Consider the following 56,624-nt stretch of genomic DNA (forward strand, 5'->3'; position numbering starts at 1 on the left):
CACCTGACCCCATGCCGAACTCAGAAGTGAAACGCCGTAGCGCCGATGGTAGTGTGGGGTCTCCCCATGTGAGAGTAGGGAACTGCCAGGCATCAAATAAGTGAAAAGGCCATCCGTAAGGATGGCCTTTTTGCGTTTTAGCATCACAGAGATTTGTAGGCCGGGTAGGGCGAAACCGCCACCCGGTAAGTCAGATCGCACTCCACTCCACTATAAACTCCGCAATCCCTTCCACATCATTTAAATCCAGCGTCGGAACTTCAAGCGGCAATACAACATCACTGGCCACCGCAATCACATGCTCATCCAGCGTTAATTCGCTGAAATCATGCCCGGCATCGCTTCTGAACAGTAGGATCTTAGGCACTGCCTCATGCTTAAATCCCTCAACCAGCACCAGATCCAGCGTGGTATGATCCATCCGGCTGACCAGATAAGCGAGATCCAGCGGCGCCTCATCCGGCGTTTCTGTCATCAGCGCCCAGCGTTGAGTACTTGCCACCATCGTTTGCGCTGCACCCGCTTTACGCAATGCATAGCTATCTTTGCCCGGTCTATCGACATCCATATTATGATGGGTGTGCTTAATCAATCCTGGACGGATACCTCTGGCACAAAGCGCAGGAATGAGCTTTTTCAGCAGCGTGGTTTTCCCGGTCCCACTCCAGGCAGAAATGGCTACGACAGGTATCATCTTTTCTCCTGCATCATCTGCAAATCGTCAGGCGTATTCACATTCACAAAAGCTGATTTTAAATCGCTAAAATCAACGGGATGACCGCCAGACTCGCGCATAAAAGCCATCACCCTGCGCTCTCCCGCAGCCAGATAGGACTGCAGGGCTGGCGCCAGGGATCGGTGCATCAATGCGATAGCAGGATGATCACGCTCGCCGTCATGTACCCAAACCACAGGAGCCGTACCCCGAAGCAGCAACAAACGTTCGACAAGACAGGACGGAATAAACGGGGTATCGCAGGGACAGAAGATGAACCACTCTCCGTGAGACTGTTGCATGACCGAAAGCATACCAGCCAGCGGTCCCGGGTAATCCTCAAGGATATCCTGGTAAACGGCGTACCCGCTGAGCTGGTAAGTGTCGATATGCCGGTTAGCACTGATGACCATTGTCGACACCTGGCCTGCGAGCGTATCAGCGACACATTGCCATAAGGGTTTGCCGTTCAGGCGTTGAAGCCCCTTATCTTTTCCCCCCATTCGCGTCGCTCTGCCACCTGCCAGAACGACCCCAATGATTTCCTGGCTAAGATTCACGAATATCGCCTCTTTTATTGTGGGATTGACCCTGCTAACGTGTCACTCTAAATGAAAGGAGCACCACCATGAAATGTAAACGTCTGAATGAAGTTATTGAACTCCTCCAGCCCGCCTGGCAAAAAGAGCCAGAGCTAAATCTGATGCAATTTTTACAGAAACTGGCGAAAGAGTCAGGTTTTGACGGCGAACTGGCAGACCTTTCTGACGACATCCTGATCTACCACCTTAAAATGCGTGACTCTGCCAAAGATGCTGTTATTCCTGGTATTCAGAAGGATTATGAGGAAGATTTTAAGACCGCATTACTGCGCGCCCGAGGCGTAATTAAAGAGTAAAAGCTTGTAAGCGGCGGCACCGAAATCGCCACAAGATGATATCCTGAATCATTCGTATAATTTCCGGATGATCGGATGAACGACCAGGCTTTTACTTTCCAGACATTACACCCGGACACCATTATGAATGCCCTGTTTGAACAGGGTATTCGGGTGGACTCCGGGCTAACCCCGTTAAACAGCTACGAAAACCGCGTCTATCAATTCCAGGACGAGGATCGTCAGCGCTTCGTCGTAAAGTTCTATCGTCCAGAACGCTGGTCCGCAGAACAAATTCAGGAAGAGCATCAGTTTGCTCACGATCTGCTGGATGACGATGTTCCCGTTGCCGCGCCGCTAAAATTCAATAATCAAACGCTCCTCACGCACGAAGGGTTTTACTACGCTGTATTCCCGAGCCTGGGTGGCCGCCAGTTTGAAGCGGATAATATCGATCAGATGGAGTGGGTTGCCCGCTATCTTGGGCGCATACACCAGACGGGACGCAAAAAAGTCTTTATTGCCCGCCCGACTATCGGAATTCAGGAATACCTTCTTGAGCCACGCGAAATATTCGAAACGTCTGCCATGATCCCCACTGCGTTAAAGGATGATTTCCTCAACGCCACCGATAAGCTCATTGCAGCTGTTAAAACCTGCTGGCGTGACGATATTTCCGTCCTGCGCCTGCATGGCGATTGTCATGCCGGAAATATCCTCTGGCGTGATGGCCCGCTGTTTGTCGATCTCGATGATGCGCGTATGGGGCCCGCGGTTCAGGACCTGTGGATGCTGCTCAATGGCGACAAAGCCGAGCAACGCATGCAGCTTGAAACCATTATTGAAGCTTATGAAGAATTTAACCCGTTTAATTCAGACGAAATTGCCCTGATTGAGCCTTTACGTGCGATGCGTTTTGTTTATTATCTCGCATGGTTAATCAGGCGTTGGGACGATCCCGCATTTCCCCGGAATTTCCCGTGGCTTACCGGAGAGGATTACTGGCGTAGCCAGATATCTACATTTACTGAGCAGGTCAAGGTTCTTCAGGAACCCCCTCTGCAATTAACGCCGATGTATTAATTGGACACACCCAGGAGAGAGTTAATCATGAAAAAAATTTGGCTGGCGCTGGCAGGTATGATTCTGGCATTTAGCGCTTCTGCTGCGCAGTTTACCGACGGCAAACAGTACACCACGCTGGACAAACCGGTCGCTGGCGAGCCACAGGTTCTGGAGTTTTTCTCGTTCTACTGCCCACACTGCTATCAGTTCGAGCAGGTGCTGCATGTTTCGGATAGCGTGAAGAAAAAGCTGCCAGAAGGCACCAAAATGACCAAGTACCACGTCGAGTTCCTGGGCCCATTGGGTAAAGACCTGACCCAGGCGTGGGCGGTTGCGATGGCACTGGGCGTGGAAGATAAGATCACTGCGCCAATGTTTGAAGCCGTACAGAAAACCCAGACCGTTCAGACCACTGCGGATATCCGTAAAGTGTTCGTTGATGCCGGCGTGAAAGGTGAAGAGTATGACGCTGCATGGAACAGCTTTGTGGTGAAATCTCTGGTTGCTCAGCAGGAAAAAGCGGCTGCTGACCTCCAGCTTCAGGGCGTTCCGGCGATGTTTGTTAACGGCAAATACCAGCTGAACATGCAGGGCATGGACACCAGCAGCATGGATATCTTCGTACAGCAGTATGCTGATACCGTGAAATACCTGGTTGAGAAGAAGTAATTTCGCTGATGTAAAAACGCCGGTCACTGACCGGCGTTTTTGTATAAAGATTTAATATTGTCTATCTGTTCGTCTTTCTCTTTCCAGAGCGTATTAAGCCACTGCTGGAAACGACGCTTGAAACTCTTATCGTTAACGTAATCACCGTGCAGCCCGGCATCTATCGGGACCAGATCGACACGCACAACAATGCGCGTCAGTTTGCCGCTGAGCATATCGTAGAACGGCGTCTTATCGTTTTCCGGATAGCAGAGCGTGACGTTCAGGAGTTTATCGAACTGCGATCCCAGCACGTTAAGCGCCATCGCAATACCCGCAGCCTTTGGCGGCAGCAAGTGCTGGTAAGGAGAGCGGGTTTGTTGGTGCTTCTCCTCCGTAAATCGGGAGCCTTCAACAAAGTTTACGATGGTCGTAGGATGCGCGCGAAACTTTTCGCAGGAACGGCGTGTGGTCTCCACATCTTTGCCGCGACGCTCGGGATGACGAATCAAATAGCTGCGCGAATAGCGTTTCATAAACGGCATATCAAGCGCCCAGCAGGCCAGCCCGATAAAAGGCACCCAGGCGAGCTGCTGTTTCAGAAAGTATTTGTTCATCGGGATCTGTTTGCGAAAAAGTACGCATAACACCACGATGTCCGCCCAGCTGTGGTGATTGCAAATCAGCAGATACCAGTTCTTCTTGCTAAGACTCTCCAGCCCTTTGATATCCCACTTCAGATGCGGGTTCAGGCACAGCAGGATCGCCAGTCCTTCGCACCAGCAGTACATCATGAAATTACAAAATGCGGACACGGCTCGCCACACCACAGGGACAGGCAACAGCAGTTTAACGATCCCGGCGATAATGATCGGCACAGAGCAGGCGACAGTCACCAGGATAGTTAAAATGATGCTTAACAGTAATGTTATTGCAGCGAGCAATCTCGACATGATGAGCTTTTTCAAATGGTTAGCTGTAAGTGAGCGGCCGGCTATTCGACGCTGGGCGCTGATTTTACCAGAAAACGGACAAATTAATGGCGCTTTCATGTGATGATTTGGCCGCTTTTACCCTGCCGTAGACGATTTCACTGTGATTCCGCGCTTATCAAGGCTTATATCCACATAGACTAAATTGCCATCGGTTGGCCATATAGATAAGATCTAAGGTGATAACAGCATGATAATTAAGATCTAAAAATTAACTCATATGTATTTTTTACGTCTGTTATTCATATGAAGTGAAAATATGCACAAACTTATCCACAGTTTGATTTTTGCGAGCGATCCTCACGATCGCAAAATCTTTTCCTGTATCTGGTGCTAATACCTGATGTTTTCATCCTTCTGTGGCATCCTTTACCCATAAATTGATTAAAGGCACGGACATTATGGTTCAGATCCCAGAAAACCCTCTTATTCTCGTCGATGGCTCTTCTTACCTGTATCGGGCATACCATGCGTTTCCTCCTCTGACCAATAGCGCAGGGGAACCTACCGGCGCAATGTACGGCGTGCTGAACATGCTGCGCAGCCTGATCCTTCAGTATCAGCCAACCCATGCGGCTGTAGTCTTTGATGCGAAAGGTAAAACTTTCCGCGATGAGCTGTTTGAGCATTACAAATCTCACCGTCCGCCAATGCCTGACGATCTGCGTGCGCAGATTGAGCCGCTGCATACCATGGTAAAAGCGATGGGGCTGCCGCTGCTGGCCGTCTCTGGCGTTGAGGCTGATGACGTTATCGGCACGCTGGCGCGTGAAGCAGAAAAGATGGGGCGTCCTGTGCTGATCAGCACCGGTGATAAAGATATGGCGCAACTGGTGACGCCAGGCATCACCCTGATTAACACCATGACCAACACCATTCTGGGGCCAGAAGAAGTGGTCACAAAGTATGGCGTGCCGCCTGAGCTGATTATCGACTTCCTCGCGTTGATGGGCGATTCCTCGGATAACATCCCGGGTGTCCCTGGCGTCGGTGAAAAAACCGCGCAGGCGCTGCTCCAGGGGCTAGGTGGTCTGGATACGCTCTACGCGGAGCCAGACAAAATCGCAGGGCTCTCCTTCCGTGGCGCAAAAACCATGGCCGGAAAACTGGAAGAGAACAAAGAGGTGGCTTATCTCTCCTATAAGCTGGCCACAATCAAAACCGATGTCGAACTGGAGCTGGGCTGTGAGCAGCTTGAAGTGCAACAGCCTTCCGCTGACGATCTGCTGAGCCTGTTTAAGAAATACGAATTCAAGCGCTGGACCGCTGACGTGGAAGCCGGTAAATGGCTGCAGGCGAAAGGGGCTAAACCTGCTGCAAAGCCGAAGGAGACAATCGTCGTTGACGCAGAAGAGCAGGCGGAAGAAGAAGCCGTGGCGCTTTCCTTCGACAACTACGAAACCATTCTTGAAGAGTCACGGCTGATCGCCTGGATCGATAAACTGAAAAAGGCGCCGGTCTTCGCCTTTGATACCGAAACCGACAGCCTCGATAACATCTCTGCCAATATGGTTGGCCTGTCATTTGCGACAGAGCCGGGTATTGCCGCCTACGTCCCTGTGGCGCACGATTACCTGGATGCGCCGGAGCAGATCTCCCGTGAACGCGTGCTCGAACTGCTGAAGCCGATCCTGGAAGACGAAAAGGCGCTCAAGGTCGGGCAAAACCTCAAGTACGACCGCGGCATTCTGCAAAATTACGGCATTGAACTGCGCGGGATTGCCTTCGATACCATGCTTGAATCCTACATTCTGGACAGCGTCGCGGGCCGCCATGATATGGATTCCTTATCTGACCGCTGGCTCAAGCACAAAACGATCACCTTTGAAGAGATTGCCGGTAAAGGGAAAAATCAGCTCACCTTTAACCAGATTGCTCTGGAAGAAGCGGGGCGCTACGCGGCGGAAGACGCTGATGTCACGCTGCAGCTGCACCTGAAGATGTGGCCAAAACTGCAGAAGCATGAAGGTCCGCTGAACGTGTTCCAGCATATCGAGATGCCGCTGGTGCCCGTGCTATCCCGCATTGAACGCAACGGCGTGAAGATTGACCCAACGGTGCTGCATAACCACTCCGGGGAGCTGGCGCAGCGTTTGACCGAGCTCGAGCAAAAAGCGCATGAGCTTGCAGGCGAGCCGTTTAACCTCTCTTCACCGAAGCAGCTGCAAACCATTCTGTTTGAAAAGCAGGGCATCAAGCCGCTGAAGAAAACCCCTGGCGGCGCACCGTCAACCTCTGAAGAGGTGCTGGAAGAGCTGGCGCTGGATTACCCGCTGCCAAAAGTGATTCTGCAGTACCGAGGCCTCGCGAAGCTGAAGTCTACCTACACCGACAAGCTCCCGCTGATGATCAACCCGAAAACGGGTCGTGTGCACACGTCGTACCATCAGGCTGTTGCGGCGACCGGTCGTCTCTCATCAACCGACCCCAACCTGCAGAACATCCCGGTACGTAACGAAGAAGGCCGCCGTATTCGCCAGGCTTTCATCGCACCAGAGGATTATCTGATTGTCTCTGCTGACTACTCGCAAATCGAACTGCGCATTATGGCGCATCTGTCCCGCGACAAAGGCCTCCTGACCGCGTTTGCCGAAGGAAAGGATATCCACCGGGCAACCGCGGCGGAAGTCTTCGGCTTGCCGCTGGACAGCGTGACCAACGAGCAGCGCCGCAGTGCTAAGGCGATCAACTTCGGTCTGATTTACGGCATGAGCGCATTTGGTCTTTCGCGCCAGCTCAACATTCCACGCAAAGAGTCGCAGAAGTATATGGATCTCTATTTCGAGCGTTATCCGGGGGTGTTGGAATATATGGAACGCACCCGCGCGCAGGCGAAGGAAAAAGGTTACGTCGAAACCCTGGATGGCCGCCGTCTCTACCTACCGGACATCAAATCCAGCAACGCGGCGCGTCGCGCTGGCGCAGAGCGTGCGGCGATCAACGCCCCGATGCAGGGTACCGCGGCGGACATTATTAAGCGTGCAATGATCGCCGTTGATGCCTGGCTGGAAAAAGAGAAGCCTCGCGTGAAAATGATCATGCAGGTACACGATGAACTGGTATTTGAAGTGCACAAAGACGACCTCGACGCCGTGTCGAAGAAGATCCACGAACTGATGGAAAGCAGCATGACGCTCGACGTGCCGTTGCTGGTGGAAGTGGGAAGTGGAGAAAACTGGGATCAGGCTCACTAACGGTTCTTCGCATAACGCGCTTTTTATGTAAGTTTGCAACATAACAACGCGCGTTTTGTGACAATCATTAGAATTCCCTATGTAAAGAATGAAAAAAAACTACAAAAAGTGCTTTTTCTGCAGCACAAAAAGGGGTAGAGTTGTCGGCGTAGGGTACAGAGGTAAGATGTTCTATCTTTCAGACCTTTTACTTCACGTAATCGGATTTGGCTGAATATTTTAGCCGCCCCAGTCAGTAATGACTGGGGCGTTTTTTATTGCGGCAAAGAAAAATTCAGGCAAAAAAAACGCGGCTATCGCCGCGCTCCGTATTACTCTTCTTCCGCTTCCGTCGCGGGTTCCAGCTCGCTAAACCAGGTATCGAGCTTCTGACGCAGCTTGTCCACGCCCTGCTTTTTCAGCGAGGAGAACGGCTCAACCTGCACATCACCGTTGAACGCCAGCACCGCTTCGCGAACCATATTCACCTGCGCTTTGCGCGCGCCGCTCGCCAGCTTATCGGCTTTCGTCAGCAGCACCAGCACGGCGATATCGCTTGCTACAGCCCAGTCGATCATCTGCTGATCCAGATCTTTCAGGGGATGGCGAATATCCATCAGCACCACCAGACCTTTCAGACACAGGCGTTTTTCCAGGTATTCACCCAGCGCACGCTGCCACTTGATTTTCATCTCTTCCGGTACCTGCGCGTAACCGTAGCCCGGTAAGTCGACCAGGCGTTTGCCCTCTGCGACTTCAAACAGGTTGATCAGCTGGGTACGGCCAGGTGTTTTTGAGGTGCGCGCCAGGCTCTTCTGATTGGTCAGCGTATTCAGGGCGCTGGATTTCCCCGCATTGGAGCGGCCAGCAAATGCCACTTCAATACCGGTATCAGAAGGAAGGTGGCGAATATCGGGCGCACTGGTGACAAAATGCGTCTGTTGGTAGTTCCAGGTAGTCACGTGGTCGTCTCCAAAATCGTAATCTGAAGGGGATTATACCCGAATGCAGGCAAAAGGCTTTTCTGATTGCTATGAGCAGTAGACGAATGCCACAACCGGTGTGAGAGATCGGCCAGTAATGCTATGCGAGATTTCAGAGAATTCGCAGGCGTAAAAAAATTCAAACTGTTTTAAATCATAAGCTTATTTCCAGGTAATTATCTGAAAATCCCTCTTTGTACCGTTTCGTTGCTTGTTAGTTTAACTGAACAAGGTAAAGTGTGCGTCAGGGCGAGGAAGCCAACAGGAAATCGACTTAAGGATGAGGGTCAGGAGCGCCAGGAGGCGAAGACGCAGGATTGTCAGGATGACCAGCGCCTGGAGGCGTTTTAAAAGGAAATGGAACCGTATCACGGACGGTATTAGCCAAGGGATAAACAGGGTTTGTTGTTGGCAAACACGGAATGTCTGACCCGCTAAGGGTTGTGAGTCAGGAAAAAAGGCGACAGATTGCTCTGTCGCCTTTTTTCTTTGCTTGCTTTCTGCTAGATTTCGCCGCAATTCTATACTGAAGAAAACGACTTAAAGATAAAACATCATGAAAAAACCAACCTCCGCTGCAGGCGCGAAACGCCCTGTAAAAGCACGCCGCAAAACGCGCGAAGAACTGAACCAGGAAGCGCGCGATCGCAAACGCGATAAAAAACATCGCGGTCATGCTGCGGGTAGCCGTGCCAACGGTGGTGGTGCAGCGGGTGCTTCTGCGAAAGGCAAACAGCAGAAAGACCCTCGTATCGGCAGTAAAACTCCCATTCCACTGGGCGTGACAGACACCCCGGTCACTAAGCAGCACAAACCAAAGAGCGAGAAACCTATGCTTTCACCGCAGGCTGAGCTGGATTTGCTGGAGAACGATGAGCGCCTGGACGCGCTGCTGGAACGTCTTGAAGAGGGTGAAACCCTGACCGCTGAAGAGCAGTCATGGGTGGATGCCAAACTGGATCGTATCGATGAACTGATGCAGAAGCTGGGCCTGTCATACGACGATGACGAAGATGAAGAAGAAGACGAGAAGCAGGAAGATATGATGCGTCTTCTGAAGGGTGGAAACTAACATTTGCACCCGGCAGGCACGATAGTCCTGCTTATAACCCTTCCGGTTATATGTTATCTGGTGTGGTTATTCGTTAAACTACGGCGGTTGTCGCGGCGACAGAAGTGGCTGCGCACCCGAATGATGGCCCGCGATGGGGCCAGAACGGGCCGCCGTATACGAACGCGACACCAACGGAAGGAGTGAGCATGTCAGCACCAACTATCGACTGGGATTTGGCCCTAATCCAGAAATATAACTATTCCGGGCCGCGTTATACGTCATACCCCACCGCGCTGGAGTTCTCCGATGCCTTCGGCGAGGCTGATTTCCAGCAGGCTGTCGCGCGCTATCCTGAGCGTCCGCTTTCGCTCTACGTCCATATTCCGTTCTGCCACAAGCTCTGCTACTTCTGCGGGTGCAATAAAATCGTTACCCGTCAGCAGCACAAAGCCGACCAGTATCTTGATGCGCTCGAACAAGAAATTGTGCATCGCTCGCCGCTGTTTGCTGGCCGTCACGTCAGCCAGCTTCACTGGGGCGGCGGTACGCCAACCTATCTGAATAAAGCGCAAATAAGCCGCCTGATGACCCTGCTGCGCGGCAATTTCAGTTTTAACGCCGACGCTGAAATCTCGATCGAAGTCGATCCGCGTGAAATTGATCTCGATGTACTGGATCACTTACGCGCCGAAGGCTTCAATCGTCTGAGCATGGGCGTGCAGGATTTCAATAAAGAGGTTCAGCGTCTGGTGAACCGCGAGCAGGACGAAGAATTTATCTTTGCCTTACTCAATCACGCGCGTGAGATTGGTTTCACCTCGACCAATATTGACCTGATATACGGCCTGCCAAAGCAGACGCCGGAAAGCTTCGCCTTCACCCTGAAGCGCGTGGCCGAACTCAACCCGGACCGCCTGAGCGTCTTTAACTATGCGCATCTGCCGACGCTCTTTGCCGCTCAGCGCAAAATAAAAGATGCCGATCTTCCTTCTGCCCAGCAGAAGCTGGATATCCTGCAGGAAACCATCACCTCGCTGACCGAAACCGGCTATCAGTTTATCGGGATGGATCACTTTGCCCGTCCGGATGACGAGCTGGCGATTGCGCAGCATGAAGGCGTTCTGCACCGAAACTTCCAGGGCTACACAACCCAGGGCGATACCGATTTGCTGGGGATGGGCGTCTCCGCTATCAGCATGATTGGCGACTGCTACGCGCAGAACCAGAAAGAGCTGAAGCTTTACTACCAGCAGGTTGATGAAACGGGCAACGCGCTGTGGCGCGGCATTGCGTTAACGCGCGACGACTGCATCCGGCGCGATGTGATTAAGGCGCTAATTTGCAACTTCCGTCTCGATTTCAGCGACGTTGAGTCGCAGTGGGATCTTCATTTCAGCGATTATTTTGCGGAAGACCTGAAGCTGATTGCACCGCTGGCGAAAGACGGGCTGGTGGATGTGTCGGAGAACGCGATTGAGGTCACGCCGAAAGGGCGTCTGTTGATCCGTAATATCTGCATGTGCTTTGACGCGTATCTGCGTCAGAAAGCGCGACTGCAGCAGTTCTCGCGGGTGATTTAAGGCGCATTGCCAAAAGCACTAAACGTAGGCCGGGTAAGGCGAAGCCGCCACCCGGCTTTTACGTTCAACTCGCTAGCTAAACAGCCCAACCAGCGCCGCACACAACATAGCCGCAACGGCTGTTTGTGGCGTGTGGCTTTCAGCGGCTCCGCTAGAGAGCATATTCACGATTGTTTCCAGCATGATGTTCACCCCCAATTTCCGGGCACGATCATACAAAACTCATCGGAACAGTAAAGCGCAAAATAACGGCAATTTGCGCTCAATTAATAACCTTTACACAGCGGCGTGCGATCACTCCATTCCCAGCTCTTTAAGCTTGCGCGTCAGGGTATTACGTCCCCATCCCAGCAGGCGAGCGGCTTCCTGCTTATGACCCTGCGTATGGCGAAGCGCGGTGGTTAACAGCGTACGCTCCATCTCTGGCTGAGCTTCAGACAGCAGGTTTTGATGACCGGAACGCAGCGCGCGGTCGGCCCACTGCGCCAGCAGCGTCGCCCAGCTGTCCGGCAGCGCGTGCCCGGTACTGCTTTCAGGCGCGGTTGCTTCAAACAGCTCGGCCGGTAAATCCTGAATCAGCACTTCCTGCCCGGCGGCCATCACGGTTAACCAGCGACAGGTGTTTTCCAGCTGACGCACGTTGCCCGGCCACGCCAGACGCGTCAGAGCGGCATCGGTTTCCGGGTGAAGCTGCTTGGCTTCCACACCCAGCTCGCGGGCGGCCACCTGCAGGAAATGACGTGCCAGGCGGGGAATATCTTCCCGACGCTCACGCAGCGGCGGCAGATGAACGCGGATGACGTTCAGACGGTGGAATAAATCCTCACGGAATTTTCCTTCCTGCACGCGTTGTTCCAGGTTCTGGTGGGTCGCGGCGATAATACGCACGTCCACCTTCACCGGCGCATAGCCGCCCACGCGATAAAACTGCCCGTCGGCCAGCACGCGCAGCAGGCGGGTCTGGACATCCAGCGGCATATCGCCGATCTCATCCAGAAACAGCGTACCGCCGTCGGCCTGTTCAAACCGCCCCTGGCGAATGGTATTGGCGCCGGTGAATGCCCCTTTTTCATGGCCGAACAGTTCGGACTCAATCAAATCCTTCGGGATCGCCGCCATATTCAGGGCGATGAACGGCGCTTTTGCCCGCGGGCTGTGGCGGTGCAATGCATGCGCCACAAGCTCTTTACCGGTTCCCGACTCACCGTTAATCAATACGCTGATGGACGAGCGGGATAAACGACCAATAATGCGAAACACGTCCTGCATCGCCGGCGCTTCACCGATAATGTCTGTGGTTGGCCCAAAATCGGGCGCGTGGCGCGGCTGTTGCTGCTCCTGATAATGGCTAATCGCGCGCTCAACCAGCGCCACCGCTTCGTCGATATCAAAGGGTTTGGGCAGATAATCGAATGCCCCTTGCTGATAGGCGCTCACTGCGGCATCCAGATCGGAGTGCGCGGTCATTATGATGACCGGAAGCATAGGGTGGCGTTGTTTGATCTGCTTTAACAGCGCCAGCCCGTCCATGCCCGGCATACGAATATCCGAAAGCAGAACATCTGGCGTTTTGGTGGTGAGTGCGTCGAGCACTTCGCTGCCGCTCTCAAACGTCGTGCAGCTTAATCCTGCCCCTGTGAGCGCGCGTTCAAGCACCCAACGGATGGAGCTATCGTCATCGACTACCCAGACTATCCCTCGTTGCATAAACGTCACCTTTATTTTTTAATCGGCAGGAAAACCGAAAACTCGGTATGTCCCGGCCAACTGGTAAATTCAATTTTCCCGGAGTGTTGATCGATCAAACTGCGGGCAATGGATAAGCCCAGGCCGGTTCCGCCTTGGCGACCGCTTACCATCGGGTAGAACAGGGTGTCCTGCAAATGCGATGGAATGCCGGGCCCGTTATCCTCAACGTCGATTCGGGCGGCCAGCCGGTAGCGCACGCCGTGTAACGTGAGCTGGAAGGCGGTGCGGGTGCGTAAAATAATCTCACCGCCTTCAGGCCCCAGCGCCTGCAGGGCATTACGCACAATATTCAACAGGACCTGCTCAATCTGGTCCGGGTCATGGGCCAGTTCCGGCAGGCTTGGGTCGTAATCACGTACCAGCGTGACGTTCTCTGGCAGCTCCATTGAGACGAGCTTCACCACCCGCTCAGCCACTTTATGGATGCTTTCTGTGACGTGCATTCCCGGCTGCTGTGGCCCAAGAAGACGGTCTACCAGATTCCGCAGACGGTCCGCCTGCTCAATGATGACGTTGGTATACTCCGCCAGCGCGGGATCGGGCAGCGCTTTGGTCAGAAGCTGCGCCGCGCCGCGTAATCCACCCAGCGGGTTTTTGATTTCATGCGCCAGACCGCGCACCAGATCACGGGCGGCAATCTGCTGCGCATGCTGAAGCTGCTCCTGGCTCAGTCGACGCTGATTATCCATCGGCGCCATTTCCAGCAGGATCAGACCTTCGGGAAGCCGTTGCGCGGTTAACGACAGAATGTGCGAGCGCCCGTCGATCACCAGCGTGACTTCGTTATCGGTAAACCCCTGGCCAGCCTGCAAACTTTCCTGCATCAGGCCAATATTCAGCGAAAAATAGCTCAGGAGTTCAGGAAGCGGGGTACCGAACAGTTTACGTGCGCTTTGGGCGAGCAGCTGCTGCGCGGCCGGGTTGGCGTAATGAACGGCCAGCTCGTCATCGACCAGCAATATGCTGTTAATCAAAGAATTGAGGATCTGCCCAGCATCGGGCAGCGTGCCAGTTGCCATTCAGCAGTCTCCTGGAGTCGTTTGCACTAATTTAGTGCAGTATAGCGTTTTCGGCGTAAAAAGCGCGTGAGATCAGGTTGTTGGTGGAGAAAAAAGCCCATCCGGAGATGGGCTAAAAGTTTCCACGGCAACTACCCCCGGCGTTTATCACGCCGGGTAAAACAACTTTTATTAAACGCTGTAGTACAGTTCGAACTCAACCGGGTGTGGAGTCATACGCACGCGGTCGTTCTCTTCCATACGCAGGGCGATGTAGGCATCGATAGCGTCGTCAGTGAATACGCCACCTGCAGTCAGGAACTCGCGGTCTGCGTCCAGCGCCTGCAGGGCTTCTTCCAGAGAGCCAGCAACCTGTGGGATCTCTTTCGCTTCTTCTGGCGGCAGGTCGTACAGGTTTTTGTCCATCGCTTCGCCCGGGTGGATCTTGTTCTTGATACCGTCCAGACCGGCCATCAGCAGTGCTGCGAAGCACAGGTATGGGTTAGCCGCTGGGTCCGGGAAGCGAACTTCGATACGACGCGCTTTAGGAGAAGCCACCACCGGAATACGGATAGAAGCAGAACGGTTACGTGCAGAGTAGGCCAGCATCACTGGCGCTTCGTAGCCCGGGACCAGACGCTTGTAGGAGTTCGTGGTTGGGTTCGCCAGGGCGTTGATCGCTTTAGCGTGTTTGATAACACCACCGATGTAATACAGCGCCTGCTCGGACAGACCGGCATATTTGTCGCCAGAGAACAGGTTGGTACCGTTCTTGGACAGAGACATGTGGCAGTGCATACCGGAACCGTTATCGCCAAACATTGGTTTTGGCATGAAGGTCGCGGTTTTACCGAAACGGTGCGCAACGTTGTGCACAACGTATTTGTAGATCTGAATTTCGTCCGCTTTTTTGGTCATGGTGTTGAAGCGGGTTGCCACTTCGTTCTGACCAGCAGTCGCCACTTCGTGGTGGTGAGCTTCAACAACCAGGCCCATCTCTTCCATCACCAGACACATGGTGGAACGGATGTCCTGTGCAGAGTCGACCGGAGGAACCGGGAAGTAACCGCCTTTCACGCCAGGACGGTGACCTTTGTTACCGCCTTCGTATTTGGTGGAAGAGTTCCATGCACCTTCGATGTCGTCGATAGCCACGTGGGAGCCAGAAATAGAGGCACCGAAGCGGATGTCATCGAACAGGAAGAATTCTGGCTCTGGCCCGAACAGAACGGTGTCTGCGATGCCGGTAGAACGCAGGTACTCTTCAGCGCGTTTCGCGATAGAACGTGGGTCGCGGTCGTAGCCCTGCAGCGTGCCTGGCTCGAGGATGTCGCAACGGATGATCAGGGTTGGTTCTTCGAAGAACGGATCAATGACCGCAGTGGTCGCGTCTGGCATCAGAACCATGTCGGATTCGTTAATGCCTTTCCAGCCACCAATGGAGGAGCCGTCAAACATTTTGCCTTCTTCAAAGAATTCGGCGTTCACCTGATGAGCAGGGATTGTGACGTGCTGTTCTTTACCTTTGGTATCGGTGAAGCGCAGATCAACAAACTTCACTTCATGTTCGTTCAGCATCGTCAAAACGTGTTCAGCGGACATACTTAACTCTCCAGATTGGTCATTGTCGTCGTGGTAACGAGGTCTTCAATTTCTGTTTGTACTGGCTGGTGCCATGTATTTTTTATAAAGCGAAATCTGTGCCAACTTTTAAATCACCCCAAAAAGGCGTTATCATGCGCACCATAGTGCAAAAGGGCTGCACCACAATGGATTTGTTGCACCAGTATAGTGCTTCAATGTGAACATTGAGCACTATATTGGTGCAATTTACGTTAAAGTGCCCTTTTACCGCTCCGTGAAAGCGATCACAAAGCATCTCTGCGATACTTGTTTGCGGGGGATGTTTGTGATCCTGTTTTGTAGTGCGATTAATCCGTGTACAATAACGCGCTATTTCTAAATGCCTGAGGCAAAGTTGTGATCGAAAATTTGCGTAACATCGCCATCATCGCGCACGTAGACCATGGTAAAACTACCCTGGTTGACAAGCTGCTGCAGCAATCCGGTACGTTTGATGCGCGTGCCGAAACCCAAGAACGCGTGATGGACTCCAACGATTTGGAGAAAGAGCGTGGGATTACCATCCTCGCGAAAAACACCGCGATTAAATGGAATGACTACCGTATCAACATCGTTGATACCCCAGGGCACGCCGACTTCGGTGGCGAAGTTGAACGTGTAATGTCCATGGTAGACTCCGTTCTGCTGGTCGTTGACGCAATGGATGGCCCAATGCCACAGACGCGCTTCGTGACCAAAAAAGCTTTTGCCCATGGTCTGAAGCCAATCGTTGTTATCAACAAAGTTGACCGCCCTGGCGCGCGTCCTGACTGGGTTGTTGACCAGGTCTTCGACCTGTTCGTTAACCTCGATGCGACCGACGAGCAGCTGGACTTCCCTATCGTTTACGCATCTGCGCTGAACGGTATCGCAGGTCTGGACCACGAAGACATGGCTGAAGACATGACCCCGCTATATCAGGCGATTGTTGACCGTGTTCCTGCACCAAACGTCGATCTCGACGGCACCCTGCAGATGCAGATCTCTCAGCTCGACTACAACAACTACGTTGGCGTAATCGGCATTGGTCGTATCAAGCGCGGTAAAGTGAAGCCTAACCAGCAGGTTACTATCATCGATAGCGAAGGCAAAACCCGTAACGGTAAAGTCGGTAAAGTACTGACTCACCTGGGTCTTGAGCGTATCGAGAGTGACGTTGCGGAAGCGGGCGACATCATCGCTATCACCGGTCTGGGTGAACTGAACATCTCCGACACCATCTGCGATCCGCAGAATGTCGAAGCGCTGCCAGCCCTGTCCGTTGATGAACCAACCGTATCCATGTTCTTCAACGTCAACACCTCTCCGTTCTGTGGTAAAGAAGGTAAATTCGTTACCTCTCGTCAGATCCTTGACCGCCTGAACAAAGAGCTGGTGCACAACGTTGCGCTGCGCGTTGAAGAAACCGAAGATGCTGATGCATTCCGCGTTTCTGGTCGTGGTGAGCTGCACCTGTCTGTTCTGATTGAGAACATGCGTCGTGAAGGTTTCGAAATGGCGGTTTCCCGTCCGAAAGTAATCTTCCGCGAGATCGATGGCCGTAAACAAGAGCCATTCGAAAACGTAACGCTGGACGTTGAAGAGCAGCATCAGGGTTCTGTGATGCAGGCTCTGGGTGAGCGTAAAGGCGACCTGAAAAACATGAATCCAGATGGCAAAGGCCGCGTACGTCTCGACTACGTGATCCCAAGCCGTGGCCTGATCGGCTTCCGTTCTGAGTTCATGACCATGACCTCCGGTACCGGCCTGCTGTACTCCACCTTCAGCCACTACGACGACGTTCGTCCGGGCGAAGTGGGCCAGCGTAACAACGGCGTACTGATCTCCAACGGTCAGGGTAAAGCTGTTGCGTTTGCGCTGTTCGGTCTGCAGGATCGCGGTAAGCTGTTCCTGGGTCACGGTGCTGAAGTTTATGAAGGCCAGATCATCGGTATTCACAGTCGTTCTAACGACCTGACCGTAAACTGCCTGACCGGTAAGAAACTGACCAACATGCGTGCGTCCGGTACTGACGAAGCAACGGTTCTGGTTCCACCGATCAAGATGACTCTGGAGCAGGCTCTGGAATTCATCGATGATGACGAACTGGTAGAAGTGACTCCACAGTCAATTCGTATCCGTAAACGTCACCTGACCGAGAACGATCGTAAACGTGCTATGCGCGGTGCGAAAGAAGACTAATACAGGTTAGCGTTAACGCTGTCATGTATGTAAAAAGCCGCTGAGCGATCAGCGGCTTTTTTATTAGAACGAATACCGTAATCCTAAGCGAATGCGATACTGCTCCCGGTTGTAATCATTCCATCGGTCCAGCCACTGCAGTTCGAGGTACGGCAGCCAGTTTCTGTCGATCTTGTAGCTGAATTTATTGGTAATTTCCCAGTGATGGTCTTTGCCATTTTTGCTGTGGTAATCATTCACCCGCTGGAAAAAGTGCGGTTCAAAGGTGTAGAAAAACGCATCCGTCACTTTGAAATTCCAGTAGTTGGCAAATTCGTGCGTGTCGTTTTTATCCATCTGCCCGTTATAGTCCGGCGTATCGTAATTGTTATGGTTATAGCGATAGCGGAACGTCAGATTAAACCAGTCCGTAAATTTGTAGTTGGTATCTAAATAAACTGCGCCACCGGACCCTGCGCTGCTGTCGTTAATCAACCCACCGGGCTGGAAGGTGAGTTTGTCGGTCGGCTTAAAGAGCGGATACCACCCCTCGATTTCGTTATAGCTGTGCTTCAGCTCATCCCATTTGCCCACGTTATAGGCGTTGGTGAACATCAGGCCCGCGCCCATATCAAAGTTATATCCTGCGCGCAGGATCACCTCGTGCATCTCTGAGGCCGTATTGTAGGCTTCACGCGTTTCGACATAGGCCCCGGCAAATACCGGGCAGGACACAGACGACACGATCAGTACAGTGATGATTCTTTTCATAATTTGTCCATGTATCAGGTACAGAAAGGCCTCCCTCCTGATTAACAGGAAGGAAAGAATGGCCGGATTTATTGTTATAAAGTGACTGCTGACGCTTTATTGTTGGTGGTTATCTCAGGGGTATTCGCTGATTGTTTTTTCCGTTTTCCAATCTCCTCGATAATAAAGGCGAAGCGCGCTTCGTTGAGTTTATAAAACAGCCCCATGGTCACGGCAGCAACAATCGCCAGACCGCACGGCCACAGGAAAATAAGCTGACGCAGACCAAGCAGCGTGCCCGCGCTCTGCACGGCATGGGGAACGTAGCCAATCTGGGTTAGCATAATCCCGGGCAGGAAACCGGCGAGCGCCGCAGAGATTTTGCGCGAGAAGGTGTAGCCGGTATACACCGACCCTTCGGCGCGGATGCCGGTTTTCCACTCGCCGTAATCGACGGTATCCGGCACCAGCGCCCAGTTCAGGCTGTTCACAAACGCGGTGCCGAAAAAGGCCATGCAGGAAAAAAGCACGAACAGCAGGGAACTGGTTCCCCAGAAAAAGTTGAGCACGTCGCCCACCGCCCACAGCGCCAGACCGCCGAGATAAACCGGCTTCTTGCCAAAACGCTTAACCGAGCCGGGCACCAAAAACACGCCAACCAGAATGCAGCCCATGCTGAAGAATCCCATCCACGACAGCAAATGGAGATCGTTCAGCACGTACTGGGTGTAATAGACCTGAATCGCCAGCTTGATGTTGAAGGCGGCGAGGGTACACAGGTTGGCGATACACAGCACCAGTAGCGGCGGATTGCGGAAAATCGCGCAGAACGATTTCAGAATGCCGGGCTTATGGTGATCGGGCGTAAGCTCCACGTAGCGTTCTTTCACGCCGCTGTAGCACCACCACATGCAGAACAGGCCGCCGGTAACGAACACCAGCGCGGCCACCAGATAGCCCTGGGAGGGTTGGCTGATGAACAGCGCCTGAATGGGCATAAAGCCGACGGTGCAGAGCATCAGTCCCACCGTTGCGCCACCCTGACGCCACGCCGCAAGCTGCGCGCGCTCGTTCGGGTTTTTGGTGATGGCCGGGACCATCGCACCGTAGGCGCAGTTCATCAGGCTATAGCAGAGGCCAAACATCATAAAGAGCACGGTGGCGAGAGCCGTTTTCACCGTCAGGCTAAAGTCGTTGGCCATAAACTGCGCCGTTGCCACCAGCGCCACCGGGACGGAGGCGTAAAGAATGAATGGCCGGAATTTCCCCCTCGCGCCGATGTTACGCCGGGAGTCGAGCAGCACGCCGGTCAGCATATCGGTCAACGCGGTAAAGAACTTAGCCACCAGGAAAATAATGCCGCCATAGAACGCCGGCATACCCAGCTCATCGGTGTAAAACTTTAGCAGATACAGCGTGCCAATACAGAGCATCAGGTTCGAGCCAAAATCGCCCATTCCGTAGGCGCACTTCTCTCGCAGGCTCAATTTTAGGGTTAACGGATCACTGTTATGTGTCATGGTCGATCCTCAGAGCGCCCAGTCGGGCGCTCTATCTCGTCATTTAGGCCGTACGTTTGCGCAGTTCGATCTCTTCAACAATGCGCACATACATCTTCTCGTTGAGGTTATAGAAGCAGCCCATCGCCACGATGGTGATGACCGCCAGCAGGCTCGGATAGATAAATATCAGCTGCCGCAGCCCTTCAACCGTTCCGGCGGACTGCACCACGTTGGGTACATAGCCGATCTGCGTGAGCATGATCCCCGGGAAGAAGCCCGCCAGCGCCTGCGAGACCTTACGGAAGAAGGTAAAGCCGGTGTAGACCGTGCCTTCGGAGCGCACACCGGTGCGCCACTCGCCGTACTCCACGGTATCGGACACCAGCGCCCAGTTCAGGCTGTTAACGAACGCGGAGCCGAAGAACGCCAGGCAGGAGAACGCGACAAAGCTCACCGAGCCGCCGCCGAGGAAGTAGTTGAGCAGATCGCCCGCCACCCAAATCGTCAGCCCGCAGATGTAGACTTTTTTCTTGCCGAAGCGCCGGACCGCGCCGGGCATCATAAAGACGCCGATAAAAATACAGCCCATGCTGAAGAAGCCCATGTACGACAGCAGAATCGGGTCGTTCAGCACGTACTGCGTGTAGTAGACCTGAATGGCGAGCTTGACGTTAAAGGCGCCCAGCGTGCACAGGTTGGCGATGCACAGGATAAACAGCGGACGGTTCCCGGCGATGGCGCGAAACGACTGCAGCAGGCCCGGCTTTTGCGTCGGATTTGCAGGCTGTGTCTCGACGTAACGCTCGGTCACGCCCTTATAGCACCACCACATGAAGAACAGCCCGAACAGCGAGAAGAGGGTGGCGGCAAAGATATAGCCAAGCTGGTCATTGCCTTCAATCAAATTCATCACCGGAACAAAACCCACTGTACAGAGCAGCAGGCCCAGCGTCGCGCCGCCCTGGCGCCAGGCGGCCAGCGAGGCGCGCTCGTCCGGATTTTTGGTAATAGCCGGTACCATCGCGCCGTAGGAGCAGTTCATCATGCTGAAAAACAGGCCGTAAAGCATGAACAGCATCGTCGCCATCACCGTTTTACCGGTCATCTCAAACGGCGTGCCGACGAAGTTAGCAATCGCCAGCAGCGTCACCGGGAAGGCGGCATACAGTACGAACGGGCGGAATTTCCCTTTCGGGCCAATCTTGCGCCGGGAGTCGAGCATGATCCCGGTGCCCATATCGGTGAAGGCGGTAAAGAACTTCGCAATCAGGAAGATGATCCCGCCGTAGGTGCCCGGCAGCCCCAGCACGTCGGTATAAAACTTCAGCAAATAGAGCGTGCCGATATCCAGCAGGATGTTTGAGCCGAGATCGCCCATCCCGTAGGCGAGTTTTTCTTTAAACGGCAGGCGTAGGGTTGCCGGATCGGAAGTATGTTGACTCATTATTGTTCTCCGTCTGCCCGCAGGTTTCCCTGCGGGCGAGCCTTATCAGATATGACGTAAGGTGCTAAACAGATCTGCCCATTCGCTGTGCTGGCGGTAGAAGACCGGCGGCTTGCCGAGGGGGGCATCAACGGTCACGTCACCGCCCTGGCAGGTTTCCCCGGTCCACGCATTCACCCAGCTGTCCTGCGGCAGATAGAGCGACCAGTCGCGGCGACCCTCTTCATGAACAGGCGCCACCAGCAGGTCGCGGCCAAACAGGTACTGGTATTTCAGCGTGTAGGCGCGCGCGTCGTCCTCGTAGTGCAGGAACAGCGGACGCATCACCGGCAGGCCGCTTTTCGCGTTCTGCGCGACCGCGGCTTTGATGTACGGCTTCAGGGTGGTGAAGACGGAGGTCATGCGCGCGAAGTGCGCGATGGTTTCCGCGTCGCCGTCAAACTGCCAGTTGTCGCCGGGGCGGTTACCCTCATGGGTACGCATCATTGGCGTAAAGGCGCTGAAGTCGCACCACCGCAGCAGCAGCTCTTTGCTGCGTTTCATCTCGAACAGCGTGGTATAGCCGCCGATGTCGCTGTGGTGCAGGCCGTGACCGGTCATCGCCAGAGAAAGCGCGGCGGGCACCACCGATGCCAGACCGTCGTCAAGGCTCCAGTCGACGTTCTGATCCCCCGCCCACATCATCACCGAGTACTTCTGGCTGCCGGTGTAGCCCGCGCGCATGAAGAACAGGACCTCCCCGAGCTTGCCGGTTTCCTGAAGCGCTTCGTAATTACATTTAGCCCACAGGGCAGGCCAGGCGTTATGCATGATTTCTGCGCTGACGCCGTTGTGCAGGAAGGTATTGGTCGGCAGATATTCCCCGAAATCGGCCATCCAGCCGCCGCAGCCCAGCGCGATCAGGTTCTTTTTGATGACCTCTTTGTACCAGTCGTAGGCTGCCGGGTTGGTCAGGTCGATAACGCCCGCGTAGAACTCGCCGAACTCGACGTGGTAGTCCTTGCCGTCGGCGTTTTTGGTCAGATAGCCGCGCGTTGCCGCCTCTTCGCAGAGATCTTTATCGCTGGCGACGTACGGGTTGATATAGGAGAGGAACTGCACGCCTTCCTGTTTCCACTTCGCAATCCGCGTATCAAGCTGTGGATAAAGCTCACTGTTCCACTTCCAGTTCCACATCACGCGTTTTCCAAAGGAGGTCATGCGGATGCCGGACCAGTCCTGCGCCCAGATGCCGTTCACCTTCACGCCACCTTTGCGCATGATATCGAGCTTTTGCTGACACACCTCGGTGCCGCCCTGAATGCCCAGCGTCACGCCGTCGTAAACCCAGTCCGGTAGTTCAGGCTGACGCCCCAGCAGGCCGGTGAGCTTTTCCAGAAGATCGACGTAGGTTTCAGCACATTCGAAGCGCAGCGTGGCGTTATCTTCCCAGAACGCCAGCTCGTGGAAGTCCGGCGCGCTGAAGTCGAAGTTCATGTAGCAGCTGTTGTCCACGTGGCAGTAGTATTTCTGGGTGCTCACGAAGGTGGGCTGCGGGAAGAAGGTCCAGTAGTAGTCGCCGCCCGCATTCTCTTTGCAGTCGGCCTGCCAGGTCACGTAGGTCTGCTTGTTGCGACCCACGCCCTGCTCGCTGGTCCACAGCGGGAACGGCTTGCCGCGCAGATCGAAATACGAGAACTGCTCGCCGCAGCCGTAGATATGATCTTCCGGCTGCGCCGCCAGCCGCAACCAGATGCGGTTATGGCCGGGAGCATCGTTTTTAAGCTTCAGCTCAAGACGGCCATCCGCATCGACGCCCACCAGCAGCGTCGCGCTTACCGCATCGCCGCGGGTAAAGCGGATCGCCCAGCCCGCGCTTTGCTGCGTGACGGTCGCGTCCGTCAGGGCAATCTTTTCGTTGAGCTTGTCTTTGATGCTGAAGTTGCCGCGAAACATCTCGATATCCGCCTCGCCTGCGCCAATCCACAGGCAAGGGACATCCGCGGTGTGGGATAAAATCAGACGGTCCTGCCAGCGCAGGGTAAAGCCACTTTCGTTATTTTTCAGATCAATATTGTGTAGGGTACGCATAAACACTCCGTCTTTATTATTTGGCCAGGCTGTCCAGCAGACCAGCGGCTACGGCAGGCGCTAAGCCCGGTGCCAGCGGCAGGCGAGGGATCACCAGGCAGTGCAGCAGATGGTAAATATCCTGCTTGCCGTCCCAGACTTTGGTGGTCACTTCGTTATTGGTGTCCAGCTCCTGCCACCAGGAACCGTTTTCGTAATCCATCAGATACTTGATGCAGTAATCCCACCACTTCTGATACCAGGCCTCGTACTGCGCCTCGCCGGTCACGGTATAGAGGGCATAGGCCGTGCCCATCGCCTCGACGATTGGCCAGCGCACGCGTTCGCGCACGATAGGCTTGCCGTCCCAGCCCACGGAGTAGACAAATCCATCGGCTCCGTCGGGTGCCCAGGCGTCGCGGATGGTGGCGTGGAACAGGCCTTTTGCATCTTCCAGCAGCCATTCCGGCGGGGTTTCAAAGCGCGCTTCCAGCGCGGCGCGCAGGTGCAGCATCAGGCGGCCCCACTCAATCCAGTGCCCCGGCGTGCCGCCGTAGGCGCGGAAACGGTGGGCGGGGTTATCAATGTTGTAGTCGCGAATCGGATTCCAGCTGGTGTCGAAATGTTCGTTAACGCGGTACTCACCTTTTCGCGCCACGTCATGAATAATCACCGACGCGATGCGGAGGGCGCGGTCGAGCCATTTGCGGTCGTGGGTCACGTCATAAACAATCAGGAAGGCTTCTACGGCGTGCATGTTGGCGTTACCGCCACGGTAATCTTCCGTTTTGCTGAACGCTTCATCCCATGACTCCAGGCACATCTGCTCCTGTTCGCTCCAGAAGTAACGCTCAATCACCTCGATAGCATCGTCCAGCAGCCTGCGCGCCTGCGGATGGCCGGTGGTGACGGCGCTTGCCGCACCCAGCAGGACGAAGAAGTGCTGATAGCCCTGCTTGGAAGCGTCAATGACGCCCTCATCGTTAACGCAGGCGTACCAGCCGCCGTGCTGCTTGTCGCGCAGCGGGCCATTCAGGGCATTAATACCGTGCTCAACCAGCGCATACGCACCGGGACGCCCCATGTTCGCTGCCACCGCGTAAACGTGCAGCATACGAGCAGTGATCCACAGATGCGTACCCATATCGCTGCGTACCTGGCCGTTATTGCCCAGCCAGCCAAAACCGGTCGGTACGGCGGCGTTTTTACCGAAATCGAGAATGCGGTCGGTCTCTTGTTCGAGCCAGCGGTTGTGGCTCAGGGTGTTAAACCATTTCATGTTCGGGTCCTTTCTCAGCGGCGAGTCATCATTTCGTCGACGATCTCACCCAGACGCTGCAGTTTTGGTACTGCAATATCGCGGAGCATCAGCTCGGTGTCCGGCAGGCCAATCACCGATGACCAGACGGCGCGACCGGCTAAAAAGCCCGATGCACCCGCCTGCATCGCCACGTTCACGGCGCGCGGGAATAATTTATCGTCCACGCCGGAAGAGAGGATCACCCACGGCATGGCTATGTTCTCGTTCAGCTTCTGCGAGGCCGCCAGCAGCGCCTGCTGCGTGCCTTTTCCAAACAGCGGCATCTCCACTTTGTAGAGGTCGGCGCCGCTGTCGCCCAGCTCTTTGGCCGCGTCGATAATCGCCTGCTCGCGGTCAAACGCGGCGCCGCGACGCGGCGGACGTACAACCGGCTCGATAATGCTCAGTAGCCCGTTGTCGTGGCACAGCGTGTTGAACGCCTTCACCATCTCCAGACGCTGCTGCGGGTCTTCATCGCTGCGCCACAGCACCAGCAGCTTTAGCGCCTTGCCGCCATCGCGTTTGATCGCCTGTGCGTCGATGTTTTTGTCGATTACCACGCTGTCAACCGGAATACCATTCCCCGGAATAAACTCGTCGGCCGCCACAATCATCGCGCAGCTTTTGGCCACGGCCTGCTGCTCCACAATCTGGCGATAGCAGAACTGCTGGTCGACGAGAATGGCAGAGGCGTACGGCGACAGAATTTTCGCTGCGTTGACCTTAAAATCCGTCAGGTGCTGGTCGGTTACCGGCACCGGCGCGCCTGCGGCGGCAAACATCAGGCGCATCGCTTCGCGCTGATCCACGGCCAGCATCGCAAAACCGCCGGAAGGTCGGGTGATATCTTTCAGGGTGTACATCGTCATTCCTCAGTCCTTTCGTATCAGTGTTTTTTTTTCAGCCCGGCAGATGCGCGAACCTGTTCAAGAATGGCCGTCCAGTCTTCGCGCCCGCGCCCGGCGGCGCGTGCCTGGTTGTAAACTTCGCGGGAAGCCGCGCCCAGCGGCATCGGAACGTGGAGCTGGTTGGCCACGTCCAGGGCGATCCCCAGATCTTTATGCGCAAGGTCGATCATGAAGGCGGGCGAAAGATCGCCTTTCAGCACTTTGTTCGGCCAGGATGTCGTGAAGTGACCTTTACCCGCAGGCGTGCCGCTCATCACCTTGAGCGCCACGTCAAAGGAGAGGCCGAGCGCTTCGCACAGTACGGCTGCCTCTGCCGACAGGGCGTTCAGGGCGATGCTCATGTAGTTATTGATAAGCTTCACGCGAATGCCCATGCCCGGCCCGCCAGCGTTAATCAGCTCATTGCCCATCGCCATTAATACGGGGGTGGCTCGCTCAACCTGCTGCGCTGTGCCGCCAGCCAGCAGGAGCAGCGTGCCGGCGATGGCATGGTCAGAGGTGCGTCCGACGGGTGCGTCCATCAGGCTGAACCCGCGATCAGACATGTCGCGGATCAGCGCGTCGGTTTGCAGCGGATGAATGGTGGACATATCAATCACCAGCGCGTCGCGGGATAACCCCTCGCATACGCCGTGCTCGCCGAACAGAACGCTGCGCACCAGGTCGCCGTTTGGCAGCATGGTAATCACGAATTCGGCATCCGTTGCGGCCTGCGCTGGCGTTGCCGCCGCCCGCGCGCCGTTCTCTACCAGCGCCTGAACCGCCTGCGGGTTCACGTCAAAAACGTTAAGCTGATGGCCTTGCTTAAGCAGATTCTTCGCCATTGGCGCGCCCATCTGCCCTAAACCGATAAATGCGATTGCTGACATGCCTCTCTCCTGTCACATCGTGTCAATTTTTGCACGTTTTCGTTGTCTGTTTTTGATCGTATTTGTAATTTATAGTCAAAAAATTGACATTGGTCACTTTTTAAACATTTGATGAAATTAAAATGAAAGCATCAGAAATCGCAGAAGGAATCACCATGACTCGCATCGTTTGTGTCGGCATTACCGTGCTGGATCGCATCTGGTATCTCGCTGATTTACCGAAAGAAGGTGGGAAGTATGTCGCAAAAGACTATACGGAAGTTGGCGGCGGCCCGGCGGCAACGGCGGCTGTGGCGGCGGCAAAGCTGGGCGCGGAAGTGGATTTTATTGGCCGGGTGGGCGACGACGATACCGGCAGACGACTGCTGGCGGAGCTGGAATCCCTGGGGGTGAAGACCCGCTACACGCGCGTGTTTAAAGATGCGCGTTCGTCACAGTCTGCGGTCCTGGTTGACGGCAGCGGGGAGCGCGTTATCGCGAACTATCCCAGCCCCGACCTCCCTGCTGAGGCAGGATGGCTGCGTGAAATCGACTTCTCGCAATGGGATATCGTATTAGCTGACGTGCGCTGGCACGACGGGGCAAAGCAGGCGTTTACCCTCGCCCGTCAGCAGGGTGTGCCGACACTGCTTGATGCGGATGTCACCCCGCAGGACATCGCGGAGCTGGTTGCCTTAAGCGATCACGCGGCCTTCTCCGCGCCGGGGCTGCGGCGCTTAACGCAGCGGGATGAAACTGAAGACGCGCTGAGAAAAGCACAAACGCTCACAAAGGGACATGTGTATGTCACCCAGGGGCGAGACGGCTGCTTCTGGCTGGAAAATGGCGCGTTGCGTCATCAGTCTGGCTATGAAGTGGACGTTGTAGATACCACGGGGGCGGGTGATGTTTTCCACGGTGCGCTGGCGGTTAGTCTGGGACAGAGGGCGTCTGTTGCCGAGGCCGTGCGTTTTGCCAGCGCCGTTGCAGCATTGAAATGCACAAAACCTGGCGGACGGTCAGGGATACCTGACTGTGATCAAACCCGCTCTTTTTTGTCACTTTTTGTATAAAATGCGGGGCGTGATGGTTTTCAGAGGACAGCCCATGAGTCTTACCGAACTGACCGGCAACCCGCGTCACGATCAGCTGCTGACGCTGATTGCCGATCGCGGCTATATGAACATTGATGAGCTGGCGCAGCTGCTGGACGTGTCGACGCAAACCGTGCGTCGGGATATCCGCAAGCTGAGCGAGCAGGGGCTGATCACGCGTCATCATGGCGGGGCGGGCAGAGCGTCCAGCGTGGTGAACACGGCGTTCGAGCAGCGTGAAGTCTCGCTTACCGAAGAGAAGCGGGCGATTGCCGAAGCCATTGCGGACTATATTCCCGATGGCTCCACCATCTTCATCACCATCGGCACGACCGTGGAGCACGTTGCCCGGGCGCTGCTAAACCATAACCACCTGCGCATTATCACCAACAGCCTGCGGGTGGCGCATATTCTGTATAAAAATCCGCGTTTTGAAGTGATGGTTCCCGGCGGCACGCTGCGCCCACATAACGGCGGCATTATCGGTCCGGCGGCCACTGCGTTTGTGTCTGGCTTCCGGGCAGACTATCTTGTGACCAGCGTCGGGGCAATTGAGCACGACGGCGCGATGATGGAGTTTGACGTCAATGAAGCCAGCGTGGTGAAAACCATGATCGCCCACTCTCGCCACATTCTGCTCGCGGCCGATCATACGAAATATCAAGCATCTGCGGCGGTTGAAATTGGCAACGTGGCCCAGGCGACGGCGCTCTTCACCGACGAACTGCCCGGCTCGGCGCTGCAAAATCATCTCAAATCCAGCAAAGTTGAAATAGTTGAAGTGATTTCGAACGACGAACAGCAGGCAGGTTAACGCTTCTCCTGGCCCGACATTCACGTTCGGGCCATTCCTTTCTCTAAGCTGAATCTCGTGCATAGCCAAACTTTATCTTTCCCGCTACAGTTACCTCTCCACGGCGAGCAGGAGATAACCATGCTTTATATCTTTGATTTAGGAAACGTAATCGTCGATATCGATTTTAATCGCGTGCTGGGTGCATGGAGCGACTTTAGTCGCGTTCCGCTGGCGACACTGAAGCAGAATTTCGCGATGGGCGAGACCTTCCATCAGCATGAACGCGGCGAGATCGGTGATGAAGAATTCGCTGAACGTTTCTGTCAGGAGATGGATCTACCGTTGAGCTACGTGCAGTTTTCACACGGCTGGCAGGCAGTATTTGTCGCCATCCGGCCTGAAGTGATCGACATCATGCATAAGCTTCGCGAGCAGGGCCATCGGGTCGTTGTGTTGTCCAATACCAACCGTCTGCACACCACGTTCTGGCCTGAGGAATACCCTGAAGTTAAGGGGGCGGCCGACAAGATCTATCTTTCGCAGGAGATGGGTATGCGTAAGCCTGAAGCGCGAATTTATCAGGCTGTTCTGCAGTCAGAGGGATTCACCGCGGCCGATGCGGTCTTTTTCGACGACAACGCCGATAATATAGAGGGAGCTAACCAGTTAGGTATAACGTCAATTCTGGTGACCGGAAAAGAGACGATACCAAACTACTTTGCGAAGCAGCTATGCTAAAAACCGTTCATCAAAAAGCCACGCATCATACTCGCCCGCTGAGGGCATGGCTGAAACTGCTCTGGCACCGTATTGATGAGGACAACATGACCACGCTGGCGGGCAACCTCGCCTACGTGTCGTTGCTCTCATTAGTGCCGCTGGTGGCGGTCATTTTTGCCCTGTTTTCGGCCTTTCCGATGTTTGCGGACGTCAGCCTGCAGCTTCGCCATTTTGTCTTCGCGAATTTTATTCCGGCAACCGGGGATGTCATCCAGAACTACATTGAGCAGTTCGTTGCCAACTCCAATAAGATGACGGCAGTGGGGGCATGCGGTCTTATCGTTACCGCGCTGCTGCTGATGTACGCCATCGATAACGCGCTGAACACGATCTGGCGGAGTAAAAAAGCGCGGCCAAAGGTCTATTCCTTTGCCGTGTACTGGATGATTCTCACACTGGGACCGCTGCTGGCTGGGGCGAGCCTGGCGATCAGTTCGTATCTGCTTTCCCTACGGTGGGCGAGTGATTTAAACGGTGTGATCGATAATGTGCTTCGCATCTTTCCGCTGATCCTGTCGTGGCTCTCGTTCTGGCTGCTCTATAGCGTCGTGCCGACCACGCGCGTGCCTAACCGAGATGCGGTTTTGGGGGCGCTGGTGGCGGCGTTGCTTTTTGAGCTCGGTAAAAAAGGGTTTGCCCTCTACATCACCATGTTTCCGTCCTATCAGCTGATTTACGGCGTGCTGGCGGTGATCCCCATTTTGTTTGTCTGGGTCTACTGGACCTGGTGTATCGTCTTGCTTGGTGCTGAAATAACTGTCACTCTCGGTGTATACCGCGAACTTAAAAAAGCAGCAGAAGCTGAAAAACAATTAGAAGCAGACCAACCATGATTGCATTGATACAGCGCGTAACCCGTGCCAGCGTCACCGTGGAGGGAGAGGTGACGGGTGAAATTGGCCCAGGACTTTTGGTGTTGTTAGGTGTCGAAAAGGATGATGACGAACAAAAAGCCAACCGCTTGTGTGAGCGCGTGCTGGGCTACCGTATTTTCAGCGATGCGGAAGGCAAGATGAACCTGAACGTCCAGCAGGCGGGCGGCAGCGTGCTGGTGGTTTCCCAGTTTACGCTGGCAGCGGATACCGAGCGCGGCATGCGCCCGAGCTTCTCTAAAGGCGCCGCGCCGGATCGTGCGGAAGCACTTTACGAGTACTTTGTTGAGCGTTGTCGTCAGCAGGAAATGAATACGCAAACCGGACGATTCGCTGCAGATATGCAGGTTTCGCTGGTGAACGATGGCCCCGTCACATTCTGGCTCCAGGTATGAGCCAACTGGCGGCGTGGCCGCGGGTAACAAGAGAGAGTACAGCTATGTATCACCTTCGAGTACCGCAAACGGAAGAAGAGTTAGACGCTTATTACCAGTTCCGCTGGGAAATGCTGCGCAAGCCACTGCATCAGCCAAAAGGATCTGAACGAGACGCCTGGGATGCGATGGCCCACCATCAGATGGTGATGGACGAAGAGGGTAACCTCGTCGCCGTCGGGCGCTTGTATATCAACGCCGATAACGAAGCGTCGATTCGCTTTATGGCGGTTCATCCCTCCGTTCAGGACAAAGGTCTGGGAACGCTAATGGCGATGACCCTTGAGTCCGTCGCCCGTCAGGAAGGCGTTAAGCGCGTCACCTGTAGCGCCCGCGAAGATGCCGTAGAATTCTTCGCCAAGCTCGGTTTTGTGAATCAGGGGGAAATCACAACCCCGCAAACCACGCCGATTCGTCATTTTTTGATGATCAAACCCATCGCCACGCTGGATGATATTCTTCATCGCGCCGACTGGTGCGGGCAGCTGCAGCAGGCCTGGTATCAGCACATTCCGCTCAGCGAAAAAATGGGCGTGCGCATTCAGCAGTACACCGGACAAAAATTTATTACCACCATGCCGGAAACCGGCAATCAGAACCCGCACCACACCCTGTTTGCCGGAAGTCTGTTTTCCCTCGCGACGCTCACCGGGTGGGGTCTCATCTGGCTGATGCTTCGCGAGCGTCATCTGGGCGGAACCATCATTCTCGCCGATGCACACATTCGCTATAGCGCACCGATAAGCGGCAAGCCGAGCGCCGTGGCCGATCTGGGGTCACTGGGTGGCGATCTCGACCGCCTGGCACGCGGCCGCAAAGCCCGCGTACAAATGCAGGTTGAACTGTTTGGCGATAAAACACCAGGGGCGGTGTTTGAAGGCACCTACATTGTTCTTCCAGCGAAGCCCTTCGGTGCGTATGAAGAGGGTGGGAACGAGGAGGAGTAATCTTCTGTTCACGTTATCCGGGCGTGCTGAATCCGCCCGGCGATATCCCGCATTAGGTCTCGCGCTGACTGGCTGACGCCGCCAAGCTGAAAGAAGCCATGGATGACGCCCAGCCAGCGCTGAGCAGTACATTTCACACCCTGCTCAGTCAGATGATGATACAACATTTCTCCCTCATCGCACAGCGGATCGTACTCTGCGGTAATGATGTGCACTGGCGGAAGTCCGTAAAAATCATCGCGCCACAGCGGGCTGGTTTCCGGATGCTGGCGGTCAGTCTCTGCGAGATACATTTCATACCCGCTGAGCAGGGTATCGCGGGTGATAATATAATCCGTGCCATTAAGGGCATAGCTTTCAAAGCTGGCCGTGGCGTCGAGCATGGGATAGATAAGAATAAGCTGTACAGGTTGCCACAGCCCTTTAACCTTAAGCCTCAGCGCCGTTACCAGCGCCAGATGCCCTCCTGCACTGTCTCCACAGAGGGTGAGCCGATTCTTATCCACGCCTAATTTGTCCGCATACTGCCAGACCAGATCTGCACCTCTTTCAGCATCGTCATGTGCGGCGGGGAAGGTATGCTCCGGCGCTAACCTGTACTGAACGGCGATCACCCGACAATTGCCGTAGGAGGCTAACTGGCGGAGTTGGTTGTCATGGGTATCAAAGCCGCCGCTGATAAAGCATCCGCCGTGATAGTAGATGGCAGCAGGCAATATTTCAGGGGCATTAAGAGGTGAAAATACTCGAATGGTAAGGCCCTCAAGCACTAGCGTCTCCACCTGAACGCGCGTTTCTATCTTCCCGGCAAGCCCCGCGCTGGCAATGTACCCTGCTCGTCGTACCTCAATGGTCTGTCGACGTGACGAAGGCCGGCCTGCAGCGATAAATCCCTGAACCAGCTGCGCAATACCCTGTTCCAGTGCCATGAAAATTCCCTTTAACTGTATGGATATACAGCTTTATAGCCTGGTTTAATTCAAAAGAAAATAAGAAAATTGTCGAGTACTAAAAATCTGGAAAGCGCTTCGCAAATAGCAGGAAAACTATAGCTACGTGCTTTAACCCTTCTGAATAAAAGCGTATGTTGCCTTAAAAATAGACAATGGTGATATACTAAGGTGATATATGAGTCTTTCCGCGGATCTTGATATGGGCAGAATTCTGATCGATTTGTCTGATGACGTAATTCAACGACTGGATAATCTGAAGCAGCTGCGTAACCGGCCTCGTGCCGAATTGCTTCGGGAAGCCATTGAGCAATATCTCGACCAGCAGAGTTCATCGGTTATCCGCGATGCGCTTGGCTTGTGGGGAAACCAGCAGGAAGATGGGCTTGAGTATGAACGCAAGCTGCGTGAGGAGTGGTAATTATGGAGCACATGGCGGTGTTCGATACCAATATACTCATTGATCTATTTAATAATCGCGTTGAGGCTGCGGATGCAATTGATCGCACAGCTTCGCATCGAGCCATTAGCCTGATCACATGGATGGAAGTCATGGTGGGTGCCCGCAAACATGGTCACGAAGCGAAAACTGCGACAGTGATGGGCGTATTTGAGATTATTGATATCACCCGAGATATCGCTGAAAGAAGTGTAATTCTGCGCGAGAAGCATGGAATGAAACTGCCTGATGCTATCATTCTGGCCACAGCTCAGAGCAGAAATTGTCCGTTGATTTCTCGAAACACGAAAGACTTTTCGGGCATTACTGGAGTCGTTTCACCTTACCAACTATAGGCCGGGCAAGCTCGCGCCGCCCGGCACTGTCAGAGGAAATTACTCCCCTTCACCCGGGAACAGGAACGGGTTGATCGAGCTGCGGGCAAAGCCCTCCTGCTCCATCTTCGCATCCAGAATCAGCGAGGCGAGATCGTCGGCCACGGCTTCGACTTTCGGGTCTTTTTCCTGATACAGAATCTTCAGGTAAGTGCCGCAGTCGCCGCAGCTTTCGGCTTTCACCGCCGCTTCTTCATTTTCCAGCGACCAGTAATTCAGATCGCGGGTCTGCTCGCAGTTGCTGCACTTGATGCGCACCACGTGCCACTCGGTTTCACACAGGTTGCAGTGCAGGTAGCGCAGCCCCTGAGTCGTGCCGATTTGCACCATGCTCGATACCGGCATGGAGCCGCAGACCGGGCAGAACTGGCGCGCCTCGCCGTATTCGGCGCGGGCTTTACCGGGGATCAGGCTTGCCATTTGCGCCCAGTAGAGCGACAGCGCAGCCCAGATAAACGGCGCTTTATCGCTGCTGACCAGAGCGAAGTCGGCGGCAAACAGCGCGCTCGCCATCTCTTCCAGCTCCAGGTCAGAGGCTTTTTCCAGATTCTCGATGACCGCCAGCGCGGTACCGCTCATCTCCGGCTTCAGCTCGGCAATGAGCGAATGCAGCAGCTTTTGCCAGTGCTTGTCGCGCGGCAGGACGTGAATGTCCAGCGGCGGCTTGCCCTGCGCGTTGGCTTCTTTGATGCGCGCGGTCAGGTCCATTTGCAGCGGGTGGTCGTACAGCACCACTTCCTGCGCGTGGGCAACCAGCGCGGCAAAGCGCAGAAAATCGCCCAGCGGGTTGTTCTCTGCCAGCTCGCGCAGACGCTCTGCGCGGCGGTTGTAGAGGTTCTTGAGTCTGGGGAATAACAACGGCGGAATATAATCCGCCGTGCGTTTCTCGCTCGACCCCAGCTCATCTTGCGGGATTATGCGAATACTCATTCAGATGACTTTTCCTGTTTCTGGCGGACTTCACGGTACCAGCGCGGGTGATGTTTCTTCGCCCACGTACTGGTTACCCATCCTTCCACCATCGCGGTAATGGTGCCTTTCACCCAAAGGGCGGCGTAGATATGCACCATGATAACCACAATTAACGCCACTGCGGCAAATGAATGCAGCATCAGCGCGAATCGGATCACCGGGATTGAGAAAGCAGGCGCAAAGTACGGACGCCAGATGATCACGCCGCTCACCAGCAACAGGACCAGGAAGATAATCGCCGCCCAGAATACGCATTTCTGGCCGAAGTTATAACGCCCGGTATCACCCACTTCCTCGTTGACGACGATCTTACGAATATTCTTCGCCCAAAAGATATCATCCCGATTGATTAGGTTATGGTGCCAGTAGCGGAAAAACATAATGATGAACGACGCGAACATGATGACGCCCACAAACGGGTGCAGGATGCGCGCCAGCTGTGGCGTACCCAGTACCTGCATCAGCCAGTTGAAGGACGGGAAGAAGAACCCCAGCCCGCTTATCGCCGCCAGCATGAAGCAGAAGGCGGTGACCCAGTGGTTGATGCGTTCCGGCGCGGTGTAGCGCACGATGGTGTCACGTTTTCTCATTTGCGCACCTCGTCTTTCTCTTCATGCAGGTTGTCGTCTTCCTCTTCCGCGCGGTTCGGACCAACGCCGACGTAGTGGAAGATGCTCGCTGCGAAGGTGGCAGCAAAACCGACCGCTGCCAGCGGTTTCCAGATGCCTTTCCAGAACTTCACGGTGGCGCTGATTTCCGGGTTCTCCGGCAGGCCGTGATACAGGTTCGGCTTGTCGGCGTGGTGCAGCACGTACATTACGTGCGTACCGCCAACTCCGGCCGGATCGTACAGGCCCGCGTTGTCGTAACCACGGGTTTTCAGCTCGCCTACGCGCTCTGCCGCCAGAGTTTTCATATCCTCTTTAGAACCAAAGTGGATCGCGCCGGTTGGGCAGGTCTTCACGCATGCAGGCTCCTGGCCGACGGTGACGCGGTCAACGCACAGGGTGCATTTGTAGACGCGGTTGTCTTCCGGATTCAGGCGCGGTACGTCGAATGGGCAGCCGGCGATGCAGTAGCCGCAGCCGATGCACTGTTCAGACTGGAAGTCGACGATGCCGTTGGCATACTGAATGATAGCCCCTTCTGACGGACATGCCTTCAGGCAGCCCGGATCCGCACAGTGCATACAGCCGTCTTTGCGGATAAGCCATTCCAGCTTGTCGTTCTGCTCCACTTCCGAGAAACGCATCACCGTCCAGGACTTGGCGGTCAGGTCCGCCGGGTTGTCATACACCCCGACGTTGTGACCCACTTCGTCACGCAGGTCGTTCCACTCAGAGCAGGCCACCTGACAGGCTTTACAGCCGATACAGGTGGTCACGTCGATAAGCTTCGCCACTTCCTGCTGGTGGTCCCGCGCCTGAGGCGCGGGCGTGAAACCGTTAGTCGCGGAACGACGGATAATGTCTTGAGATTGATAAGCCATAAGTCGTCTCCGTTACACCTTTTCCACGTTCACGAGGAAGGCCTTAAACTCCGGCGTCTGCGTGTTCGCATCGCCGACGAACGGCGTCAGGGTGTTTGCAATGAACCCTTTCTTCGCCACGCCCTCATAGCCCCAGTGGATCGGAATACCGATGGTATCCACCTGCTGACCGTGAACGTTCAGCGTGCGAATACGCTTGGTCACCACCGCCTTGGCCTTGATATAGCCGCGGTTAGAGGAAACCTTCACGGTATCGCCATGGGCGATGCCGAGCTTGCCCGCCAGCTTCTCGCCGATCTCCACGAACTGTTCTGGCTGCGCGATGGCGTTAAGCAGCGCGTGCTTGGTCCAGTAGTGGAAGTGCTCGGTCAGACGGTAGGTGGTACCCACGTACGGGAACTTGTCCTTTTTACCCAGCGCTTCGAAATCGCCCTTAAAGATACGGGCTGCCGGGTTAGAGACCACGTTCGGGTGCAGCGGGTTGGTACCCAGCGGCGTCTCAAAGGGCTCGTAGTGTTCCGGGAACGGACCTTCCGCCATCTTATCGATAGCAAACAGGCGTCCCATCCCCTCAGGCTGCATGATAAACGGCCCAACGTCGCTGCCCGGTGCGGCAGTGCTGTAGTCCGGAATATCCACGCCGCCCCATTTCGCACCGTCCCACTTCAGAAGCTGACGCTTCGGATCCCACGGGTTGCCCTGCGGGTCAGCGGATGCGCGGTTATAGAGGATGCGGCGGTTGAGCGGCCACGCCCATGCCCAGCCCAGCGTATTGCCAAGGCCCGACGGGTCGGCGTTATCGCGGTTGGCCATCTGGTTGCCTTTTGGCGTCCAGCTACCGGCGAAGATCCAGCAGCCGCTTGACGTGGTACCGTCATCGCGCAGGTGCGCGAAGGTGCTGAGCTGATCGCCTTTCTTCGCCAGCACGGTACCGGTGGCCGGGTCGATAACGTCCGCCAGCGCCTTACCGTTGCTCTCCATCGCCACTTCTTCCGGCGCAGGGTTTTCCGGCGTCGAGTAGTTCCAGGTCATGTTCAGCACCGGTTCCGGGTTCGCGCCGCCTTCTTCCGCATACATCTTACGCAGGCGTAAGAAGATACCGGCCAGGATCTCGCCGTCGTTCATGGCGATGCCCGGGGCGTCCGCACCTTTCCAGTGCCACTGCAGCCAGCGTCCGGAGTTGACGATAGAACCGTTCTCTTCCGCGAAGCAGGTCGACGGCAGACGGAACACTTCGGTCTGAATCTTCGACGGATCGACGTCGTTCGATTCACCGTGGTTCTGCCAGAAAGTTGAAGTCTCGGTATTGAGCGGGTCAATCGTCACCAGGAACTTCAGCTTCGACAGAGACTCAACAACCTTGTTCTTGTTCGGGAACGAAGCAACCGGGTTAAAGCCCTGGCACAGATAGCCGTTCACTTTGCCCTGATGCATCATCTCGAAATACTGCAGAACGTCGTAACCCTTGTCCCACTTCGGCAGCCAGTCAAAGCCCCAGCTGTTTTCCGCCGTTGCTTTATCCCCGAAGAACGCTTTCATCATTGAGACGAAGAACTTCGGATAGTTGCCCCAGTAGTTTACCTGACCTTCGAGCAGCGGTTTAGGCGTGCTGGCCGTCAGGTAGGTTTGCAGATCGGTCTGTTTCTCGCTTGGCAGGTTCATGTAACCCGGCAGGCTTTGAGACAGCAGGCCGAGGTCGGTCAGACCCTGAATGTTGGAGTGACCGCGCAGGGCGTTCACGCCGCCGCCTGCCATCCCCATGTTGCCGAGCAGGAGCTGAACCATCGCCATGGTACGGATGTTCTGCGCGCCGATGGAGTGCTGCGTCCAGCCGAGTGCGTACAGGAACGACGCGGTTTTGTCCTTCGCGCTGGTCTCGGCGATAAGCTCGCACACCTTCAGGAAGTCTGCCTTCGGCGTACCGCAGATATTCTCAACCACCTCCGGCGTATAGCGGGAAACATGCTCTTTCAGCAGGTTCCACACGCAGCGCGGGTGTTGCAGGGTGGTATCGCGCTTCGCAAAGCCTTTCTCATCCAGCTCGTAGTTCCAGCTGGTTTTGTCGTATTTGCGTTTTTCGGCGTCGTAACCGCTGAACAGGCCATCTTCGAAGTGGTAATCCTCACGCACGATCAGGCTGGCGTTGGTATAGGCTTCGGTGTATTCGCGGTTATATTTTTCGTTGGTCATCAGGTACAGCAATACGCCTGACAGGAAAGTGATGTCAGTACCTGAACGAATAGGGGTGTAGAAATCCGCCACTGACGCAGTTCGCGTAAAGCGGGGATCGATCACAATCAGTTTCGCACCGTTGTGGATTTTGGCTTCCATCGCCCAGCGGAACCCGACAGGGTGCGCTTCAGCGGCGTTACCACCCATCACCACAATGAGGTTGGCGTTTTTGATGTCGACCCAGTGGTTGGTCATCGCACCGCGACCAAATGTTGGAGCAAGACTTGCTACCGTTGGTCCGTGTCAGACACGCGCCTGGTTGTCGACCGCGAGCATACCGAGTGCGCGCGTAAATTTCTGGGTTAAATAACCGGTTTCGTTGCTGGAAGCAGAGGCACACAGCATCCCGGTGGAGAGCCAGCGGTTGACCGTAACGCCGTCGGCGTTCTTCTCTACAAAGTTGGCATCGCGGTCTTCTTTAATGTGTTTTGCGATGCGGTCGAACGCCTCTTCCCAGCTGATTTGCTGCCATTTGTTGGAGCCTGGCGCGCGATATTCCGGGAATTTGAGGCGGCTTTCGGAGTGGATAAAGTCCACCAGACCGGCCCCTTTCGGGCACAATGCGCCGCGGTTGACCGGATGATCCGGGTCGCCTTCGATATGGAAAATAGACGCTTTGGCGTTTTTAGCACCGTCGCCGAGGCTATACATCAACAGCCCGCAACCGACAGAGCAGTACGTACAGGTATTACGGGTTTCACGGGTGCGCAGCAGTTTATACTGCCGCGTTTCCGCCAGCGCTACGCCGGGCGCAAAGCCCAGTGCCGCTGCCGTGGTGCCTGCCATACCGCCAGCGCAGATCTTAAAGAACTGCCTTCTGCTGACCTGCATGGGTCACTCCTTGTTTCGACATTGCTTACATATGTAGTTTTAACTTCGCGGCTGAGAATTGACCGCAAAGGAGAAAAATTTGCGTTAATCCCTCAATTCCACGAGGGATATCATCAGAATACCACATTGTCGGTACCGCTGTTCTAATGGCGTTAATACAAAGTGAACGTATTATCACCATGTTGATTATAAAGTGTGATATTGATCACATTAACAGCTCTGCATGTTAAAGCGGTGTAGCGGGTGGCAGGTTGCACCCCTGCTAAATGAGTAGGAGAATGGTTGTCGAAAAGTTGATCCATACTATGCGTAAGCCCTGTTGTTTGTGATGCAATAGCAGGCTCACCTCCGTGGTTGTTCAGGAATACCGCTGTGTCTAAACAAAACCGTGCTCCCCACTTGTCGCCACTGCCTGCGGGTATTGTGGAACTGTCGGTACACAGACCGCCCCACATTACCCATGCCTCGCCCGATTATCTGGCGGAAGAGGTGCCCGTTGCGCTCGTTTACAACGGTATCTCCCATGTGGTGATGATGGCTTCGCCGAAAGATCTCGAGCTGTTCGCCATCGGTTTTTCCCTCTCGGAAGGCATCATTGACCATCCGCAGGAGATCTACGGCATGGACGTGGTGCAGGCTTGCAACGGCCTTGAAGTGCAAATCGAACTCTCCAGCCGCCGCTTTATGGGGCTGAAAGAGCGCCGCCGCGCGCTGGCCGGGCGTACCGGCTGCGGCGTGTGTGGCGTTGAGCAGCTCAACGATATTGGCAAACCCGTAGCGCCACTGCCGTTTACTCAGACCTTTAATCTGGCGCACCTCGACCATGCGCTCGAGCACCTGAATGATGTACAGCCCGTCGGCCAGCTGAGCGGCTGCACGCACGCGGCGGCATGGGTGTTGCCGTCGGGAGATATTGCCGGGGGAAACGAGGACGTTGGCCGCCACGTGGCGCTGGACAAGCTGCTCGGTCGCCGGGCGCGTGAAAGTGACGTGTGGAAGCAGGGGGCGGCACTCGTTTCCAGCCGCGCCAGCTATGAGATGGTGCAAAAATCCGCGATGTGCGGTGTGGAAATTCTGTTTGCGGTATCGGCGGCGACCACGCTGGCAGTGGAGGTGGCGGAGCGCTGCAACCTGACGCTGGTGGGCTTCTGCAAGCCGGGAAGGGCGACCGTTTATACCCATCCTCAGCGATTAATAGTTGATCAATAATTTTGAATGATAATAGCAAATCCTTCCGCTTTTAGTTGTTCATGATGAGGTCTAGTATTTATCTCATCAAGGCACGGTGCCTTACCTAAACAACTTAATGAAAGGGTTTATATTATGAAAAGCATCAAAACTTTTGTCGCTGTAATCGCTCTGGCTACTTCTTTCGGTTCTTTCGCTGCACAGACCGTGACCGCAACCGCGTCAACCATTGACGGCGCAGAAGCGAAAATCGCGGCTCAGGCTCAGGAAGCCGGCGCGTCATCTTACAAAATTACCCAGGCGTTCTCAGGTAACCGCGTACACATGACTGCTGAACTGACTAAATAAGCTGTCACACCGTCGAAAGAGCGCCCCCGGGGCGCTTTTTTAGTTTATGCCCGCCACGCGCAGCAGCGCGGTTACCACTGCCGCCGCCACGATCACCACAATTAACGGCATCTTTCGCCAGGCCAGAAATACCGCAAACGCCACGCCCAGCACGCGCGCCATTCCGGCAAAGTGGTCACTTTCATAAAACGTGGTCGCCAGCGCCACGGAAAACAGCAATACCGTTGCCGCATCTGACAGCAGCGCCTGTGAACGTTCTGACAATGCCAGCCTGCTGCCCAGTTTTGCCCCGCCAAGACGCAGCAGATACGTTCCCGCAGACAAAATGGCGATGCCGAGAATAAAAATCGTCATATTTCCCATTATTTTTTCCTCGCAGCAAGACCCAGTAAAGAGAGCAGCACCGGTAATCCCACCGGGGCAAACGGCACGGCGGCCAGTGACAGCGCGGCTCCGCTGCAGGCGCGGATCAGCGTGGTGCGGTTTTTAAACGCGGGTACCACCAGCGCCAGCAGTATCGCAGGGAATACCGCATCCAGCCCGATGGTCTCCGGGTCCGGCAGCAGCTTGCCGACCATGGCGCCCAGCAGGGCCCCCAGCGGCCAGATAATCGCCACGCCTAAGCCGCAGAGCCAGTACGCCGCTTTGCGCTGTTCGGGCGTTTTTTGAGAGAGGCCAAACACCACGCTTTCGTCATTCATGATGTGGCAGCCCAACAGGCTCAGACCACGTTTGCCGACCAGCTCACGCACCGTCACGCCAAACGGCACGTGCCGCGCGTTGACCAGCAACCCCGCGGCTGCGGCCGCCAGCGGGTTACCGCCGCTTGCCACGATGCCGATAAACATAAACTCTGACGCGCCCGCGAGTACGGTGATGGAGAGTACAAACGGTACCCAGACCGGGAAACCGTAGGCCATCGCCAGGGAGCCGTATGACATCCCGACCACGCCGACCGCGAGGCAGACCAGGATGATTGCTTTTATGGTGTCGCCTTTCAGGCAAGAGAGATGATGCTTCATACAATTTTAGCCATATCGAACGTGTATCCATTATAATGAACGCAACGAAACTGATTTTCAAGACGAACGATTCGTTCGTTTTATAGAACAAGAGGCCGTTATATGACGCAGCCAATCAGCCTGATCGCAAAAAGTCTGGTGCGGGAACGCCTGCGAACCGGGCTTTCACTGGCGGAAATTGCCCGCCGTGCCGGGATCGCTAAATCCACCCTTTCCCAGCTCGAGTCCGGTAACGGCAACCCTAGCCTGGAAACGCTGTGGTCGCTGTGCGTGGCGCTGGATATTCCTTTCGCCCGCCTGCTGGAGCCGCAGTTGCCGACCACGCAGGTGATCCGCCGTGGTGAAGGGACGAAAGTGGTTGCCGGACAGGCTAATTATGAAGCCATTTTGCTGGCGGCATGCCCTCCGGGCGCGCGCCGCGATGTCTATCTTCTGATGACCCAACCGGGCGCAGACCGTATTTCCCAGCCGCATCCGCCGGGCTCGGTTGAGCATATTATTGTGACGCAGGGGCGGGCGCTGGTCGGCCTGCTTGACGCGCCGGAAGAGCTCGGCGCAGGGGATTACATCTGCTACCCGGCCGATCGGCCGCATATCTTTAAGGCCCTGGAGCCAGACACGTATGCGCTGCTGGTGGCGGAACAAAACTAACCCGACAATGCTGCCATCATTGCGGCAGCATCTTCCGTTAACCTCCTGAGTGAATTACCCATTTTGGCTTTTGTCAGAATGCGAATAACCTTATAAAAACTACGGCATTGATAATCATTTTCAATATCATTTAATTAACTATAATGAACCAACTGCTTACGCGGCATTAACAGCTGTGCCGCCCGACAATAATGGAGAGGATTATGAGTTATACACTGCCATCCCTGCCGTATGCCTACGACGCACTGGAACCGCATTTCGACAAGCAGACGATGGAAATCCATCACACTAAACACCACCAGACCTATGTGAACAACGCGAACGCCGCGCTGGAAAGCCTGCCAGAGTTCGCTAACCTGTCTGCTGAAGAGCTGATCACCAAGCTGGACCAGCTGCCAGCGGACAAGAAAACCGTTCTGCGTAACAACGCTGGCGGCCACGCTAACCACAGCCTGTTCTGGAAAGGCCTGAAGACCGGTACCACCCTGCAGGGCGACCTGAAAGCGGCTATCGAGCGCGACTTCGGCTCCGTTGACAACTTCAAAGCGGAATTCGAAAAAGCCGCTGCAACCCGTTTCGGCTCTGGCTGGGCGTGGCTGGTTCTGAAAGGCGACAAGCTGGCGGTAGTGTCTACTGCTAACCAGGACTCCCCGCTGATGGGTGAAGCAATCTCTGGCGCATCCGGCTTCCCAATCCTGGGCCTGGACGTGTGGGAACACGCTTACTACCTGAAATTCCAGAACCGTCGCCCGGACTACATCAAAGCGTTCTGGGACGTGGTGAACTGGGACGAAGCAGCAGCGCGTTTCGCCGCTAAAAAATAAGGTTGCATTGACGCCTGTGAGAAGCGAGTCTTATGACTCGCTTTTTTTGTATCTGTATACCCGTCATACTTCAAGTTGCAGGTGCGTTGGCTGCGTTCGCTCACCCCAGTCACTTACCTGAGTAAGCTCCTGGGGATTCACTCTCTTGCCGCCTTCCTGCAACTCGAATTATTTAGGGCATAAAAGGAGCAGCGATGCATTATCCGGTGAATGTATTTACAGGCAAGGTAAGGGAGTACGACGGCAGCCGCCCGAGTGCCATCGCCAAAATTCAGGTCGACGGTGAGCTGACGTTAACCGACCTCGGGCTTGCGGGTGACGAGCAGGCCGAAAAGAAAATCCACGGTGGGCCCGATCGCGCGCTGTGCCACTACCCGCGTGAACACTATCAGCACTGGAAAACCGAATTCCCCGAGCAGGCGGACCTTTTCGTCGCCCCCGCGTTTGGCGAGAATCTCTCCACCGAAGGGCTCACCGAAAAGAACGTGTTTATCGGTGATATCTACCGCTGGGGCGATGCCCTGATTCAGGTGACGCAGCCGCGCTCGCCGTGCTTCAAGCTCAACTACCACTTCGGTATTCAGGATATGTCGGCCCAGCTGCAAAAAGCGGGTAAAACCGGCTGGCTGTATCGCGTGGTGCTGGCTGGGCAGATTTCAGCGGACGCCCCGCTTGAACTGGCGTCGCGCCTGAGCGATGTGTCTGTTTATGACGCCTGCGCCATTGCCTGGCATATGCCGTTTGACGACGAACAGTATCACCGCCTGCTGTCGGCGGCGGGGCTATCGACCAGCTGGACGAGAACGATGCAGAAGCGGCGTTTAAGCAGCAAGATCGAAGATAATTCGCGGAGATTGTGGGGGAAATAACTGCCCCTCACCCCGGCCCTCTCCCCAAAGGGGCGAGGGTGAAAAAACCTCACTGAGCAGTCACCTCTCCCCTACGGGGAGAGGGGTAGGATGAGAGGAAAACTAAGAACGCTTATACAACGGTAGCCACAGCGTTAACCGTAGTCCACCCAGCGGACTGTCATCGGCTTTCACCCAGCCGCGGTGCTGCTGCATAGCGGTTTCAACAATCGCCAGACCCAGTCCCGTACCACCTGACTCCCGGTCGCGCGCCTCATCGGTACGATAGAACGGACGGAAAATCTGCTCGCGGTCTTCCGGGCTGACGCCGGGACCGTCGTCATCGACAATGACGGTGATCCCGTCTTTATCCACCGAGAACGCCACCTCAATCTTCGTATGCGAGTAGCGCAGGGCGTTACGCACGATGTTCTCCAGCGCGCTTTCCAGCGTGTTGGGGTTACCGTACAGCGGCCACGGGCCCGGCGGGAAGTTGACGGTGAAGGATTTACCCATCTGTTCCGCTTCGAACGCCGCGTTGTCCAGCACCTCGTGCCAGAGGTGATTCGCCTTCACCGTTTCGCTGACCAGCGCGTTTTTCTGCTGATTGCGCGACATGACCAGCAGGTCGTTGATCATGCTGTCCAGGCGGTGCGCTTCTGTTTCAATACGCTCCAGCTCTTTGCTCTCACCGCTGCGGCGGCGCAGCAGCGCGGTGCCAAGCTGCAAGCGCGTAAGCGGGGTACGCAGCTCGTGCGAGATATCCGACAGCAGACGCTGCTGTGCGGTCATCATGCGGTCGAGCGCGCTCACCATCTGGTTAAAACTGGTTCCGGCGGCAAGGAACTCTTGCGGACCTGCTTCCAGTTCAGGGTGCTGTCGCAGGTTACCCTGCGCCACCTCATCGGCGGCATTCTTCAGCTTACGCGCCGGTTTTGCCAGGCTCCACGCCAGCCATAACAGCAGCGGCGAGCTGACCAGCATGGTGACAATCAGCAGCAGGAGAGGGCGGTCAAACAGCAGGTTAATAAAATCAGACTGGGAGTTACTCGCCGGACGGATCAGGTAGAGCTGATAATTATCCTCTCCGTCCCTGACGGAGAAAGGCCCCACCATCTCTACGCGGCCATATTTCTTCTTCTGGGGATGATCGGCGTTATCCGCCTGGCCAATGAAGTTGCGGATAATCTGCATTTCATTGCGATCGGCCCCAATCACGCGGCCTTCACTGGTTACCAGCAGCAGGCGTTGTCCGGGCGGCGCCCACTTGTCGATAGCGCGAAACAGCCTGCGCCACCACATTAAATCGTTCGGCGGATCGTTTGCCAGCTCGGCTTCCACGTGCTGCTCGATCATCACGCCCTGACGTTGCTCGCTGTCGAGAAGCTCCGTCATCTGGCGTGAGTCGAGTTTTGGCAACATCAGTACGAGCATTAAAACCAGTGCCAGCGTCAGCCAGAAGATGGCGAAGATGCGGGCGGTTAAGCTTCCTATCATGAAGCAGAAACCATCAGATAACCGCGACCACGCAGTGTTTTAAACCATGGGTGACCGTCTTTACGCTCCGGCAGCTTACGGCGCAGGTTAGAGATGTGCATGTCGATGGCGCGGTCAAACGGGGTGAGGCGTTTGCCCAGCACTTCCTGGCTTAGATGTTCACGCGAAACCACCTGGCCGAGGTGCTGCGCCAGCAGATACAGCAGGGTGAACTCCGTGCCGGTCAGTTCCAGCGTCTGGCCATCAAAGCTTGCTTCCTGACGGCCCGGGTTCAGGCTCAGGGAATCGACTTCAAGGGTGGGTGAGCTGTTGTCGGTATTTTGCTGCTGCTCGCTCCAGTGCGAACGGCGCAGGATAGCGCGAATACGGGCAACCAGTTCACGGTCGTTAAACGGCTTCGGTAAATAGTCATCCGCGCCCAGCTCAAGGCCGAGTACGCGGTCAAGTTCGCTGCCGCGTGCGGTCAGCATGATTACGGGAGTCTGGTGTGTCTGGCGAAGCTCTTTCAACGTATCAATACCGTTTTTCTTCGGCATCATCACGTCGAGCAAAAGTAAATCGATGCTGTCGTCAAGGAGACTCAGCGCCTGCTCGCCATCATGGGCAACCAGGACGTTGAAACCTTCCATGTCGAGCAACTCCTTTAAAAGGGATGTGAGCTCTCGGTCATCATCAACTAACAGGATTTTATTCATTGTTTAAATACCTCCGAGGCAGAAATTACGACATCAAGGCTATCTAATCCATGACTTTACGTTGTTTTACACCCCCTGACGCATGTTTGCAGCCTGAATCGTAGACTGTCTCTCGTTGAATCGCGACACGAAAGATTTTGGGAGCAAGTGATGCGCAAAGTTACCGCTGCCGTCATGGCCTCAACGCTGGCGTTCAGTGCGTTTAGCCAGGCTGCTGAAGCTATCATCAGCGATAACAGTCCCTTACAAGAGGGTGCAACGCAGAACAGCAGCCAAAGCCATATGTTTGACGGCATAAGTTTAACCGAACATCAGCGTCAACAGATGCGAGATCTGATGCAGAGGGCACGACACGACCAGCCCCCTGTTAATGTTAGCGAAATGGAGACAATGCATCGCCTTGTCACCGCAGAAAATTTTGACGAAAGCGCTGTACGCGCTCAGGCCGAAAAAATGGCACAGGAACAGGTTGCCCGCCAGGTAGAGATGGCGAAGGTCCGCAACCAGATGTTCCATCTGCTAACGCCCGAGCAGCAAGCGGTTTTGAACACTAAACATCAGCAGTGAATGGACCAGCTGCGTGAGGTTGCACGGATGCAGCGAAGCTCAGAAACGTCGTTTTTCAGTAGCAATAGCAGTACCCGTAGTAACCAGTAAACCCTGTTTTCCTTGCCATAGACACCATCCCTGTCTTCCCCCACATGATGTGGGGGTTTTTTTTGCCCCGCATCCGCCCTGTTAACCGTTTATTCATCCTTAGACTCCCCATGCTTCCGTTATAATAGCGGCATGACATGACAGGAGCGTTTATGAATCAATCCTATGGAAGACTGGTAAGCCGGGCCGCCATTGCGGCGACCGTCATGGCCTCCAGCCTTTTGCTGATTAAAATCTTTGCCTGGTGGTACACCGGCTCGGTCAGTATTCTGGCGGCGCTGGTGGACTCGCTGATGGACATTGCCGCCTCGTTGACCAACCTGCTGGTCGTGCGTTACTCGCTGCAGCCAGCGGATGAAGAGCACACGTTTGGGCACGGCAAAGCGGAGTCGCTGGCCGCGCTGGCGCAAAGTATGTTTATATCCGGTTCTGCGCTGTTCCTGTTTCTCACCGGCATTCAGCATCTCGTCTCGCCGACACCGATGAACGATCCCGGCGTGGGCGTAGTTGTGACGATCGTTGCGCTTATATGCACACTTGTTCTGGTAACGTTCCAGCGTTGGGTTGTTCGCAAAACGCAAAGTCAGGCCGTACGGGCGGATATGCTTCATTATCAATCTGATGTTATGATGAATGGGGCTATTCTTATTGCGCTCGGTCTGGCCTGGTATGGCTGGCATCGCGCCGATGCGTTATTTGCGTTAGGGATTGGTATCTATATTTTATATAGCGCCCTGCGGATGGGGTATGAAGCGGTGCAATCGCTGCTTGACCGCGCCCTCCCGGACTCAGAACGTAATGAAATTTTTTCTATCGTGACCTCCTGGCCCGGCGTCAGCGGTGCACACGATCTTCGAACGCGGCAGTCAGGGCCGACCCGCTTTATTCAGATTCATATTGAAATGGAAGACAACCTGCCACTGGTTCAGGCTCACGTTATTGCTGAGCAGGTCGAGCAGGCGATTTTGCAGCGTTTTCCTGGTTCAGACGTCATCATTCACCAGGATCCCTGCTCGGTTGTACCCGGTCATGTTGGGCTTTCGTAATTCGTTGTAAAAAAGTGAGCCAGGCCAGCATTTTGTGTATAAATTACCGCCGTTTGGTCTGACCTGAATCAATTCAGCTGGAAGGGATTGATATACTATTTGCAGTATTCGTTGGTCGATAAGTTTCTTCCGGCAACAGATTTCAATTTTGCATTCCTAAGTTCAGAGGTAGTCATGATTAAGAAAATCGGTGTGTTGACAAGCGGCGGTGATGCGCCGGGCATGAACGCGGCAATTCGTGGTGTTGTCCGTGCAGCGCTGACGGAAGGCCTGGAAGTTTTTGGCGTTTATGACGGTTATCTGGGCCTGTATGAAGATCGTATGGTTCAGCTCGACCGTTACAGCGTGTCTGACATGATCAACCGTGGCGGTACTTTCCTCGGTTCCGCGCGCTTCCCGGAATTCCGTGATGAACACGTTCGTGAAGTGGCTATCGAAAACATGAAGAAACGCGGCCTGGACGCCCTGGTGGTTATCGGTGGTGATGGCTCCTACATGGGTGCAAAACGTCTGACCGAAATGGGCTTCCCGTGCATCGGTCTGCCGGGCACCATCGACAACGACATCAAAGGTACTGACTACACTATCGGCTTCTTTACTGCGCTGGGTACCGTTGTTGAAGCGATTGACCGTCTGCGTGACACCTCTTCTTCTCACCAGCGTATCTCTATCGTTGAAGTGATGGGCCGTTACTGCGGCGACCTGACGCTGGCGGCAGCCATTGCGGGCGGTTGTGAATTTATCGTCGTGCCAGAAGTCGAATTTAGCCGTGAAGATCTGGTGGCTGAAATCAAAGCGGGCATCGCGAAAGGTAAAAAACACGCGATCGTGGCTATCACCGAGCACATCTGTGACGTTGACGAGCTGGCGAAGTACATCGAAGCCGAAACCAAACGCGAAACCCGCGCGACCGTACTGGGTCACATCCAGCGCGGCGGCTCCCCAGGCCCTTACGACCGTATTCTGGCGTCCCGTATGGGCGCGTACGCGATCGATCTGCTGCTGCAGGGGCACGGCGGCCGCTGCGTCGGTATTCAGAACGAAAAACTGGTTCACCACGACATCATCGACGCGATTGAAAACATGAAGCGTCCGTTCAAAGGTGACTGGCTGGACTGCGCGAAAAAACTGTACTGATCGGCTCTGTTGCCCGGTGGCGCTGCGCTTACCGGGCCTACAAAGGCACGACTCGTAGGCCGGGTAAGGCGTAGCCGCCACCCGGCTTTTTTATGCGAGCACGCTTTTTTATTCCACTACGTTATAGCCAATCTTTTTTTATTCTTTATTCCTCGATTCGCTTTCTGGCACGCTGCATTCATCAAAACACTACACAAGAGAGCTGGGCGATGAATAAATGGGGCGTGGGTTTAACATTATTGCTGGCATCGACCAGCGTTCTGGCTAAGGATATCCAGTTACTGAACGTGTCATACGACCCGACGCGTGAACTGTACGAGCAATACAACAAGGCGTTTGCGGCGCACTGGAAACAGGAAACCGGCGATAATGTGGTGGTTCGCCAGTCGCATGGCGGCTCCGGCAAGCAGGCGACGTCCGTGATAAACGGTATCGAAGCCGACGTGGTAACCCTGGCGCTGGCCTACGATGTTGATGCGATTGCCGAGCGCGGCCGCATCGACAAAAACTGGATCAAACGCCTGCCGGATAACTCCGCACCCTACACCTCGACCATCGTCTTCCTGGTGCGTAAAGGAAACCCGAAACAAATTAAAGACTGGAACGACCTGATCAAACCGGGCGTTTCTGTCATTACCCCGAACCCGAAAAGCTCCGGCGGCGCTCGCTGGAACTACCTCGGCGCGTGGGGATATGCACTGCATCACAATAATGGCGACCAGGCCAAAGCGCAGGAATTCGTGAAAGCGCTGTATAAAAACGTTGAGGTGCTGGACTCCGGCGCGCGTGGCGCCACCAACACCTTCGTTGAGCGCGGGATTGGCGACGTGCTGATTGCCTGGGAAAACGAAGCTCTGCTGGCGACCCACGAGCTGGGTAAAGACAAATTCGAGATCGTGACCCCGAGCGAATCGATTCTGGCTGAGCCGACCGTTTCCGTGGTCGATAAAGTGGTTGAGAAGAAAGATACCAAAGCGGTGGCGGAAGCCTACCTGAAGTATCTGTACTCGCCAGAAGGCCAGGAAATTGCGGCGAAAAACTTCTATCGTCCACGCGATGCGGCGGTCGCCAAGAAATACGAAGGGGAGTTCCCTAAACTGAAGCTATTCACTATTGACGATGTGTTCGGCGGCTGGACGAAAGCGCAGAAAGAGCACTTCTCCAATGGCGGTACCTTCGACCAAATTAGCCAGCGCTAACCATTAGCCTGTGACACGGTGACCCGGCGTGAGAAATCCGCCGGGTTTTTTATTTGGTCATCATTTTGCGTTACTCTTTTGCCTCTATTGAAAACAGGGAACGCGTTGTGAAAAAAATTATCTTATTGATCCTTATTGTCATCGCCCTTGCCGCTGGCGGCGTGTACTGGATGAAAGCGGGTAATCCGAATGCGTTGCGCCATATCGTTCTCGACCAGTGTGTGCCGAATCAGATCCAGAACCGTAACCCGGCACCCTGTGCGCAGGTGAAAACGGATGCAGGCTATGTGGTATTTAAAGATCGCAACGGGCCGCTGCAATACCTGCTGATGCCAACATATCGCATCAAAGGTACCGAGAGCCCGCTGCTGACCGACGCTCATACGCCGAACTTTTTCTGGCTGGCGTGGCAGTCGCGCAGCTTTATGACCCTGAAGCGTGGATCCGAGGTGCCTGATAGCGCCATTTCGCTGACGATTAACTCGCCGACTGGCCGCACGCAGAACCATTTTCATATTCATATCTCCTGCCTGCGCCCGGACGTGCGCGAGAAGCTCAACGCGGCGCAGGGAGAAATCAGCACCCAGTGGCTGCCGTTCCCGGGCGGGCTCGAAGGCCATGAGTATCTTGCGCGTCGGGTGACGGAGAATGAGCTGGTCCAGCGCAGCCCGTTTATGATGCTGGCGGAAGAGCTGCCGGAAGCGCGCGAGCATATGGGGCGTTTCGCGCTGGCAATGGCGCAGCAGTCGGATGGCTCTTTTGTTTTGCTGGCGACCGAGCGTAACCTGCTCACGCTTAACCGCGCGTCTGCGGAGGAATTGCAGGATCATCAATGCGCTATCCTGAAGTAACCCCACCATAAATCGCGTTTACTCGGGCTGCCTGTCACCGTAGACTTGCTGAAAAATTCTACAGGAGACAGGTATGTCGCTCTGGTTAACGTATCCTCTGCTGCTGCCCTCACTGATCGTTGGCGTCACCATCGTGCTGTGGGCGACGTCGCTATTGCCGGAATTTATCACCGCGCTGCTGTTCTTCACGGCGGCGATGACCGCCAGAATCGCCCCGCCGGAGGTCATCTTCGGCGGTTTTGCCTCGTCGGCTTTCTGGCTGGTATTCAGCGGCTTTGTGCTTGGCGTGGCGATCCGTAAAACCGGACTGGCGGACAGGGCCGCCCGGGCGCTGTCGGCAAAGCTCACCGACTCCTGGGTGTTGATGGTGGCGAGCGTGGTGCTGCTGAGCTACGCGCTGGCGTTTGTGATGCCGTCGAACATGGGACGTATTGCGCTGCTGATGCCGATTGTCGCGGCGATGGCAAAACGCGCCGGTATCGCCGACGGCTCCCGCGCCTGGTTCGGGCTGGCGCTGGCGGTGGGGTTCGGGACTTTCCAGCTTTCGGCGACGATCCTGCCTGCTAACGTCCCTAACCTGGTGATGAGCGGTGCGGCGGAAGGTTCGTACGGCATCCATCTGAACTATGTCCCTTATCTGCTGCTGCACACGCCGGTGCTGGGCATTCTCAAAGGCCTGATTCTGATTGGCCTCATCAGCTGGCTATTTCCCGGCAGCCCAAAACCGCCGAAAGAACAGGCGCCGTCTGAGCCTATGGGGCGGGACGAAAAGCGTCTTGCCTGGCTGCTGGCGGTGGTGCTGGGGATGTGGGTTACGGAGAGCTGGCACGGCGTGGGGCCCGCGTGGACGGGGCTGGCGGCGTCGATCATCGTTATGCTGCCGCGCATTGGTTTCATTACCGGGGAAGAGTTTTCTGCGGGGGTGAATATGCGCACCTGTATCTACGTTGCCGGTATTCTGGGGCTGGCGATCGTCGTGACGCAAACCGGTATCGGAACGGCGGTGGGCGAGGCGTTGCTCCGCATTATGCCGCTGGATGCAGACAGACCGTTCACCAGCTTCCTGGCGCTGACCGGTATTACCACGGCGCTCAACTTCATTATGACCGCCAACGGCGTGCCGGCGCTTTACACCACGCTGGCGCAGAGCTTCTCGGACGCGACCGGTTTCCCGCTGCTGTCGGTGATCATGATTCAGGTGCTGGGCTATTCCACGCCGCTGCTGCCGTATCAGGCGTCGCCGATCGTGGTGGCGATGGGGCTAGGAAAGGTGCCTGCCAGGGCGGGGATGATGCTTTGTCTGGCGCTGGCTATTGCAACGTATCTGGTGCTGCTGCCGCTGGATTATCTGTGGTTTAGCCTGCTGGGACGGCTGTAAAAAAGCCCGGTGGCGCTGACGCTTACCGGGCCTACAAAACCGTAGGGCGGGTTAGCGAAGCGCCACCCGCCACAAAGGCAATTACGCCTGTTTAGCCGCTTCTGCCGCTTTAACGATCACCGCGAAAGCGTCAGCTTTCAGGGATGCACCGCCAACCAGTGCGCCATCGATGTCTGGCTGGGTGAACAGCTCAGCAGCGTTGGAAGCGTTTACGGAACCGCCGTACTGAATAATCACTTGCTCAGCGACCTTCGCGTCGGCTTTAGCAATGTGGTCACGAATGAATTTGTGAACCGCCTGAGCCTGCGCAGGGGTTGCAGATTTGCCGGTACCGATCGCCCAGACTGGCTCGTAAGCGATTACCGCGCCTTCGAACGCTGCCGCGCCCTGGGTTTTCAGCACTGCGTCGATCTGACGTGCACATACTTCTTCGGTTTTGCCCGCTTCGTTTTCCGCTTCGGTTTCACCGATGCACAGAACCGGGATCAGACCCTGCTCTTTCAGCACGGCGAATTTCTTCGCGATGAACTCATCGGATTCTTTGTGATAGGTGCGACGCTCGGAGTGGCCGATGATGATGTATTTTGCGCCGATATCTTTCAGCATTTCAGCGGAGGTTTCACCGGTGAACGCGCCAGACAGGTTAACGTCAACGTTCTGCGCGCCCAGAATGATGTGGCTGCCGTCAGCGGCGTGTTTAGCCAGATCCAGGTACATATCCGGCGGAGCGATAGCAACCGCGCAGCCCGTCACGCCAGCCAGCTCTTTACGCAGGTTCGCAACCAGCTCGTTTACCATGTGGCGGCTGCCGTTCAGTTTCCAGTTACCCATCACTAAAGGATGTCGCATTTCAATTCTCCACGCTAAATAAGCGAATTAAGGAATATGGCCACCCTGTCGGGCAGCATGGTCTGTGAATCAGTATAGAGATTTTCCCTCGAAAGGCTTTGCTTTTTGTCATTAATTCGCCCCGCCGAGGGTGTCAGATAGTGCCAGCTTAATCGGTTCAACAGCGAAGGTCAGTCCTTTTTCGCCGTTGTCCGCCACAACATAGCGGATCGCGCCTTCGGTATCAGCGTAGTAACGCTTGTTTTTCCCGGCGGTAAGGAGTTTTTGCAGCTTTTGCTGACTTTGTTTTTTCGTCAGCGCAGGGGTAAAGGCCTGCAGTACCGCGCTCATGTACTCCAGCGCTTTCGCCTTAGCGGCTTTCTGCTCTGGCCCCTGTATCGGCAGCCAGGTGATTTGCATGCTTTTGATTTTTAACGTACCGCGCTCCAGCGCCGTGGAAGCATACAAATTCTCATTTATCTTGCTTGCCGCACGAGTCAGTGTAGGGGTATCGCGGGAGCCATCAATGGCACGAAACTCATCCAGCGGCAGCGTGGGATTGGTCTGATTGAAGGTTTCACGGAACTGGCTGATGGACTGATCGAACGACGGCGCGCCCGCCAGCAGATAGGGTGCTGTGGTCGGGGCTGTGGTTTCGGCGGCGTGCAGGGGATAACCCGCGCTGAGCAGCGCTAAACACAGGAAAAGAGAACGTGCCGAACTTTTCATCAACATTGCCCCTGGCCGTAAGTGCTCATGATTAAAACGATATCTGGTCGGCTTGTCAAAAGGTCACAACTCCAGGGTAAAATGCGCGCTATACGATAATAAGGAACCTTACATGACCATACAGCAGTGGCTGTTTTCATTCAAAGGGCGTATTGGACGCCGTGATTTCTGGATCTGGATGGTGACGTGGGTTATCGCCATGCTGCTTCTGTTTTTCGTTGCTTACAATGCCTGGCTGAGCACGCAAACGGCGGCCTTCGCGCTGGTCTGCCTGCTATGGCCAACGGCGGCGGTTGTCGTAAAACGGCTGCACGATCGCGGACGTTCCGGCGCGTGGGCATTTCTGATTATTCTGGCGTGGATGCTGGTGGCGGGGAACTGGGCGATGCTGCCGTCCATCCTGCCGTGGGTCGTGGGCAGGCTGCTGCCGTCGGTCATCTTCGTGATGATGATTGTCGATCTGGGCGCGTTTATTGGCACCCAGAGCGAAAACAAATACGGTAAAGACACCCTTGAGGTGAAATACCGCTGATCACCAGTAGTGTTCGGCGGTCATATGGCCCGGTCGGCGGCGAAGATGTTTCGTCATCTGCCGGGTATCCTTCAGAAGCTGCTGCGTGTCCCGCACCATCTGCGGGTTGCCGCACAGCATGACGTGGCTGGTCTCAGCGTTCAGCGGCAAACCCACCGCGTCTTCCAGGGCTCCACTCTCAATTAACGCCGGCACGCGGCCGGTAAGCGCTCCTGCTACGGTTTCGCGGCTGACCACCGTCTGAATCTTTAACTTCCCGCCGTACTGCTGTTCAAGCGCCTGCATCTGCGGCAAATAGCTCAGGTCTGCGGCGTAGCGCGCAGCGTGAACCAGCACGATGTTTTTAAAGCGCTCCAGGTCTTTGCCGTACTGCAAAATAGAGAGATAAGGGCCGATGGCCGTACCCGTTGCCAGCATCCAGAGCGTGTCGCAGTCGGGGATCTCTTCGAGCACAAAGAAGCCTGCCGCTTCACTCACAATTTGCACGTCGTCGCCGGGCTTTAGGGCGGCAAGGCGCGGGCTGAGCTTACCGTCAGGAACGGTGACCAGATAGAACTCGAGATCCGGGTTATCAGGCGCGTTAACGTAAGAGTAGGCGCGCTGCACGCGCTCGCCGTCGACGTCCAGCCCCAGCTTCGCAAATTGCCCGGCTTTAAACGGGTGAACGGGAGCATGTACGGTGAGACTAAATAGCGCATCGGTCCAGAACTGTACCTTTGTGACTTTACCTGTTACCCAGTCCGCCATGATCTTCTCCTGTGCTGTTTCTCTGTTCTATCTTCCGTACTTGTGGTGACAATTTCCAGCCCGTCAGGGCCGGAAAGCTCTATCGATCAAACGGTTTTACAGAATGTGCGTCTGTACGTCCGGGTCTTTGCGGTCGAGATAGTGGATAGACTGGATGCGACGAATGGTGCGTGATTTACCGCGGATCAGCAGCGTTTCGGTGGTCGCCATATTGCCCTTGCGGGTGATGCCGTCCAGCAGATCGCCTTTGGTGATGCCAGTCGCCGAGAAGACCACGTTATCGCTACGGGCCATCTCGTCCAGCTCAAGCACTTTATTGGCCTCGATGCCCATCGCTTCGCAGCGCGCCAGCTCGTTTTCTCCGATACGGCGGTTCTCTTCGCTGTCGCCTTTCACCTCGTGGCGGGGCAGCAGACGGGCCTGCATATCGCCATCGAGCGCGCGGATCACTGCCGCAGAGACCACACCTTCCGGCGCGCCGCCGATGCCGTACAGCACGTCTACTTCGCTGTCCGGCATGCAGGTCAGGATCGAGGCGGCAACGTCACCGTCCGGAATGGCAAACACGCGCACGCCGAGCTTTTGCATCTGCGCGATGGTGGCGTCGTGGCGCGGTTTCGCCAGAATCGTCACGGTGAGTTCGCTAAGAGGTTTGCCCAGGGCTTTGGCGACGTTGTGCAGGTTCTCTTCCAGCGGCAGGCTAAGGTCGATTGCGCCTTTCGCGCCAGGGCCGACAATCAGCTTTTCCATGTACATATCCGGCGCGTTAAGGAAGCAGCCCTTATCGCCCACGGCCAGCACCGCCAGGGCGTTGGCCTGACCCATTGCGGTCATGCGGGTACCTTCGATCGGGTCGACGGCGATATCCACGGCATCGCCTTTGCCGGTACCGACTTTTTCACCAATATAGAGCATTGGCGCTTCGTCGATCTCGCCTTCGCCGATCACGATGGTGCCGTCGATGTTGACCTGGTTAAGTACAATGCGCATGGCATGGACGGCTGCACCGTCTGCGGTATTTTTATCGCCACGACCCAGCCACTTATAGCCTGCAAGGGCGGCCGCTTCGGTGACGCGGGAAAACTCGATAGCAAGTTCACGTTTCATGAGGTACTCGTGCAATCAAAAGGAATTGCACGAAGTTTATCACAGAGTGGGGGAGGGGAGTTTTAAGTCCCCTCTCCCCTTTGGGGAGAGGGTTAGGGTGAGGGGTAAGTTTGTCTTACTCCTCGTGTTCTTCCCACGCCAGGGCGCGTTTCACCGCTTTCTTCCAGCCGCTGTAGCGGAAGTTACGCTCGGTGGTTTCGATGCCCGGACGGAATTCGCGTTCGATAACCGCTTTTTCCTGCAGCTCGTCCAGGTTCTGCCAGAAGCCTACCGCCAGACCGGCAAGGTACGCCGCGCCCAGCGCCGTGACTTCACGCACTTCAGGGCGCTCAACGCGGGTGCCCAGAATGTCGGACTGGAACTGCATCAGGAAGTTATTCGCTACCGCACCGCCGTCCACGCGCAGGGCGTGCAGACGAATACCGGAGTCAGCCTGCATCGCTTCCAGCACGTCGCGCGTCTGGTAGGCGATGGATTCCAGGGTAGCGCGAATAATGTGGTTAGAGTTCACACCGCGCGTCAGCCCGAAAATTGCGCCGCGTGCATACGGGTCCCAATACGGTGCACCCAGACCGGTGAACGCAGGCACCACGTACACGCCGTTGGTGTCTTTCACTTTGGTCGCGAAGTACTCGGAGTCGAACGCATCGCTGATCAGCTTCATCTCGTCGCGCAGCCACTGGATAGACGC

Annotated in this window: 55 protein-coding genes, 1 rRNA gene and 2 pseudogenes (1 of these 58 running past the window's edge); 29 read left to right on the forward strand and 29 right to left on the reverse strand. The window is 55.4% G+C overall.

Features of this window, described 5'->3' with window-relative positions; all coding sequences use genetic code 11:
• Positions 1-91 (forward strand): 5S ribosomal RNA (rrf, locus tag ACMWLG_RS18450); the annotation flags it as partial.
• Positions 92-190: 99 nt separating this feature from the next.
• On the opposite strand, the gene mobB is transcribed toward rrf, so the two are convergent.
• Positions 191-694: a molybdopterin-guanine dinucleotide biosynthesis protein MobB gene (mobB, locus tag ACMWLG_RS18455; RefSeq protein ID WP_045405302.1), complete on the reverse strand. Its 504-nt coding sequence runs from the start codon at positions 692-694 to the stop codon at positions 191-193.
• Positions 691-1,275, reverse strand: a complete 585-nt coding sequence (gene mobA, locus ACMWLG_RS18460; RefSeq protein WP_045405305.1) for a molybdenum cofactor guanylyltransferase MobA — start codon at positions 1,273-1,275, stop codon at positions 691-693. The genes mobB and mobA overlap by 4 nt, the downstream gene beginning before the upstream one ends.
• Before the next feature lie 68 nt (positions 1,276-1,343).
• Here mobA and ACMWLG_RS18465 point away from each other — a divergent pair, with 68 nt between their 5' ends.
• The 3 genes from ACMWLG_RS18465 to dsbA all read left to right on the forward strand — a co-directional run bounded on the left by ACMWLG_RS18465 (position 1,344) and on the right by dsbA (position 3,326).
• The gene (locus ACMWLG_RS18465) at positions 1,344-1,613 is read left to right on the forward strand and encodes a YihD family protein (protein WP_003861904.1); all 270 of its coding nucleotides are present in this window, start codon (positions 1,344-1,346) and stop codon (positions 1,611-1,613) included.
• A gap of 75 nt (positions 1,614-1,688) precedes the next feature.
• Positions 1,689-2,675: a serine/threonine protein kinase gene (locus ACMWLG_RS18470; protein ID WP_045405307.1), complete on the forward strand. Its 987-nt coding sequence runs from the start codon at positions 1,689-1,691 to the stop codon at positions 2,673-2,675.
• Positions 2,676-2,702: 27 nt separating this feature from the next.
• Positions 2,703-3,326, forward strand: coding sequence for a thiol:disulfide interchange protein DsbA (dsbA, locus tag ACMWLG_RS18475; RefSeq protein ID WP_032662678.1), 624 nt, complete (start codon positions 2,703-2,705; stop codon positions 3,324-3,326).
• Positions 3,327-3,349: 23 nt separating this feature from the next.
• Here the strand turns inward: dsbA and ACMWLG_RS18480 are convergent, their stop codons facing one another.
• The gene (locus ACMWLG_RS18480; RefSeq protein ID WP_229218479.1) at positions 3,350-4,201 is read right to left on the reverse strand and encodes an acyltransferase; all 852 of its coding nucleotides are present in this window, start codon (positions 4,199-4,201) and stop codon (positions 3,350-3,352) included.
• Between ACMWLG_RS18480 and ACMWLG_RS18485 the strand changes: the two genes are divergently transcribed.
• Together ACMWLG_RS18485 and polA are read left to right on the forward strand one after the other, a co-directional pair.
• Positions 4,098-4,361 (forward strand): hypothetical protein, encoded by a 264-nt coding sequence (locus tag ACMWLG_RS18485; protein WP_223825995.1) that lies wholly within the window; start codon positions 4,098-4,100, stop codon positions 4,359-4,361. The genes ACMWLG_RS18480 and ACMWLG_RS18485 overlap by 104 nt on opposite strands.
• 337 nt (positions 4,362-4,698) lie before the next feature.
• On the forward strand, positions 4,699-7,491 hold the full coding sequence (gene polA / locus ACMWLG_RS18490; RefSeq protein ID WP_023309769.1) for a DNA polymerase I: 2,793 nt from the start codon (positions 4,699-4,701) through the stop codon (positions 7,489-7,491).
• Positions 7,492-7,802: 311 nt separating this feature from the next.
• Here polA and yihA read toward each other — a convergent pair whose 3' ends face one another.
• Entirely contained in the window at positions 7,803-8,432 is a 630-nt protein-coding gene (yihA, locus tag ACMWLG_RS18495) for a ribosome biogenesis GTP-binding protein YihA/YsxC (protein ID WP_023309768.1), read from the reverse strand.
• 577 nt (positions 8,433-9,009) lie between these two features.
• Between yihA and yihI the strand changes: the two genes are divergently transcribed.
• The gene (gene yihI, locus ACMWLG_RS18500; RefSeq protein ID WP_023309767.1) at positions 9,010-9,525 is read left to right on the forward strand and encodes a Der GTPase-activating protein YihI; all 516 of its coding nucleotides are present in this window, start codon (positions 9,010-9,012) and stop codon (positions 9,523-9,525) included.
• 188 nt (positions 9,526-9,713) lie between these two features.
• Positions 9,714-11,087, forward strand: coding sequence for an oxygen-independent coproporphyrinogen III oxidase (gene hemN / locus ACMWLG_RS18505; protein ID WP_045405311.1), 1,374 nt, complete (start codon positions 9,714-9,716; stop codon positions 11,085-11,087).
• 72 nt (positions 11,088-11,159) lie between these two features.
• Here the strand turns inward: hemN and ACMWLG_RS18510 are convergent, their stop codons facing one another.
• The 4 genes from ACMWLG_RS18510 to glnA form a co-directional block, all read right to left on the reverse strand.
• On the reverse strand, positions 11,160-11,270 hold the full coding sequence (locus ACMWLG_RS18510) for a YshB family small membrane protein (RefSeq protein WP_023333898.1): 111 nt from the start codon (positions 11,268-11,270) through the stop codon (positions 11,160-11,162).
• Positions 11,271-11,381: 111 nt separating this feature from the next.
• A complete protein-coding gene (glnG, locus tag ACMWLG_RS18515; protein ID WP_023309765.1) occupies positions 11,382-12,794 on the reverse strand; it encodes a nitrogen regulation protein NR(I) in 1,413 nt (470 codons plus the stop codon).
• 11 nt (positions 12,795-12,805) lie between these two features.
• Entirely contained in the window at positions 12,806-13,855 is a 1,050-nt protein-coding gene (gene glnL / locus ACMWLG_RS18520; protein WP_045405312.1) for a nitrogen regulation protein NR(II), read from the reverse strand.
• A 171-nt stretch (positions 13,856-14,026) separates the two neighbouring features.
• The gene (gene glnA / locus ACMWLG_RS18525) at positions 14,027-15,436 is read right to left on the reverse strand and encodes a glutamate--ammonia ligase (RefSeq protein WP_023309763.1); all 1,410 of its coding nucleotides are present in this window, start codon (positions 15,434-15,436) and stop codon (positions 14,027-14,029) included.
• A gap of 378 nt (positions 15,437-15,814) precedes the next feature.
• Here glnA and typA point away from each other — a divergent pair, with 378 nt between their 5' ends.
• Positions 15,815-17,638 (forward strand): ribosome-dependent GTPase TypA, encoded by a 1,824-nt coding sequence (gene typA, locus ACMWLG_RS18530; RefSeq protein WP_032639914.1) that lies wholly within the window; start codon positions 15,815-15,817, stop codon positions 17,636-17,638.
• Between the two features lie 63 nt (positions 17,639-17,701).
• Here the strand turns inward: typA and ompL are convergent, their stop codons facing one another.
• From ompL to yihU, 7 genes are all read right to left on the reverse strand, one after another.
• Positions 17,702-18,388, reverse strand: coding sequence for a porin OmpL (gene ompL / locus ACMWLG_RS18535; protein WP_032637905.1), 687 nt, complete (start codon positions 18,386-18,388; stop codon positions 17,702-17,704).
• Between the two features lie 74 nt (positions 18,389-18,462).
• Positions 18,463-19,887: an MFS transporter gene (locus ACMWLG_RS18540; RefSeq protein WP_047063638.1), complete on the reverse strand. Its 1,425-nt coding sequence runs from the start codon at positions 19,885-19,887 to the stop codon at positions 18,463-18,465.
• Positions 19,888-19,930: 43 nt separating this feature from the next.
• Complete coding sequence (locus tag ACMWLG_RS18545) at positions 19,931-21,313, reverse strand: MFS transporter (RefSeq protein WP_045404224.1); 1,383 nt, start codon at positions 21,311-21,313, stop codon at positions 19,931-19,933.
• Between the two features lie 45 nt (positions 21,314-21,358).
• Positions 21,359-23,383, reverse strand: a complete 2,025-nt coding sequence (locus ACMWLG_RS18550) for an alpha-glucosidase (RefSeq protein ID WP_045404226.1) — start codon at positions 23,381-23,383, stop codon at positions 21,359-21,361.
• A gap of 16 nt (positions 23,384-23,399) precedes the next feature.
• A complete protein-coding gene (gene yihS / locus ACMWLG_RS18555; RefSeq protein WP_023617638.1) occupies positions 23,400-24,641 on the reverse strand; it encodes a sulfoquinovose isomerase in 1,242 nt (413 codons plus the stop codon).
• Between the two features lie 14 nt (positions 24,642-24,655).
• A complete protein-coding gene (gene yihT, locus ACMWLG_RS18560) occupies positions 24,656-25,531 on the reverse strand; it encodes a sulfofructosephosphate aldolase (protein ID WP_045404227.1) in 876 nt (291 codons plus the stop codon).
• Positions 25,532-25,548: 17 nt separating this feature from the next.
• Positions 25,549-26,439: a sulfolactaldehyde 3-reductase gene (gene yihU / locus ACMWLG_RS18565; RefSeq protein ID WP_045404228.1), complete on the reverse strand. Its 891-nt coding sequence runs from the start codon at positions 26,437-26,439 to the stop codon at positions 25,549-25,551.
• Positions 26,440-26,594: 155 nt separating this feature from the next.
• Between yihU and ACMWLG_RS18570 the strand changes: the two genes are divergently transcribed.
• The 6 genes from ACMWLG_RS18570 to fabY all read left to right on the forward strand — a co-directional run bounded on the left by ACMWLG_RS18570 (position 26,595) and on the right by fabY (position 31,341).
• Positions 26,595-27,491 (forward strand): sugar kinase, encoded by an 897-nt coding sequence (locus ACMWLG_RS18570; RefSeq protein ID WP_045404229.1) that lies wholly within the window; start codon positions 26,595-26,597, stop codon positions 27,489-27,491.
• A 34-nt stretch (positions 27,492-27,525) separates the two neighbouring features.
• A complete protein-coding gene (locus ACMWLG_RS18575; protein WP_045404230.1) occupies positions 27,526-28,326 on the forward strand; it encodes a DeoR/GlpR family DNA-binding transcription regulator in 801 nt (266 codons plus the stop codon).
• A gap of 120 nt (positions 28,327-28,446) precedes the next feature.
• Positions 28,447-29,046, forward strand: coding sequence for a glucose-1-phosphatase (yihX, locus tag ACMWLG_RS18580; protein WP_045404231.1), 600 nt, complete (start codon positions 28,447-28,449; stop codon positions 29,044-29,046).
• Positions 29,040-29,921, forward strand: coding sequence for a virulence factor BrkB family protein (locus ACMWLG_RS18585; protein ID WP_023309756.1), 882 nt, complete (start codon positions 29,040-29,042; stop codon positions 29,919-29,921). The genes yihX and ACMWLG_RS18585 overlap by 7 nt, the downstream gene beginning before the upstream one ends.
• Positions 29,918-30,355: a D-aminoacyl-tRNA deacylase gene (gene dtd / locus ACMWLG_RS18590; RefSeq protein WP_008501836.1), complete on the forward strand. Its 438-nt coding sequence runs from the start codon at positions 29,918-29,920 to the stop codon at positions 30,353-30,355. The genes ACMWLG_RS18585 and dtd overlap by 4 nt, the downstream gene beginning before the upstream one ends.
• Positions 30,356-30,399: 44 nt before the next feature.
• Positions 30,400-31,341, forward strand: coding sequence for a fatty acid biosynthesis protein FabY (gene fabY / locus ACMWLG_RS18595; RefSeq protein WP_023309755.1), 942 nt, complete (start codon positions 30,400-30,402; stop codon positions 31,339-31,341).
• Positions 31,342-31,349: 8 nt separating this feature from the next.
• Here the strand turns inward: fabY and ACMWLG_RS18600 are convergent, their stop codons facing one another.
• Entirely contained in the window at positions 31,350-32,270 is a 921-nt protein-coding gene (locus ACMWLG_RS18600) for an alpha/beta hydrolase (protein ID WP_045404232.1), read from the reverse strand.
• Between the two features lie 199 nt (positions 32,271-32,469).
• On the opposite strand from ACMWLG_RS18600, the gene ACMWLG_RS18605 reads away from it, so the two are divergent.
• Both ACMWLG_RS18605 and ACMWLG_RS18610 read left to right on the forward strand, forming a co-directional pair.
• Positions 32,470-32,712, forward strand: a complete 243-nt coding sequence (locus ACMWLG_RS18605) for a ribbon-helix-helix protein, CopG family (RefSeq protein ID WP_023309753.1) — start codon at positions 32,470-32,472, stop codon at positions 32,710-32,712.
• Between the two features lie 2 nt (positions 32,713-32,714).
• On the forward strand, positions 32,715-33,086 hold the full coding sequence (locus ACMWLG_RS18610; RefSeq protein WP_080298642.1) for a type II toxin-antitoxin system VapC family toxin: 372 nt from the start codon (positions 32,715-32,717) through the stop codon (positions 33,084-33,086).
• A gap of 39 nt (positions 33,087-33,125) precedes the next feature.
• Here ACMWLG_RS18610 and fdhE read toward each other — a convergent pair whose 3' ends face one another.
• Genes fdhE through fdnG form a run of 4 tightly spaced genes read right to left on the reverse strand, consistent with a single transcriptional unit; the run spans position 33,126 to position 38,649 of the window.
• Entirely contained in the window at positions 33,126-34,055 is a 930-nt protein-coding gene (gene fdhE / locus ACMWLG_RS18615; protein ID WP_045404233.1) for a formate dehydrogenase accessory protein FdhE, read from the reverse strand.
• Complete coding sequence (fdoI, locus tag ACMWLG_RS18620; RefSeq protein WP_023309750.1) at positions 34,052-34,687, reverse strand: formate dehydrogenase cytochrome b556 subunit; 636 nt, start codon at positions 34,685-34,687, stop codon at positions 34,052-34,054. Before fdoI ends, fdhE begins: the two co-directional genes overlap by 4 nt.
• Entirely contained in the window at positions 34,684-35,586 is a 903-nt protein-coding gene (fdxH, locus tag ACMWLG_RS18625) for a formate dehydrogenase subunit beta (RefSeq protein ID WP_008501831.1), read from the reverse strand. The genes fdoI and fdxH overlap by 4 nt, the downstream gene beginning before the upstream one ends.
• 12 nt (positions 35,587-35,598) lie before the next feature.
• Positions 35,599-38,649, reverse strand: a complete 3,051-nt coding sequence (gene fdnG / locus ACMWLG_RS18630) for a formate dehydrogenase-N subunit alpha (RefSeq protein ID WP_100245665.1) — start codon at positions 38,647-38,649, stop codon at positions 35,599-35,601.
• Between the two features lie 372 nt (positions 38,650-39,021).
• Here fdnG and fdhD point away from each other — a divergent pair, with 372 nt between their 5' ends.
• Positions 39,022-39,858 carry a formate dehydrogenase accessory sulfurtransferase FdhD gene (gene fdhD, locus ACMWLG_RS18635; protein WP_045404235.1) on the forward strand — a complete coding sequence of 279 codons (837 nt, stop codon included), beginning with the start codon at positions 39,022-39,024 and terminating at the stop codon, positions 39,856-39,858.
• Positions 39,859-39,972: 114 nt separating this feature from the next.
• Entirely contained in the window at positions 39,973-40,185 is a 213-nt protein-coding gene (locus tag ACMWLG_RS18640; protein WP_023309747.1) for a DUF1471 domain-containing protein, read from the forward strand.
• A gap of 39 nt (positions 40,186-40,224) precedes the next feature.
• Here the strand turns inward: ACMWLG_RS18640 and ACMWLG_RS18645 are convergent, their stop codons facing one another.
• On the reverse strand, positions 40,225-40,548 hold the full coding sequence (locus tag ACMWLG_RS18645) for an AzlD domain-containing protein (RefSeq protein ID WP_045404236.1): 324 nt from the start codon (positions 40,546-40,548) through the stop codon (positions 40,225-40,227).
• Positions 40,548-41,207: an AzlC family ABC transporter permease gene (locus ACMWLG_RS18650; protein WP_045404237.1), complete on the reverse strand. Its 660-nt coding sequence runs from the start codon at positions 41,205-41,207 to the stop codon at positions 40,548-40,550. The genes ACMWLG_RS18645 and ACMWLG_RS18650 overlap by 1 nt, the downstream gene beginning before the upstream one ends.
• A gap of 102 nt (positions 41,208-41,309) precedes the next feature.
• On the opposite strand from ACMWLG_RS18650, the gene ACMWLG_RS18655 reads away from it, so the two are divergent.
• The 3 genes from ACMWLG_RS18655 (at position 41,310) to yiiM (ending at position 43,551) form a co-directional block, all read left to right on the forward strand.
• Positions 41,310-41,858, forward strand: a complete 549-nt coding sequence (locus ACMWLG_RS18655) for a helix-turn-helix domain-containing protein (protein ID WP_045404238.1) — start codon at positions 41,310-41,312, stop codon at positions 41,856-41,858.
• Positions 41,859-42,061: 203 nt separating this feature from the next.
• Positions 42,062-42,682 carry a superoxide dismutase [Mn] gene (sodA, locus tag ACMWLG_RS18660; RefSeq protein WP_004203668.1) on the forward strand — a complete coding sequence of 207 codons (621 nt, stop codon included), beginning with the start codon at positions 42,062-42,064 and terminating at the stop codon, positions 42,680-42,682.
• Positions 42,683-42,876: 194 nt separating this feature from the next.
• A complete protein-coding gene (gene yiiM / locus ACMWLG_RS18665; RefSeq protein WP_023309732.1) occupies positions 42,877-43,551 on the forward strand; it encodes a 6-hydroxyaminopurine reductase in 675 nt (224 codons plus the stop codon).
• Between the two features lie 102 nt (positions 43,552-43,653).
• Here yiiM and cpxA read toward each other — a convergent pair whose 3' ends face one another.
• Together cpxA and cpxR are read right to left on the reverse strand one after the other, a co-directional pair.
• Positions 43,654-45,027 (reverse strand): envelope stress sensor histidine kinase CpxA, encoded by a 1,374-nt coding sequence (gene cpxA, locus ACMWLG_RS18670; protein WP_023309731.1) that lies wholly within the window; start codon positions 45,025-45,027, stop codon positions 43,654-43,656.
• On the reverse strand, positions 45,024-45,722 hold the full coding sequence (cpxR, locus tag ACMWLG_RS18675) for an envelope stress response regulator transcription factor CpxR (protein ID WP_006179159.1): 699 nt from the start codon (positions 45,720-45,722) through the stop codon (positions 45,024-45,026). Before cpxR ends, cpxA begins: the two co-directional genes overlap by 4 nt.
• 150 nt (positions 45,723-45,872) lie before the next feature.
• On the opposite strand from cpxR, the pseudogene cpxP reads away from it, so the two are divergent.
• The 6 genes and pseudogenes from cpxP (at position 45,873) to ACMWLG_RS18705 (ending at position 51,990) form a co-directional block, all read left to right on the forward strand.
• Positions 45,873-46,379: pseudogene (gene cpxP / locus ACMWLG_RS18680) on the forward strand (cell-envelope stress modulator CpxP).
• Between the two features lie 152 nt (positions 46,380-46,531).
• Positions 46,532-47,425 (forward strand): CDF family cation-efflux transporter FieF, encoded by an 894-nt coding sequence (fieF, locus tag ACMWLG_RS18685; RefSeq protein WP_023309697.1) that lies wholly within the window; start codon positions 46,532-46,534, stop codon positions 47,423-47,425.
• A gap of 174 nt (positions 47,426-47,599) precedes the next feature.
• On the forward strand, positions 47,600-48,562 hold the full coding sequence (gene pfkA / locus ACMWLG_RS18690) for a 6-phosphofructokinase (RefSeq protein ID WP_023309696.1): 963 nt from the start codon (positions 47,600-47,602) through the stop codon (positions 48,560-48,562).
• A 209-nt stretch (positions 48,563-48,771) separates the two neighbouring features.
• Complete coding sequence (locus ACMWLG_RS18695; RefSeq protein ID WP_023309695.1) at positions 48,772-49,761, forward strand: sulfate ABC transporter substrate-binding protein; 990 nt, start codon at positions 48,772-48,774, stop codon at positions 49,759-49,761.
• 107 nt (positions 49,762-49,868) lie between these two features.
• On the forward strand, positions 49,869-50,612 hold the full coding sequence (locus tag ACMWLG_RS18700) for a CDP-diacylglycerol diphosphatase (protein ID WP_045404239.1): 744 nt from the start codon (positions 49,869-49,871) through the stop codon (positions 50,610-50,612).
• A 73-nt stretch (positions 50,613-50,685) separates the two neighbouring features.
• Positions 50,686-51,990 (forward strand): SLC13 family permease, encoded by a 1,305-nt coding sequence (locus ACMWLG_RS18705; RefSeq protein WP_045404240.1) that lies wholly within the window; start codon positions 50,686-50,688, stop codon positions 51,988-51,990.
• An 81-nt stretch (positions 51,991-52,071) separates the two neighbouring features.
• On the opposite strand, the gene tpiA is transcribed toward ACMWLG_RS18705, so the two are convergent.
• Entirely contained in the window at positions 52,072-52,839 is a 768-nt protein-coding gene (gene tpiA / locus ACMWLG_RS18710; protein WP_014172206.1) for a triose-phosphate isomerase, read from the reverse strand.
• 111 nt (positions 52,840-52,950) lie between these two features.
• Entirely contained in the window at positions 52,951-53,547 is a 597-nt protein-coding gene (locus tag ACMWLG_RS18715; RefSeq protein WP_023309692.1) for a DUF1454 family protein, read from the reverse strand.
• A gap of 112 nt (positions 53,548-53,659) precedes the next feature.
• Between ACMWLG_RS18715 and ACMWLG_RS18720 the strand changes: the two genes are divergently transcribed.
• A complete protein-coding gene (locus ACMWLG_RS18720; protein ID WP_045404241.1) occupies positions 53,660-54,079 on the forward strand; it encodes a DUF805 domain-containing protein in 420 nt (139 codons plus the stop codon).
• On the opposite strand, the gene fpr is transcribed toward ACMWLG_RS18720, so the two are convergent.
• The 3 genes and pseudogenes from fpr to glpK form a co-directional block, all read right to left on the reverse strand.
• Positions 54,080-54,826 (reverse strand): ferredoxin--NADP(+) reductase, encoded by a 747-nt coding sequence (fpr, locus tag ACMWLG_RS18725; protein WP_045355538.1) that lies wholly within the window; start codon positions 54,824-54,826, stop codon positions 54,080-54,082.
• A gap of 96 nt (positions 54,827-54,922) precedes the next feature.
• Positions 54,923-55,933 (reverse strand): class II fructose-bisphosphatase, encoded by a 1,011-nt coding sequence (glpX, locus tag ACMWLG_RS18730; protein ID WP_045404242.1) that lies wholly within the window; start codon positions 55,931-55,933, stop codon positions 54,923-54,925.
• A gap of 115 nt (positions 55,934-56,048) precedes the next feature.
• Positions 56,049-56,624: pseudogene (gene glpK / locus ACMWLG_RS18735) on the reverse strand (glycerol kinase GlpK); it runs 933 nt beyond the window's last position.

Origin of the sequence: Enterobacter sp. 01-M-02-SI-ECC (assembly GCF_047530595.1) — a bacterium.
Classification (GTDB): domain Bacteria; phylum Pseudomonadota; class Gammaproteobacteria; order Enterobacterales; family Enterobacteriaceae; genus Enterobacter; species Enterobacter cloacae_M.

Excerpts from the sequence above, each read along its gene's own strand:
- ACMWLG_RS18585 (WP_023309756.1), top strand. The coding sequence starts at position 29,040 with ATGCTAAAAACCGTTCATCAAAAAGCCACGCATCATACTCGCCCGCTG.
- yiiM (WP_023309732.1), top strand. The coding sequence starts at position 42,877 with ATGCATTATCCGGTGAATGTATTTACAGGCAAGGTAAGGGAGTACGAC.
- ACMWLG_RS18610 (WP_080298642.1), top strand. The coding sequence starts at position 32,715 with ATGGAGCACATGGCGGTGTTCGATACCAATATACTCATTGATCTATTT.
- yihX (WP_045404231.1), top strand. The coding sequence starts at position 28,447 with ATGCTTTATATCTTTGATTTAGGAAACGTAATCGTCGATATCGATTTT.
- hemN (WP_045405311.1), top strand. The coding sequence starts at position 9,714 with ATGTCAGCACCAACTATCGACTGGGATTTGGCCCTAATCCAGAAATAT.
- ACMWLG_RS18655 (WP_045404238.1), top strand. The coding sequence starts at position 41,310 with ATGACGCAGCCAATCAGCCTGATCGCAAAAAGTCTGGTGCGGGAACGC.
- ACMWLG_RS18715 (WP_023309692.1), bottom strand. The coding sequence starts at position 53,547 with ATGAAAAGTTCGGCACGTTCTCTTTTCCTGTGTTTAGCGCTGCTCAGC.
- fdoI (WP_023309750.1), bottom strand. The coding sequence starts at position 34,687 with ATGAGAAAACGTGACACCATCGTGCGCTACACCGCGCCGGAACGCATC.
- ACMWLG_RS18465 (WP_003861904.1), top strand. The coding sequence starts at position 1,344 with ATGAAATGTAAACGTCTGAATGAAGTTATTGAACTCCTCCAGCCCGCC.
- ACMWLG_RS18550 (WP_045404226.1), bottom strand. The coding sequence starts at position 23,383 with ATGCGTACCCTACACAATATTGATCTGAAAAATAACGAAAGTGGCTTT.
- pfkA (WP_023309696.1), top strand. The coding sequence starts at position 47,600 with ATGATTAAGAAAATCGGTGTGTTGACAAGCGGCGGTGATGCGCCGGGC.
- fdxH (WP_008501831.1), bottom strand. The coding sequence starts at position 35,586 with ATGGCTTATCAATCTCAAGACATTATCCGTCGTTCCGCGACTAACGGT.
- ompL (WP_032637905.1), bottom strand. The coding sequence starts at position 18,388 with ATGAAAAGAATCATCACTGTACTGATCGTGTCGTCTGTGTCCTGCCCG.
- ACMWLG_RS18605 (WP_023309753.1), top strand. The coding sequence starts at position 32,470 with ATGAGTCTTTCCGCGGATCTTGATATGGGCAGAATTCTGATCGATTTG.
- ACMWLG_RS18510 (WP_023333898.1), bottom strand. The coding sequence starts at position 11,270 with ATGCTGGAAACAATCGTGAATATGCTCTCTAGCGGAGCCGCTGAAAGC.
- fieF (WP_023309697.1), top strand. The coding sequence starts at position 46,532 with ATGAATCAATCCTATGGAAGACTGGTAAGCCGGGCCGCCATTGCGGCG.
- dsbA (WP_032662678.1), top strand. The coding sequence starts at position 2,703 with ATGAAAAAAATTTGGCTGGCGCTGGCAGGTATGATTCTGGCATTTAGC.
- cpxA (WP_023309731.1), bottom strand. The coding sequence starts at position 45,027 with ATGATAGGAAGCTTAACCGCCCGCATCTTCGCCATCTTCTGGCTGACG.
- mobB (WP_045405302.1), bottom strand. The coding sequence starts at position 694 with ATGATACCTGTCGTAGCCATTTCTGCCTGGAGTGGGACCGGGAAAACC.
- yihT (WP_045404227.1), bottom strand. The coding sequence starts at position 25,531 with ATGACGATGTACACCCTGAAAGATATCACCCGACCTTCCGGCGGTTTT.
- ACMWLG_RS18600 (WP_045404232.1), bottom strand. The coding sequence starts at position 32,270 with ATGGCACTGGAACAGGGTATTGCGCAGCTGGTTCAGGGATTTATCGCT.
- ACMWLG_RS18470 (WP_045405307.1), top strand. The coding sequence starts at position 1,689 with ATGAACGACCAGGCTTTTACTTTCCAGACATTACACCCGGACACCATT.
- ACMWLG_RS18720 (WP_045404241.1), top strand. The coding sequence starts at position 53,660 with ATGACCATACAGCAGTGGCTGTTTTCATTCAAAGGGCGTATTGGACGC.
- ACMWLG_RS18540 (WP_047063638.1), bottom strand. The coding sequence starts at position 19,887 with ATGACACATAACAGTGATCCGTTAACCCTAAAATTGAGCCTGCGAGAG.
- ACMWLG_RS18485 (WP_223825995.1), top strand. The coding sequence starts at position 4,098 with ATGAAATTACAAAATGCGGACACGGCTCGCCACACCACAGGGACAGGC.
- ACMWLG_RS18575 (WP_045404230.1), top strand. The coding sequence starts at position 27,526 with ATGAGTCTTACCGAACTGACCGGCAACCCGCGTCACGATCAGCTGCTG.
- yihI (WP_023309767.1), top strand. The coding sequence starts at position 9,010 with ATGAAAAAACCAACCTCCGCTGCAGGCGCGAAACGCCCTGTAAAAGCA.
- glpX (WP_045404242.1), bottom strand. The coding sequence starts at position 55,933 with ATGAAACGTGAACTTGCTATCGAGTTTTCCCGCGTCACCGAAGCGGCC.
- yihU (WP_045404228.1), bottom strand. The coding sequence starts at position 26,439 with ATGTCAGCAATCGCATTTATCGGTTTAGGGCAGATGGGCGCGCCAATG.
- polA (WP_023309769.1), top strand. The coding sequence starts at position 4,699 with ATGGTTCAGATCCCAGAAAACCCTCTTATTCTCGTCGATGGCTCTTCT.
- cpxR (WP_006179159.1), bottom strand. The coding sequence starts at position 45,722 with ATGAATAAAATCCTGTTAGTTGATGATGACCGAGAGCTCACATCCCTT.
- fpr (WP_045355538.1), bottom strand. The coding sequence starts at position 54,826 with ATGGCGGACTGGGTAACAGGTAAAGTCACAAAGGTACAGTTCTGGACC.
- yihS (WP_023617638.1), bottom strand. The coding sequence starts at position 24,641 with ATGAAATGGTTTAACACCCTGAGCCACAACCGCTGGCTCGAACAAGAG.
- ACMWLG_RS18650 (WP_045404237.1), bottom strand. The coding sequence starts at position 41,207 with ATGAAGCATCATCTCTCTTGCCTGAAAGGCGACACCATAAAAGCAATC.
- ACMWLG_RS18570 (WP_045404229.1), top strand. The coding sequence starts at position 26,595 with ATGACTCGCATCGTTTGTGTCGGCATTACCGTGCTGGATCGCATCTGG.
- fdhE (WP_045404233.1), bottom strand. The coding sequence starts at position 34,055 with ATGAGTATTCGCATAATCCCGCAAGATGAGCTGGGGTCGAGCGAGAAA.
- sodA (WP_004203668.1), top strand. The coding sequence starts at position 42,062 with ATGAGTTATACACTGCCATCCCTGCCGTATGCCTACGACGCACTGGAA.
- glnG (WP_023309765.1), bottom strand. The coding sequence starts at position 12,794 with ATGCAACGAGGGATAGTCTGGGTAGTCGATGACGATAGCTCCATCCGT.
- ACMWLG_RS18640 (WP_023309747.1), top strand. The coding sequence starts at position 39,973 with ATGAAAAGCATCAAAACTTTTGTCGCTGTAATCGCTCTGGCTACTTCT.
- ACMWLG_RS18545 (WP_045404224.1), bottom strand. The coding sequence starts at position 21,313 with ATGAGTCAACATACTTCCGATCCGGCAACCCTACGCCTGCCGTTTAAA.
- glnL (WP_045405312.1), bottom strand. The coding sequence starts at position 13,855 with ATGGCAACTGGCACGCTGCCCGATGCTGGGCAGATCCTCAATTCTTTG.
- ACMWLG_RS18695 (WP_023309695.1), top strand. The coding sequence starts at position 48,772 with ATGAATAAATGGGGCGTGGGTTTAACATTATTGCTGGCATCGACCAGC.
- glnA (WP_023309763.1), bottom strand. The coding sequence starts at position 15,436 with ATGTCCGCTGAACACGTTTTGACGATGCTGAACGAACATGAAGTGAAG.
- tpiA (WP_014172206.1), bottom strand. The coding sequence starts at position 52,839 with ATGCGACATCCTTTAGTGATGGGTAACTGGAAACTGAACGGCAGCCGC.
- dtd (WP_008501836.1), top strand. The coding sequence starts at position 29,918 with ATGATTGCATTGATACAGCGCGTAACCCGTGCCAGCGTCACCGTGGAG.
- ACMWLG_RS18645 (WP_045404236.1), bottom strand. The coding sequence starts at position 40,548 with ATGGGAAATATGACGATTTTTATTCTCGGCATCGCCATTTTGTCTGCG.
- ACMWLG_RS18705 (WP_045404240.1), top strand. The coding sequence starts at position 50,686 with ATGTCGCTCTGGTTAACGTATCCTCTGCTGCTGCCCTCACTGATCGTT.
- fabY (WP_023309755.1), top strand. The coding sequence starts at position 30,400 with ATGTATCACCTTCGAGTACCGCAAACGGAAGAAGAGTTAGACGCTTAT.